Below are 57,671 nucleotides of genomic sequence, written 5' to 3'. Positions count from 1 at the left end.
AAAGGTGAGGCGACCATTGATTTCGCCGAACCGCAGGCGGTGAAGGCCTTAAATAAAGCGCTGCTGGCGCATTTCTATGGTGTGCGGGAGTGGGATATCCCCGAGGGTTTTCTCACCCCGCCGGTGCCAGGGCGCGCCGATTATCTCCACCATCTGGCTGATGTGCTGGCAGAGAGTAACGAAGGGCAGATCCCTGCGCAGGCCAGCGTGCTGGATGTTGGCACCGGCGCGAACTGCATCTATCCGCTGATTGGTCACCATGAATATGGCTGGCGTTTTACTGGTAGCGAAATTAACGATGCAGCGCTGACCAGCGCACAGGCAATTATCAATGCTAACCCGGGGCTGAGCCGCGCAATTCGTCTGCGTCGGCAAAAAGATCCGTCGGCGATTCTTGCTGGCATTATCCACAAAAATGAGCAGTACGATGCCACGCTCTGTAATCCGCCGTTTCATGACTCGGCGCAGAGCGCGCAAGCGGGCAGCGAGCGTAAACGCCGTAATCTCGGGCAAGCGGCCAGCGATGCCGCTAACTTTGGCGGTCAGCAGCAGGAGTTATGGTGTGAAGGCGGGGAAGTCGCCTTTATTTGCAAGATGATTGCGGAAAGCCAGCAGTTCGCTCGCCAGGTGCTGTGGTTCACCTCGCTGGTCTCGCGTGGTGATAACCTGCCCGAACTCTATCGTGCGCTGACGCAGGCCGGTGCGGTGAAGGTGATGAAAAAAGAGATGGCCCAGGGTCAAAAGCAGAGCCGCTTTATCGCCTGGACTTTCCTCGATGAGACCCAGCGTAAACGTTGGGCACAGAGCCGCTTTAAAGGGTAGGTTCTGCTGGCGGCGGCGGCGGGCTGGCCGGTGATGCCGGTTGCGCTGAGCTTTGCGGTGCAGGCAGCATTTGATACGTCTGCACCGGCGGGCGAACGCCGGCGCGATCGAAATGTTTTTTCACCATGGTGTCGAGAGCAAACCTGACCGTCCACTGCTTCAGCGGCAGCGTGGTGAAGGTGACACGCAGTGTAAAAGCGGTATTGGTGAGCCCAACCAGCCCGGCGAATGACGGCTCGCCAATCACCAGCCCGCGAATATCTTCCTGTTCCATCAGTTCAGCCACCGCATCCTTCAACGCCTGATTCGCTTTATCGGTCTCTTCATGGCGATCGACATCATAATTTGCCACCACCGAACCAATACCGCGGACAAAGTTGGCGAAGGTGGTAATCGATGACCAGGGAATAATGTGGTACGCCCCGGTATCCTGGCGCACGCCGACAGAACGAATCGACATTCGCTCAACGGTGCCGGTTAGCGGCCCGATAGTCACCAGATCGCCGGTATTCATCCCATTTTCGAACTGAATAAAAATCCCGGTGATAATGTCTTTTACCAGCGTTTGCGAGCCGAACGAGATCGCCAGCCCTAACGCACCGGCACCGGCGAGCAGCGGTGCGATATTGACGCCAATTTCTGAGAGCACAATCATCACCGTGATGGTGCTGATCACCACCGCCAGCGCATTGCGGAACAGCGTCAGCAGCGTGCGCGTACGCGCGCTTGGCAGCGGACGGCCGTGAATATCGGACGCCAGACGGTTCTCAATCAGGCTTGCCAGTAGCGTCCAGCCTACCGCCGAGAAGAAGAGGATCAACGCAATGCGGATCAGAATATCGACGGTTTTCTCTCCCGCGCCATAATTGAGCCAGTGCCAGAAATCAAACAGCCGCCAGGCATTCAGCAGCAGCATGATGGTGGCGCACACCACCAGAATGCGCGCCGTTTTCAGCGCTGCCGACAACCAGCCGTTCAGCCGCTTTTGCAGTTCCGGGTAGTTACGCTGCACCTGCGGCGAGAGGGTGATAGTTTTATTCAGCCAGCGCGACAACACACCGGAGAGGAAGGCCGCAATACTCAGAATAGCAAGGCTGTTAACCGACGCGCTCATCATAAATTTCAGGCTATTGCCCGGGTCAAACAGCGAGAAAAAGAACAGCACGACAAAGTAGGCGCTGGCGAGCCAGTGCCATACCAGCGCAAGCGCGCGAATAAACAAGCTAAAGAAGGCCAGTGAGTGGTTGGCAAGCTCAATCAGGTTGTGCTGGATCTCGCGCTTATTGTGGAAGATAAGATAGAGCGCCCAGACGGTAATACACAGCATAATCACCACGTTGGCGAGTGCGCCAACCTGCACGTTCACCTGATTGGAGATAATCGGCACCGCCACCAGCAAGCCATAACCAATCAGGCTGCTCAATGCGCTCAGGCGCAAATGCCAGTAGCGAGCGGTGCCATCGGCAATACGAAACGGACGCAGTTCCGGAATGCGCGGGCAGAAAACCAGCCGCAAAATGGCTTTGAAAAACTCAATTAGCGCAAACGCATTGAGGAACAGGCTTTGCTGGAAAGCGATGGTGCTGTTGTCTGCATTCAGCCTGGCGCGGAGCAACTGACCGATAAACAGCGTCAGCACCAGTAATAGCAGGTCGATAATAAAGGCGCCAATTATCATGGCGGGCAACTGCAACCAGTTTCGGCGTTCGCGGTTTTTGCGCCTTCCCCATTTGCCCATCCGGCGGTAGAGCGGCATCACGCACTGACGCACCAGTATCCAGAAAGCAAAAACCAGTACCGCGAGTAGTAAAAAGTGGCTGGCGGCATTCGTGAAGGTTTGCGGGTTGAAGGCCTTATGCGGCGAGCCGGTGATATTGCGGTAGAGTTGGGCAAAGCGGGAGGCCAGCGCTTCGCCGTAGTAGCCGCTGACTTCGGTGACATTCTCCAGCACCGTTTTCTGCTCTTTGACTTCCGGCGGCGTGATCTCCGGAACCGGCTCCTGCGGCGGCGTGGTGGCGACTTTCCGCAACTGATCAATCAGCTCCTTGCGTGAATTATCGTTTTCCAGCACGTCTGCCAGCGCCGCATAGGCCGCTTTTTTTTGTTCGACGCTGGGTTCACTGCTTTGGGTAGATGATGCGCTGTTGGCTGCGGTTGCTGTGATGCCGGGTATCGTCGCGGCCTGAAGCGGCGCGCACAGCAGAGTGAGGAATAGCAATATCCACGGCATAGGCTCCTCCGGTGAGAAAGTCCAGCAAAATGATAAGTATAGATGCCGGGCGGAGCAGGGTAGGAAATGAGAACAATCCGGGGGAAACGCCCCTCCAGGCGGAGGGGCACAAGCACATCAGGAAACGTGTTGTAAAAATTCCTGTAAGCGCGGGCTGGGGGGATTTTCGATCAACTGTTGCGGATTGCCGTCTTCGGCAATGCGGCCTTTGTCGATGAAAATCAGGCGCGACGCCACTTTTTCGGCGAAGCCGATTTCATGGGTAACGATCACCATGGTCATGCCTTCTTCAGCCAGATCCTGCATTACTTTCAGCACTTCGTGGCGCAGCTCCGGATCGAGCGCGGAGGTTGGCTCATCGAATAGCATCATCTTCGGTTTTACCGCCAGCGCGCGGGCAATCGCGACGCGCTGCTGCTGACCGCCGGAAAGCTCAGACGGATAGTGATGCGCACGTTCAGCCAGCCCGACCTTCGCCAGCAGATCTCTTGCCAGCTTTTCAGCATCGGCTTTATTGGTCCCGCGCACGCGCAGCGGGCCAAACATGACGTTTTCCAGCGCCGTCAGATGCGGGAACAGATAGAACTGCTGGAAAACCATGCCGGCTTCCTGGCGGATCAGGCGCTCATCCACTTTCGGATCGTTGACTTTCAGGCCATCAACAATCAGATCGCCGCTGGTGATCTCTTCCAGCTTGTTAATACAGCGCAGCAGTGTCGATTTACCCGAGCCGGACGGCCCGATAATAACCACTACTTCACCTTCAGTGATATTCAGATCAATGTTGTGCAGCACCTGGGTTTGACCAAAGTGCTTGGAGACGTTTTTAAATTCAATCACAGGATTTTCATCCTTCTTTCAAGACGACGCAGAATGAAGCTCAGCACCAGGGTAATGATCAGATAGACAACCGCAACGGCGCTCCAGATCTCCAGCGCGCGGAAGTTGCCGGCAATGATTTCCTGGCCCTGGCGGGTCAGTTCGGCGACGCCGATAACAATAAACAGCGAAGTATCTTTGATACTGATGATCCACTGGTTACCCAGCGGCGGCAGCATACGGCGCAGCGCTAACGGCAGGATCACATGGCGAATGGTTTCGCCACGCGACAGGCCCAGCGCGAGGCCCGCTTCCCGGAAGCCTTTATGAATAGAAAGCACCGCACCACGGGTGATTTCCGCAATATAGGCACCGGAGTTAATCATGATGGTAACGACGGCGGCCGAGAACGGATCGATGCGCAGATCGTTAAACGCCATCGGCAGGGCAAAGTAAATAAACATGACCTGTACGACGATAGGCGTACCGCGAATAACTTCAATAAATACCAGTGCGATGTGGTTGGAAATCCAGCCGCCGAAAGTGCGTGCGAAACCCGCTGCCAGACCAATGATCAATCCGCCAATGAGGCCGAGGACCGAGATCAACAGCGTCATCTTCGCGCCTTCGATCAGAAGCGGAATGGCAGGCCAAATGGCGCTCCAGTCAAACTGCATGATGTGTTCCTGTATACCGTGGTTGTAACAAATGTATCAGGGGCGAAGATCGCCCCTGAGGAGTAACACTTTATTTTTTAATAATTATTTAGGCTCAGAACCGAACCATTTTTTGTAGATTTCGTTGTAGGTGCCGTTTTCGCGCAGGGTTTTCAGCGCGCCGTTCACTTTTTCACGCAGGTCGTCGCTGCCTTTCGGGAAGGCGATACCATACTGCTGCGCTTCCAGGGACTCACCGACGGCTTTGAACTGACCGTTACCGGCAGTTTTAATGAAATAAAGAATGTTCGGCGTGTCGTGCAGAACAGCATCTGCGCGGCCAGTGCCCAGTTCCATGTAAGCATTGTCGATGTTCGGGAACTGACGCAGATCTTTGGTTTTGATGTTTGCTTTCGCATAATCAACAGAACCGGTGCCGCTCTTCACTGCCACCACTTTGCCATCCAGATCTTTCACGCTTTTCACGTCGTTGTTGTTGGCTTTCACCATCACCAGCAGACCGCTTTTGTAATAGCCGTCAGAGAACTCGATCGCTTTCTTACGCTCTTCGGTAATCGTAATGCCCGCCAGCGCCAGGTCGACGTTTTTGGTTTGCAGCGCCGGGATGATGCCGCTGAAATCCATCGGTTTCAGTTCATAATCCAGTTTCAGCTCTTTCGCGATAGCGGCCCACAGATCCACGTCGAAACCAACGTATTTGTCGCCTTGTTTAAACTCGAAAGGAACGAATGCGGTGTCGGTGGCAACCACCAGTTTTTTATCAGCAGCCTGAGAGGAAACAGCAAAGGCGAGAGCGAGTGCAGCCAGGGAAAATTTCAGTACAGACTTCATAGTTTTTCCTTTTGTATCCGGGGAGCGATCCCCTGCGAGAATGAACGCAGTATGAAAAAATCATGCCAGGTTTACAACCCATTGTTTTGTAAAGGCGCAACTTTAACCGGTTGCACAATAAGTGTAGCAGTGATACCGCTTTGCACTATTGTGGTGCTCGGTTTTGGTGCATAAAAATGGCGTGGCGGATTTTGCTCTTTTTTAGCGCAGAACGTGGACGTAAAACAATCGGTTATTAACAATTTTGTGACGCGATAATAACGTAGAGGAAACTTTAGGCAGGAAAAAAGGAAAAGCACTGCACTGTAAAAGTGCAAACCCCTTCGCGGGAAGCGAAGGGGTCATTGATAAAGTTTATGGATTATTCGATATTGGATTCGATGAACCACAGGAATTTATCCAGATCGCGGGATGCTGCGGTGAAAATATCTGCGGTATCTTCGTCTTTCGCTTCACTAATCGCTTTACGTACGTCATTCGCTACGACGGCATAACGATCGGCCAGCTCTTTCAGGTGATCCTGAACGCTGTGGATGTCCAGCGGGTAGCCTTTCAGCGTGGTTTGACTGTTGATCACCTGCGTGGTGCCCAGTGCCACTCCGCCCAGCTGTACAGAACGTTCTGCCATCGTATCAAGATGGTCGATCAACGCAGTACGGAACTGATCCAGCATTTCATGTACGGCAATGAAGTTAGCACCGCGCATATTCCAGTGGGCCTGTTTGGTAATCAGCGACAGGTCAATGAACTGGATCACCTGGCGATTCAACAACTCAATGGTCGCTTTTTTATCGCTATCCGATACATCGTTGCGGGTATAAAGCAGATTAGACGCTTTCGTTTTAACCAGTTTAGCGGTACTCATAATCTCATATCCTCTTGATGTTTGTGTCCCAGGTAATTACCGGAACTAAGTATAGCACCAGATTTCATTTATCTGTTTTGGCTGTGCCTATCGGTTCAATAGCAAAATCAGAATATATGCTTATTTTTTATGTGGTGATAACTAATAATATGAATTATAAGAAAAATTAAATAATTCCCGGAATGGAAGGGTGACGGTAATCCTATTTTAAAGAGTAATGTACGTAAACGTAAGAAATATTGTCACAGCAGTGGGAGGATATTCAGCATAAGACAAATCTCATGCTGAATATAATTATTTAACCAATCTCCACTTTGCGGATTTTACTTTCCCGCCGCAACGTCAGCGTGGAGCCCATCGAGGCGATAACGATGGCCATCAGCGCCAGCACCTGCTGCAAAGCGAGCGTTTCGCCAAGAAAAACCATGCCTGAGATCGCGGCCATCGCTGGCTCCATGCTCATCAGCGTACCGAAGGTGCGGGTGGGAAGCCGGGTTAATGCAACCATCTCCAGTGAGTAGGGCAGCGCGGTGGACAACATGGCAACGGCGATGCCAAGCGGCAAAATCGACCAGTGCCACAGCAGCTCGCCAGACTGGAGCGCACCAAGAGGGACAAACACGATCGCCGCAATTAACGAGCCAAGCGCGACCGTTGCCGGGCCGTGTTCCTCTCCCGCGCGCTGACCGCAGAGGATGTAAATCGCCCAGCAGGCCCCGGCACCGAGGGCAAAGGCTGCGCCGCTCAGATTCACATGCGCGACGTTTTCTCCCAGCGGCAGCAAATACCACAGCCCGAGTACGGCAAGGATCACCCAGATAAAATCGACCGGACGACGGGAGGAGAACAACGCTACGGCCAGCGGCCCGGTGAATTCCAGCGCCACGGCGATACCCAGCGGTACGGTCTGAATGGAGAGGTAGAACATATAGTTCATCCCACCGAGCGACAGCCCGTAAAACAGGAGCGGCAAACGTTGCTCGCGGGTGAAACGTAACCGCCAGGGTTTGAAAACGATGGCCAGGATAATCGTGCCGAGCGCCAGCCGCAGCGCAGTGACGCCAGGTGCGCCGACCAGTGGAAACAAAGATTTCGCCAGCGATGCACCGCCCTGAATAGAGATCATGGCGATAAGTAACACCAAAACCGGCAGCCACACCGGCAACTTACGAGACAACCCTGGCATCCTTTCTCCCGTCAATTTATGTCAATTGAAGTAAAGCCGTCAGTCTACTTGAAAATACCGCCGGCTGGTTGAGCGTTCGTTGAAAAAAACTGCCCGAATATCCGTAGAATAAGGATTATCTGATGGTTAATTAACCTGTTGATTTAAGAATTGTCTGGATGAATGTGCCACTTATTGAGCATCATAATGGCGCGTTATGCGGGAAAATACGTGTTTTTTGAAAGGGTTGTTCAGTAGCGGAAACTTTCTGTTACATGAAATGGCACTTTAGACCCCAATTCCTGCAAAGAGTTTCCTGACTATTTTTGATATATTTAAAAACGTAGGACGTAGGATTTACTTGAAGCACATTTGAGGTGGATTATGAAAAAAATTGCATGTCTTTCAGCACTGGCCGCTCTTCTGGCGGTATCTGCAGGTTCCGCAGTAGCAGCAACTTCAACCGTTACCGGCGGCTACGCTCAGAGCGATGCGCAGGGTATTGCTAACAAAACTAACGGCTTCAACCTGAAATACCGCTACGAGCAGAATGACAACCCGCTGGGTGTTATCGGTTCCTTTACTTACACTGAAAAAGATCGTACCGAAAGCGGCGTCTACAACAAAGCGCAGTACTACGGCATCACTGCAGGTCCGGCTTACCGTCTGAACGACTGGGCAAGCATCTACGGCGTAGTCGGTGTTGGTTACGGTAAATTCCAGCAGACTGTTGATACCGCTAAAGTTTCTGATACCAGCGACTACGGCTTCTCTTACGGTGCCGGTCTGCAGTTCAACCCGATGGAAAACGTTGCTCTGGACTTCTCTTACGAGCAGAGCCGTATTCGTAGCGTTGACGTTGGCACCTGGATTGCCGGTGTTGGTTACCGTTTCTAATCGCTTCGGCGATATAAAAAATCCGCCCAATGGGCGGATTTTTTTTGCCTGAAACGCTCACCAGTCAGTGCTTACTGCGGGTATCAAAAAGATCCGTGCCCAGGTGGTTGTAGTCAACTTTCTGTAACTTAAAGTTAGTAATGTAAACTGGCCCGGCTTTTTGCTCGGAGGAAAAGCGGTAAGAATTTTTTATCTGCTCGGCGGCGATCCCGGTCCACTGTGAGAAGAAACTAAGGAAATCATTGGCTGAACGGCGAGCCTTGACGATCCGGTGCTTTGTATCGTCACTGGAGATCACCATAAACGGCACCTGAAAATCCTGCTGGAACTTGTCGGCATGCGCCAGATACTGTGCCTCTTTACCGCGTTCTTTAATTGCCAGCCCGTGATCGGAAAAATAGACCATTGAAAAACTGTCGCCGCTATTCACCAGCTGGGAATAGAGCTTGCCAAGCAGATCGTCCGTCTGCGTGATGGAGTAGAGGTAGCAGGACGTTTCTTTCGATTGTACAAACTCGTTGTATTTACCGCCGGTGCGATCGCAGGCCTGCGGGTGCGATCCCATCAGATGCAGCACGATCAGCTGTGGCTGCGTACGCTGCGTTGAAAAGACCTGAGCGGTCAATTTCAGCAGCTCTTCGTCACGGGTGTTTTTATTCGCTTCAAAATCGCCATTTTTCAGGAACTGCACTTCATCGGCGCGCTTCGCAATACTGGCGATCGCCGTATCGTATTCGCCAATTTGCCCCTGATTGGAGAACCACCAGGTCTGGAAACCCGCACGATTCGCCAGCGTAACAAAGTTATCCTGGTATTGCGGTTTATCATCGACCACCCGGTTCAGCGTCAGACCGAGCGACTTCTGCGTTGAGCCGCTGGCAGACACGTAATCCATAAAGAACGTGCCGTTCGCCTGGCTGGCAAAAGGCGTGTTATTCCAGTGGCCACCAAATGCGCCTAACGCATCGCGGCGCGCGCTTTCGCCAATCACCACCACATATGTGTGATATTTCGGTTTGACCGCCGTTACGGTCCAGGTGTCTTTCATGCTGGCGAACTGCGCCATATTCTCCTGTTCGACGCGCACTAAATAGTAGTTAAACGCTACATCGCGCACGAAGCGCAGTACCGGCACGCCGGTATCGATAATCCTGAAGTCATATCCCAGAAAGTGGTTCTGTACCGGGCCGATAAAATAAGATGCCACGCAAAACACGGCGCCTACGGTATCCCACTTTAGCCACGGCGTCGGCGCGGCTGGGATGCGGCGGCGCATCGACATAACGCCTAAGCCGAAGATAAACAGGCCAATAACATAGTGATACCACGGGAAAATAGTCAAAATTTCCGTGGACTCTTCCATATTGGTCGACAGCAGAGCGAGCAGCGTATTGAAGTTCGGCGCGCCGTAGGCCTGGCCAAACGGGAAATAACACGCTGCCACCAGAGAGATAATACCGACGAACACCTTCTGCGCGCGCGGCGCGTGACGCCATAGCACGAGCAGGGCGCAGGTCAGGACAACGGCATACAACACGCTAAATTCGTAACCAAGAGCAAAATTAATCAACATCGACTGGAGAAAATAGAAACCCGTCCACGGATTGACGGTCTGGCTGCGAAATGCAGCGGATTCTTTCAGAATTAGGCTCATTGATGACTATCGCGAAACCGCCATGTGCTCACCCTGGCGTAAGGGTCAAAACCTGCCGGACAGTGCGTGGAGAGGGGATGTGGTCCGCTTCTGCGAGCCGCAATTTGTGCAGGGCAGCGCAAAGATAGAGCGAGGCGCAACGAAGGTCAACACCGGCTAAGCGGTTGTTTTGAGAGGGTGATTGCAAATCCAGCAAAAACACGCGAATTTTTAGACAAAACGACCAGTATGACGGGGGATTGTGACAGAAAAATGAAGCGGCGTACCGCGACGCCGCATTAGTGGGTAGGTTTGTCCGGGTCTGCTGCGGTTTGCCGTTGATGATATCGCACAGCATATTCAGCAGCATTAAACGGACTTTAAAGGGAGAGTGACTAAACACAAGCATGCACCTCTTGAACTCATTCATCGGAACCTCCTTACGCTTTCGTGGCCCTTCGCTCCGTGAAAGGTGAACGCATTACATACAGATATAGCACAGGCTATATTTTATAGCTATGGCTAATGCGTTAATTTTTTGTGCTGATTCACGAATGGTTTACAATGGCGCTTCTCTTATATGATGTAGCACCGCGTCACACTGTCAGAGGAAGCACAATGAACCGTCGCGCAGCGAATCCAACAATAAAAAAAGTGACGCTGGTAAATGTTGAAGAACATGTCGAGGGCTTTCGGCAGGTGCGCGAAGCGCATCGTCGCGAGCTGATTGACGACTACGTTGAACTGATTTCCGATTTAATTCGCGAAGTGGGCGAAGCCCGCCAGGTGGATATGGCGGCGCGTCTTGGCGTTTCGCAGCCTACCGTGGCAAAAATGCTGAAAAAGCTGGCGACCGTCGGCTTGATTGAGCAGATCCCGTGGCGCGGTGTTTTTCTGACGCCGGAAGGGGAGAAGCTGGCGCAGGAGAGCCGCGAGCGCCATCAAATCGTGGAAAGTTTTCTGCTGGTGCTTGGCGTCAGCCCGGAGATTGCCCGCCGCGATGCGGAAGGGATGGAGCACCACGTCAGCCAGGAAACCCTCGACTGTTTCCGCCGTTTTACCCTGCAACACGGGCTGCCTTCTGAATGAACATACCGCTGTTTCGCGCACTGGCGCGCGACCATTTTCTTCATCTGCTGTTGATCATTGGCGTTGTGCTTTGCTTCTTCGTTCCGTTCGCGCCTGCACGCTGGCCAGGGGCAATTGACTGGCACACCATTATCACCCTGAGCGGGCTGATGTTGCTGACCAAGGGCGTTGAACTGAGCGGCTATTTTGATGTGCTCGGGCGGCGTATGGTGCGTCGTTTTCACAATGAACGCCGCCTGGCGATGTTTATGATACTGGCGGCGGCGCTGCTCTCCACCTTCTTAACCAACGATGTGGCGCTGTTTATTGTGGTACCGCTGACCATTACGCTCAAGAAGCTGTGTGAAATCCCGGTCAACCGGCTGATCATCTTCGAAGCGCTGGCGGTCAATGCTGGTTCGTTGCTGACGCCAATTGGCAACCCGCAAAACATCTTATTATGGGGGCGCTCCGGCCTCTCATTCCCGGCGTTTATCTGGCAGATGACGCCGCTGGCGCTGGCGATGATGGTAACGTTGCTGGCGCTGTGCTGGTTTTGTTTTCCCAATAAAGCCCTCAACTACCATAGCGGCGCGCAGACTGCCGACTGGCAACCGCGTCTGGTATGGAGCTGCCTCGGCTTTTACCTCGTCTTTATTACTGCGCTGGAGCTAAAGCAGGAGCTGTGGGGATTGGCGCTGATCGCGGCCGGTTTTCTGCTGCTGGCGCGTCGTGTGGTGCTGAGCGTGGACTGGACATTACTGCTGGTCTTTATTGCCATGTTTATCGATGTGCATCTGCTGATCCAACTTCCGGCGCTGCACAGCGTGCTGACCAGCACCAGCCAGCTTTCACCTTCGGGCCTGTGGCTTGCGGCCATTGGTTTATCGCAATTTATCAGTAACGTGCCCGCCACCATTTTGCTGCTCAACTACGTTCCGCCGGATACCTTGCTGGCCTGGGCGGTGAACGTTGGCGGTTTTGGTTTATTGCCCGGTTCGCTGGCGAACCTTATTGCGCTGCGGATGGCGAACAATCGCCGTATCTGGTGGCGCTTTCACCTCTATTCCCTGCCGATGTTGCTGTGGGCTGCAGCCGTCGGATACGGATTACTCTTATTCAGATAGTGCTGATTTGTCAGTTTATCCTGGAAAATGTATAGCAACCGCCTAACTTTAGGTAACGGTGCATCCCTGGCGCCGTTACCTGACAGGACCGTTGCGATACTATGGCAGAAAACACAACCTCTCCTGACGATGTTCAGGAAAATAATAATGACGACACCCGTAAACGCCCCGGAAAGAAACCGCTGATTATCCTCGCCGTTGTGGTTGGCGTGATGGTGATCGTCGCGCTGGTATGGTGGTTTTTAACCCGTAACGAAGAGAGTACCGATGACGCCTTCACCGATGGCGATGCGGTCACTATTGCGCCGAAAGTCGCAGGTTACGTTACTGAGTTGCGGGTCAAAGATAACCAGCGGGTGAAGAAGGGCGATTTACTGGTCGTTATCGATCCCCGCGATGCGACCGCGCAGCGCGATCAGGCACAGGCGCAGTTAGGGCTGGCAACGGCGCAACTGCACCAGGCGCAGGCGCAACTCGAACTCTCAAAAGTGCAGTATCCCGCACAGCGCGATGAAGCGAAGGCGCAGGTACTGAAAGCGCAGGCGGATCTGGCGAATGCTGAAGCCGCTTACCGCCGTCAGCGTGGTGTCGATCCCCGTGCGACCACACAGCAAAATATCGACAGCGCCAACGCCCAGTTGCGCAGCGCACAGGCGCAGCTTGTCAGCGCCCGCGCCCAGCTGGAAGTGGCGGAGCAGGTGCAACTGCAAATCCGTCAGCAGGAGACCAACGTCGAGGCGCGCCAGCAGCAGGTCGCGCAGGCGAAAGCGCAACTGGAAACGGCGGAACTGAATCTCTCGTGGACGGAAGTCCGCGCGCCGTTCGATGGCTTTGTCACCAAACGTAACGTCCAGAACGGTACGCTGGTGCAGGCGGGTACGGCACTGTTCTCGCTGGTGTCGCCGGAAATCTGGGTGGTGGCCAATTTCAAAGAGTCGCAGCTTGAGCGGATGCGTCCGGGCAATAAAGTGAGCATCAAAGTCGATGCCTGGCCGGATCTGCAGCTGGAAGGGCATATCGACAGTATCCAGCAGGGCAGCGGTTCGAAATTTGCTGCTTTCCCGTCAGAAAATGCCACCGGTAACTTTGTCAAAATCGTGCAGCGCGTGCCGGTGAAAATCGTCATTGATAAAGGGCTGGATGCGAATAAGCCATTGCCGCTGGGCCTCTCCGTCGAACCGAAGGTAACGCTGGAATGACCGATCACAGCCACGAAAACTGGCGACCCGCCAGCAACCCGTGGGCCGTGGCATGGGTGGTTACGCTCGCGGTATTTATGGAGATCCTCGACACCACGATTGTTAACGTGGCGCTACCGCACGTTGCCGGTTCGCTGTCGGCCAGCTACGACGAATCGACATGGGTTCTGACCAGCTACCTGGTGGCGAACGGGATTGTGCTGCCGATTTCGGCCTTTCTCAGCCGGACGTTTGGTCGTAAGCAGTTTTTCCTTATCTGCATTGTGATGTTCACCGTCTGCTCATTTCTTTGCGGCATTGCGACTGAGCTGTGGCAAATCATCCTGTTTCGTATTTTGCAGGGCTTTTTTGGCGGCGGCCTGCAGCCGACGCAACAGTCAGTGTTACTGGATTACTTTAAGCCGGAGGATCGCGGCAAAGCGTTTGGCCTGTCGTCGATTGCCATTATTGTCGCGCCGGTAATGGGGCCGACGCTGGGCGGCTGGATCACCGATAACTACTCCTGGCGCTGGGTGTTCTTCATCAATATTCCGGTGGGTATCATCACCGTGCTGGCGATCTACCAGTTGCTGGAAGATCCGCCGTGGGAACGGAAATCGAAGCAAAAACTGACTATCGACTGGCCGGGAATTGGGTTGATTGCGCTGGGGTTGGGCTGCCTGCAAGTGATGCTTGATCGTGGCGAAGATGAAGACTGGTTCGCGTCAGATTTCACCCGCATTTTCGCGGTGCTGACGGCGGTGGGCATTGTCGGCGCCATCTATTGGCTGCTCTACGCCAAAAAACCGGTGGTGGATTTGCGCTGCATGGCGGACAGAAACTTTACCGTCTCCAGCCTGTTGATGGCGGGCATGGCGATGATTCTGTATGGCAGCTCGGTGGTGATCCCGCAACTGGCGCAGCAGGATCTCGGCTATACGGCTACCTGGTCCGGGCTGGTGCTGTCGCCCGGCGCGGTGCTGATTGTGATGACCATTCCGCTGGTACTGAAGTTGATGCCGATCGTGCAGACGCGCTGGATTATCGCCTTTGGCTTTTTCTGCCTCGCTACCTCGTTCTGGTGGTCGCGTACGCTGACGCCGGATATCGATTTCGAAACGTTAGTGCTTTTTCGCAGCGCGCAATCCATCGGGCTTGGCTTTCTGTTCGTGCCGCTCACCACCATTGCTTTTATCTCCACGCCGCGCGAACTCAATGCGGATGCCGCCGCGTTATTCACCATGTTTCGTAACGTGGCGGGCTCAATCGGCATTTCGCTCTCCACGGCGGCTATCACGGAGCGCTCGCAGGCGCATATGTCGCATTTGGCGGAACATACCTCCCCGTTTAATGAGCAATTCCAGCTGGCGTTGCGCCAGACTGCCGAGGCGATTCGCAATTTCACCAGTCTGTTGGGCGATCCGCTTTCCAGCGCCAGCGGACAGATGTACAAAGCGATGGTCGCCCAGTCGCGTTTCCTGGCGTACATCGATGTTTTTACAATTTTGAGCGTGGTCGCGCTGTTACTGATTCCATTTTGTCTATTGCTTTCGCCGATCAAAAGCGAAGGCAGCGCAGGAGCACATTAATATGAGGTGGCGTCGTTTTCCCGTAACCCTGTTATCGCTGTGGCTGGCAGGCTGTGCCGTGGGGCCGGATTACCGGCCGCCGCAACCGCAAACGCCTGCGCGCTGGAACGATCCGGGAGACCGTGCGGTGAAGTCGCAGGTTTCCATGCAGGCGCTTAACCCGCGCTGGTGGACCACGTTTCAGTCGCCGCAGCTCAACAGCCTGATTGAACGGGCGATTGCCGGTAACCTGTCGCTGCAACAAACCGTGCTGCGAATTGCTGGCGCGCGCGAGCAAATCAATCAGGCTGGCGGCGCGTTTCTGCCGTCGGTCAACGGTTCGCTGAAAGCCACGCGTCAGCAGCTTGGCCTTGAAGGTGAGCTGAAATCTCATGATGTTTATGGGCAACTGGATAATGCCGATCCGGCCATCAGCGGTGCGCTGGGCGCGTTAACCCAGCCGGTGAATCTCTACCAGGGCAGCTTTGATGCGCAGTGGGAATTGGACTTGTGGGGTAAAGTGCGCCGTCAGGTAGAAGCCGCCTCCGCGCAGCAACAGCAGACAATAGAACAACGTAATGATGCTTTGGTGTCGCTGGAAGCGGAAGTGGCGCGCGCCTGGCTGCAACTGCGCGGCGCGCAGGGCATTATCGCCACGCTGAATACGCAAATCGACAGTGCGCAACAGACTTTTACTCTGACGGAGAATCGCCAGAAAGGCGGGTTATCGCCGCAGATGGATGTAGAAAATGCCCGTGCGCAGGTCGGTAATCTTGAGGCGCAACTGCCGCAGTACCAGGCGCAGGAGCGCCAGGCGATGAATGCGCTGGCAATCCTGCTGGGTAAACCGCCGGGCGCACTGGATAGCGAACTGCGTAACGCGCAGCCGCTTCCGGCATTGCCGGAAATTGTGCCGACCGGTATTCCTTCGACGCTGGCGCGTCGTCGCCCGGACGTGCGCGAAGCCGAGGCCAGCCTGCATGCCGCTACGGCACAGATTGGCGTTTCGGTTGCCGAGCTATTCCCGAGTTTGTCGCTGAGCGGCCAGTTTGGCCTGCGCAACAGTGAAACCAACTGGCTGACCGACTGGAGCAGCCACTTCTACAGCTTTGGCCCGCAGATTTCGATTCCGATCTTCCAGGGCGGACGGCTGGTGTCGAGCGTTAAGCTGGCACGCGCGCAGCAGGGCGCGGCGGTGCTCAATTATCGCCAGACGGTACTAAGCGCATTAGGCGATGTGGAAAATGCGCTGGTCAGCTATCGCGCCGATCAGCAGCGGGAAGCGGGGCTGGATAAAACAATCAACGCTCTGCAAAGCGCTTTTGACCTTGCCAGCGACAGCTACCGCAAAGGGATCGCCAGCTTTATTGACGTGCTGGATGCGCAACGTCAGCTGGCGCAGGCTAGCCAGCAGCGTGAGGAGGCGCGCGTGCAGAGTAGCCTTGACCTCGTGGCACTCTACAAGGCGCTCGGCGGCGGTTGGGAACCGTATCAAAATGTGCAACTGCCTGATTACAAAGTCTTTGGTGATGCGCCGCGCGGATAATCAGAGAATTGGGCAAGAAACAGGCAGGATCCTCACATTCCTCCTGCCAAAAGATTTCGTATAACTGTTGCGTCAACTAAACCGATGAGGAGACGCCATCATGCGCTATCAAAAATTGGGTAATACCGGACTGTTTGTTTCTGAGTTATGCCTCGGCACCATGACCTTCGGCGGCGAAGGCGGAATGTGGGGCAAAATTGGCCAGCTACAGCAGGCGCAGGCGGAGCAGTTGATTGGCCGCGCGCTTGATGCGGGCATTAACTTTATCGATACCGCCAATGTTTACTCAGAAGGGCGCTCGGAAGAGATCACCGGCCAGGCGCTGAAGAACCTGAAAGTCCCGCGTGAAAACGTGGTTGTCGCCACCAAAGTGTTTGGTGAAACCGGTACCGCCGGGGTGAACTCGCGCGGCAGTTCGCGCTATCACATTATCAACAGCGTGAAAGAGAGCCTGCGCCGCTTGCAGCTCGATCATATTGATCTTTATCAACTGCACGGTTTTGATCCGGCGACGCCGATCGAAGAGACGCTCTACGCACTGGATAATCTGGTGCAGCATGGGCATGTGCGCTATATCGGCGTCTCTAACTGGGCGGCGTGGCAGATTACCAAGGCGCTGGGGATCTCTGAACGGCTTGGGCTGGCGCGTTTTGCCTCGTTGCAGGCCTACTACACCATTGCCGGTCGCGATCTGGAACGCGAGCTGGTGCCGATGATGCAGAGCGAAGGCGTCGGGTTGATGGTCTGGAGCCCACTGGCCGGAGGCTTGCTGAGCGGTAAATACGATCGCGATGGCAATGGGGAAGCGGGCGGTCGTCGGCTGGAGTTTGATTTCCCGCCGGTGAATAAAGATCGCGCCTTTGACTGTGTGGATGTGATGCGCACCATTGCCGACAGTAAAGGCGTTTCGGTAGCGCAAATCGCGCTGGCCTGGCTGTTGCATCAGCCGGTCGTCAGTAGCGTGATCATTGGCGCTAAACGGCAGGAACAACTGGATGACAACCTTGCCGCCACCGCGATTCGTTTAAGTGCCGATGAGCTGCAACAGCTTGACGCCGTAAGCGCGCTGCCGCGCGAATATCCCGGCTGGATGCTGGAACGTCAGGGCGAATATCGTCGTAATCAGTTAAAACAGCAGTAATTTAAATCCATTCACCCTACCCCGTAGGCCGGATAAGCATTAGCGCCATCCGGCGATCGTGGCGCCACTGGCCAAAAAAACGCCGGTTGGCGGCTGCACCTTATTCGGCCTACTTAAGCTGTTATCCGGTAAATCTTTCGAAAACCATCACAAATCTGCACCTCTCTCGTTGCCCATTTTTTCGTCATTATCTATATGACTAGTCATATTCATTAAATGACTAGTCATGGAGAAAGCGCGATGAGCAAAACGTTACCGGCCGGCTTCCTGTGGGGGAATTCCGTTTCCAGCATGCAGACTGAAGGAGCATGGAATGAGGGCGGGAAAGGGATGTCGGTGTATGACATCCGTGAAGCCAGCGAATTTGCCTCAGACTGGAAAGTCGCCACCGATTCTTACCATCGCTACCGCGAAGATTTCGATCTAATGCAGGATCTGGGCATGAATTGCTACCGCTTCCAGATAGCCTGGAGCCGCGTTTGTCCGCAGGGCGACGGCGAGTTCAACGAAGAGGGGATCGCCTTTTACGACCGCTTTATTGACGATCTGCTGGCGCGCGGCATTGAACCGATGGTGTGTCTCTACCACTTTGATATGCCGCTGGCACTGGCGCAGCAGTACAACGGTTTTGCCGATCGACATGTGCAGGACGCCTTTGTGCGCTACGGCAAAAAAATGATCGATTGCTTCGGCAGCCGGGTGAAGTTCTGGCTGACCTTCAATGAGCAGAACATTTACCACATGCCGGGCGCGTTCCAGGTGGGCGGCTATCTCAAGGGCGAGAAAACCCTGCGCGAGCTGTACCAGATCCAGCATCACGTGATGATGTCGCATGTGCTGCTCACCCACTATCTGCACGAGACGCAACCCGGACGCCTGATGGGCGGCATGCTGGCGCATCAACTGATTTATCCGGCGACCTGCAAGCCGCGCGATGTTTTTTGCGCGACCCAGTATGACGAGTTTCTCAACCAGAATTTGCTGCGGGTGTTTGCCGGGCAGGGCTACAGCCCGGAAGTGCTGGCGGTCGTCGATCGCGAAGGTTTCCGCGATATCTATCGCGATGAGGATCTGGCGCAAATCGCCCGCGTGAAAAACGACTTTATGGCGTTCAGCTATTACGCCAGTAAAACCCTCGATAGCGACGCCATCTCGCCAGAAACCCCGGTCAACTACTACCTGCAACAGGGCGATAAAGCCAACCCGTACCTTGAAGCCACCGAATGGGGTTGGCAGATAGATCCTCTCGGTTTTCGCGCCATTATCACCCGTTACTACAACGACTGGCGTTTGCCGGTGTTCCCGATTGAAAACGGTATTGGTGTGATTGAGGAGTGGGACGGCGTAAACCCCATCGATGACGACTACCGCATTGCCTACCACCGCGACCATATCCAGGCGATGCAGGATGCCATTTTCATTGATGGCGCACAGGTGATTGGCTATCTCGGCTGGGGCTTAATCGACATTCTCAGTTCACAGGGCGATATGCGTAAGCGCTACGGCGTGGTGTATGTGAACCGGGAAAACCACGATCTGAAAGATATGAAACGCGTACCGAAGAAGAGTTATCGCTGGCTGCAACAGGTGATCCGCAGTAACGGGCGCGACATGTAACGCATTGATTGAGAGGACAGCGCTATGTCTGAAACTAAAATCACGCCGAATATGCAGTCATTCGTCGATAAGTTCGTCGATTTTTCCGCCCGCCTGGCAAACCAGGTGCATCTGCGTTCCCTGCGCGACGCCTTTGCGGCAGTGATGCCGATTTTTATCCTTGCCGGGTTGGCGGTGCTGATCAACAACGTCATTTTTCCCTGGGTGCTGGAAGGGGAAACGCTGGCGCGTTTTAAAGTGTGGGGCGAAGCGGTGATCAACGGAACGCTGAATATTGCCGCGCTGCTGATCGCGCCGATGACGGCCTGGTCACTGGCGCGGAATAAAAACTTCGCTAATCCGGTGTCGGCGGTGGTCATTGCGCTGTCCAGTTTTATTATCATGATGCCGATGCAACTTGAGGTGGTGCCGGTGGGCGCGAAAGCCACGGTCAGCGTGACGCAGATGCTGGCTTTTACTAACATCGGCTCGACCGGGATTTTTGCCGGGGTGATTATCGGGCTGCTCTCCACCGAGCTGTTTATTCGTGTCGCCGGCGTGAAACGGTTTTCAATTTCGCTGGGCGAGAATGTGCCTGCGGCGGTAGGGCAATCTTTCTCCTCGCTGATCCCGGCCATTATTACCCTGTCGCTGTTTGCCATCGTTGCCGCGCTGCTGGCGAACCTGCTGCACACCGATTTGATCCACCTGATCACCACGCTTATCCAGCAACCGCTACGGCAGATCAACACCAGCCTGCCGGGCACACTGTTTATCTATAGCTTCGGCAACTTCCTGTTTACGCTGGGCATCCACCAGACGGTGGTCAACGGCGTGATCCTGGAGCCGCTTTTGCTGATCAACACCAACGAAAATATGCTGGCGTTCGCCAACGGGCAGCCGATCCCGCATATCATCAACAATATCTTCGTTCCGACCTTTGGCATGATTGGCGGCACCGGCAGTACCATTTCCCTGCTGATCGCCATCTTTCTCTTTGCGAAACAGCAATCGGCGAAACAGGTGGCGCGCCTCGCCATTTCGCCGGGGCTGTTTAATATTAACGAGCCGGTGATTTTCGGCTTGCCGATCGTGTTCAACCTGCCGCTGATGATCCCGTTTGTGCTACTGCCTGCGCTTGGCATCTGGTTTGCCTGGCTCTGTACAACGCTGGGCTGGATGTCGCGTTGCGTGGTGATGATCCCATGGACGACACCGCCGATTCTCAGCGCCTGGCTGGCAACGGCGGGCGACTGGCGGGCGGTGGTGGTGCAGTTGATCATCATTGTCTTTGGTGTATTCTTTTACCTGCCTTTCCTCAAAATTGCCGAGCGAGTGGCCTTGAAAAACAATGGGATACAATAATTACTGAGAAGGGATATGGCGGCAAAATACATCACGATTGCGCGCGAGATTAAGCGCCGCATTCTCAGCCAGCACTACGCGGCCAGCGCACCGTTACCGGATCAATTTGCGCTGGCGGCAGAGTTTAATACCAGCCGGATGACGATCCAGCAGGCGATGCGCCAGCTGATTGTGGAGGGGCTGGTCTATACCCGGCAAGGGCAGGGCACGTTCATCCGCAAAAACTTTCTTCAGTTGTCGCGCTGGGATCTGCCCGGCAGCGACTATTTTGGTGCCACCAAAACCTGGGAGAACGTTGGCGAAGTGACGAGTAAAATCATTCGCTTCGAACTGCGTTTTCCCAGTGAGAAAGAGCAGGCATCGCTGCTGGTGGGGCCGGACGATCCGGTATATGACTTTATCCGTTTGCGCATGCTGGAAGGCGAACCAGTGTCGCTGGAGTTCACGCTGATGCCGGTCAATCTGGTGCCGGGGCTGAATCGCGGGCATCTGGAAAGCTCCGTTTTTCGTTATGTGCAGGAAGAGCTGGCGCTGAAGATCATGGGTTCGTATCGCATTGTGCGCGCGCTGAAACCCTGGGCGGAGGATAAACAGTATTTGAACTGTGAAGAGACCGATCCGGTGCTGGAAGTGGAACAGGTGATTTATCTGGAAGACGGCACGCCGTTGGAGTATGCCCATTGCCATTATCGCTACGATCACGGCGGGATAATTGTGGTCAATAACGGGTGATTTTTTGGCCGGATGGCGGTGATGCCTTATCCGGCCTGTGGCTTATAAGCCCGGTAAGCGTAGCGCCACCGGGCATTAAACCGCTGATTAGTTCAGACGTACCGGCATACCGGAACGGTTCTGCACTGCCTGATCGACAATGTTTGAATCCACATCAGGCTGGCTGGTGACGGCCTGTACCGCTTTGGTCAGCGCGATCGGCACAATTTCGCCGCCGTTGAACTGCGCTTCGGTGGTGGACAGCGGGTTGTGAACTTCGATATAGCGGCTGCCATCCGGCTCGGTGGTCGCTTTTACTGGCTCATCAATGAACTGTACGCGGGTGCCGACCGGCACGTTTTCGAACAGGAATTTGATGTCGTCGTTACGCAGACGCACGCAGCCGTGGCTTACGCGCAGGCCGATACCGAAGTTGGCGTTGGTGCCGTGGATCGCATACAGACGGCCGATATAGAGCGCATACAGGCCCATCGGGTTGTCCGGGCCTGCCGGAACCACTGCCGGCAGCGGTTGACCTGCTGCAATGTATTCCGCATGCATTTTCGCGGTCGGCGTCCATGTCGGGCCGGCTTTCTTACGTTCAACTTTGGTGGTCCAGGCGATCGGGGTATCTTTCCCGAGCTGGCCGATACCGATAGGCAGCACGATCACCGTGTTGGTGCCTTTCGGGTAGTAGTAGAGACGCATTTCTGCGCTGTTGATGACAATGCCTTCGTGCACGGTATCCGGCAGGATCAACTGCTGCGGAACGTTCATTACCGTGCCGCCTTTCGGCAGGTAGGCATCAATGCCCGGGTTGGCTTCCAGCATGTTGGACAGGCCCATCTGATATTCAGCGGCGTAATATTCCAGAGGCTGCGTATTGCCTTCCGGGATAGTGACAACCTGGTTCTGACCAATCAAACGGCTACCGTCTGTCGGCAGCGGATAAGTAACAGCAGACGCATTATTGCAAAATCCCACGACAGCCAAAGCCGCCGCGAAAAGGGTTTTTATTTTCATGTTCATTTTGTGCGAGATTTTTGCCACACAGGCCGTTGGGTTAGGAATGCAGGAAGCGCATTATATGTGCATTCCGGCGCTCAGGGAATTCAGATGTGTACGAAATCACACTTTTTTCCTTTTGCTTGCAGTTTAGCGGTCTGACAGTGGACAGGAATCTAATTCGGAATTGTGGCATAATAGGGTGTTTGTCACATATTTCAGGATACCTCTGTGTTAGTCACCAGCAACGTCACCATGCAGTTCGGCAGCAAGCCGCTGTTCGAAAACATTTCCGTCAAATTCGGCGGCGGCAACCGTTATGGCCTGATCGGCGCTAACGGGAGCGGAAAATCCACCTTTATGAAGATCCTCGGCGGTGATTTAGAACCGACGCTGGGGAACGTCTCCCTCGATCCGAACGAGCGTATCGGTAAGCTGCGCCAGGATCAGTTTGCCTTTGAAGCGTTCAGCGTGCTCGACACGGTGATCATGGGCCACGCCGAACTGTGGGAAGTGAAACAGGAACGCGATCGCATCTACGGCCTGGCTGAGATGAGCGAAGAAGATGGCTATAAAGTGGCCGATCTTGAAGTGCAGTACGGCGAAATGGACGGTTACTCCGCCGAAGCGCGCGCGGGCGAGCTGCTGCTCGGTGTTGGCATTCCGGTAGAACAACACTACGGCCCGATGAGCGAAGTGGCGCCAGGCTGGAAGCTCCGCGTGCTGCTGGCGCAGGCGCTGTTCGCTAACCCGGACATTCTGCTGCTCGATGAACCGACCAACAACCTGGACATCGATACCATTCGCTGGCTGGAGCAGGTGCTGAACGAGCGTGACAGCACCATGATCATCATTTCGCACGACCGTCACTTCCTCAACATGGTCTGTACCCACATGGCGGATCTCGACTACGGCGAGCTGCGCGTTTACCCGGGTAACTATGATGAGTACATGACGGCGGCAACGCAGGCGCGCGAACGCCTGCTGGCGGATAACGCCAAGAAGAAAGCGCAAATCGCCGAGCTGCAATCCTTTGTCAGCCGCTTTAGCGCCAACGCCTCGAAATCTCGCCAGGCAACTTCCCGCGCCCGTCAGATTGATAAGATCAAACTGGATGAAGTGAAAGCCTCCAGCCGTCAGAACCCGTTTATCCGCTTCGAACAGGACAAGAAATTGTTCCGTAATGCGCTGGAAGTGGAGCAACTGGCGAAAGGTTTTGATAACGGCCCACTGTTTAAAAACTTCAACCTGCTGCTGGAAGTGGGCGAGAAAGTGGCGGTGCTCGGTACTAACGGCGTGGGTAAATCCACCCTGCTGAAAACGCTGGTCGGCGATTTACAGCCGGATAACGGAACGGTGAAATGGTCGGAAAATGCCAGCATCGGTTATTACGCGCAGGATCATGCCGCAGACTTTGATAACGATCTGACCGTGTTCGACTGGATGAGCCAGTGGAAACAGGAAGGCGATGACGAGCAGGCGGTGCGCAGTATTCTCGGTCGTTTGCTGTTCAGCCAGGACGATATCAAGAAACCGGCGAAGGTGCTTTCCGGTGGTGAGAAGGGCCGCATGCTGTTCGGTAAACTGATGATGGAAAAACCGAATATCCTGGTGATGGACGAACCAACCAACCACCTCGATATGGAATCCATCGAGTCACTGAACATGGCGCTGGAGATGTATCAAGGCACGCTGATCTTCGTTTCTCACGACCGTGAATTCGTAAGCTCGCTGGCAACCCGCGTGATTGAGATTACGCCGCAGCGCGTGGTGGATTTCACCGGGAATTACGAGGATTATTTGCGCAGTCAGGGCATCGAATAAATTTACCGTCGTCTTTCACGCCGCAGGTGCGTTGGCTGCACCTTCGTACCCCAGTCACTTACTCATGTAAGCTCCCGGGGATATTCAGGTTTGCCGCCTTCCTGCAACGCGAAATACTTGGGTAAATTGCGGCGTATTCCGTCGTCTTTCACGCCGCAGGTGCGTTGGCTGCACCTTCATACCCCGGTCACTTACTCATGTAAGCTCCCGGGGATACTCAGGTTTGCCGCCTTCCTGCAACGCGAAATACTTAGGTAAATTGCGGCGTATTCCATCGTCTTTCACGCCGCAGGTGCGTTGGCTGCACCTTCGTACCCCGGTCACTTACTCATGTAAGCTCGCGGGGATACTCAGGTTTGCCGCCTTCCTGCAACGCGAAATACTTAGGTAAATTGCGGCGTATTCCGTCGTCTTTCACGCCGCAGGTGCGTTGGCTGCACCTTCGTACCCCGGTCACTTACTCATGTAAGCTCCCGGGGATACTCAGGTTTGCCGCCTTCCTGCAACGCGAAATACTTAGGTAAATTGCGGCGTATTCCGTCGTCTTTCACGCCGCAGGTGCGTTGGCTGCACTTTCGTACCCCGGTCACTTACTCATGTAAGCTCCCGGGGATACTCAGGTTTGCCGCCTTCCTGCAAAACCGTTGGTTTGACGTAGGTGGAATTGTTCCGTTCACCAGATGAACGGTGGTCGCATAAACGCGGTATCACGTGAACGGGAAAAGGGGATGCCACCGCGCTTCCCCTTTTCAATCCCCCGCGGCCCCGCGGGAAATCGGTGCTTCGCACTGCGCTCACCTTCCGCACATTTGCCTGCGGTCGGCTCGACGCGCCTCTGGCCGCCATCCATGGCGTCCAGACCTTGTCATCTGCGCTTCGGTTCGCCGATTTCGAGCGGGGAACCTAACCCCATCGCTGCAAGACAGGTGTTAGCAAAAACTGTCTCATTGCTGAAAGGGCGCTGATGCCGGGTAAGCGCCAGCGCCATCCGGCATCGGCGTTATGCAAACATCCACTCCGTCGCCGCCACGCCATTGATCAATAACTGGCGTTTATCCCCCGCAGGCAGCGTCACTTTCAGCGCCTGCCAGGCCGGGCGATAATCACCGCGAGTGCGTACCTGTAAATTCACGCTGCTGCCGCTGCAAACCATTTCCCACTCCAGCCACAGTGCATTGCCATCTTTATATCCCCAGGACTCGCCGTCATCTTCAAACAACAGACCGTGGGAACGTCCCGTGCCTTTTAGCGGGAAGAGTTTCAACTCACGGGTATTATCCGCTTTGGCATCCACATGGCTAATGCGCTCGCTCATTGGCAATCCGGCACCGGCGCGAACCAGCAGCGGCAGCGTTTCCAGCGGTGCATCCAGCGTTACCCACTGACCCGGCGCATACCAGGCGCCGCTGTAAAAGTCATACCAGCCGCTATCATTGGCCGGTAACCACACGCGGCGTTCGCGCTGGCCGGGTTCAACCACGCTGGCGACCAGAATATCGCGGCCGAGCAGGAAGTCGTCGCACTCCTCAAACGTCTGTTGGTCATGCTCGTGATCGAGGAACGTCGGGCGCAGCATCGGTTCATCGTCGGCGTGCGCCTGCCACAGCAATGTGTAGAGATAGGGCAACAGGCGGTAGCGCAACTCAATGGCGTTACGGATCGCTGGCGTAATTGCCGGGTACATCCACGGTTCGTTGACCGTACGATCGTCGTTCCAGGAGTGGATGGTAAAGCGCGGATGCATCACGCCGTTCTGCACCCAACGAACGAACAGCTCCGCATCCGGTTTATCGCCGGAGAAGCCGCCAACATCGTGACCGACGTTATACAACCCGGAAAGGCTCATGCCGACGCCCATACGCGTGTTATAACGCAGCGTATCCCAGTTGGTGCGGTTATCACCGCTCCAGGTCTGCACATAGCGCTGCATCCCGGCGCAGCCGGAACGGGAGATCAGATACGGGCGTTTCTGCGGCGCAAAACGCTGCTGCGCTTCCATCGAGGCGCGCATCATCAGCAGCGGCATCACCGGGCGAATATGTTTGATGGCGATTTCGCGGCCAAAACCCTGGCAGCGCGCTTCGCCGTCCCACACTTCGAATTCATTATTATCGTTCCAGGTGGAATCAATCCCCATCTCCAGCAGTTGCGTGGTGACGCCTTCCTGCCACCAGGCAACGGTCTGCGGGTTAGTAAAATCGAGATGAGAACCTTCATCGTCCCAGAAGCTGGAACGTTCTGGCGCGTCGTTTTCCGAATCGCGAATAAACAGGCCTTTCTCCGCCACTTCGTTATAGCGCGGGTGATCCTGCAACAGGCAGGGTTTGATATTCGCTGCCAGCTTCAGCCCGGCCGCGTGAAACGCCTGGCTCATCACTTTCGGCTGCGGCACTTTGTCGTAGTTCCAGTTAAAGACGTAGCGCTTACCGTTAATCGAGGTATAGCCGGACGAGAGCTGGAACGAATCGCACGGAATGGCATGTTCGTCGCACAGGCGAATAAAGTTCATCAGCTGATTTTGTGCATCCGGCGCATCGGTGTAATGCATGGTCGAGCCGCTGTAACCGAGGCTCCATTTCGGCCCGAACAGCGTTTTCCCGGTCAGGCGGACAAACGCTTTAGTCACATCCAGTGCGCGCGCGCCGGTAAAAATGTAGTAATCGATATCACCGGCTTCGGCCTGCCAGCGGCGGTAAGCGGTGTGGTAGTTATCGATTTCATTGCCCAGATCCAGCCAGCAACTGCTGAGGTTGTCATAAAACAGGCCGTAGCTGATATCGTCCCGGCGCGTCAGGGTAAAGGGAATGTGCTTGTACAGCGGATCGGTGCTGGCGGCGTTATACCCCATCGCATCAAGGTTGCGCATTTCATAGCGCTGGCCGTTACGTTGCAGGTTGCCCGCTTTTTCACCAAGACCGTAAAAGCGCTCCTCTTTTTTACGGCTGAGATAGTGCGCCACGCCATCGCCATGCGCGTTCACCAGATAGGCGCTGGTAGGACGATCGCTCGCCAGCCACTGCCACTCGCCCGCCGCATTGCGGTAGTGCCACTCCAGCCACAGCGGCTGATGAACCGTCACGCGTAGCTGTGCACTTTCCACCACCAGCGTGTCGGCCTGCTGCGTCAGCGTCCAGTCGGGTAGGGTGAAGCCCGACACATCTTCGCGCGAGCGGCCTTCCCACGGCACATCTTCATGCGGCGCAATGCTCCAGGTTCTGTCCAGCGCCAGCTCGCCTTTGCGTTTTAGCAGCACGCGGAACAGATGCTCTTCCAGCACATACAGGCACAAGGTGTGTTGCCCGTCCACCAGCAGCTCAATGTGGTGAGCCGCCTGTTTTTGTAACGTCCAGTTCTTCAGCGTTTTCATTTCAACGATCCACAATCAGGCGCGTTTAGCGCGACGTTCAGCAATAAATGCCACCAGGAACAGAGCACCAATCAGGTCAAAGAAACCCATGGCAATAAACAGCGGATTGAAGCCAATCTTGTCGGCGGTTACGCCGATCAGCAGTGAAAAGAGGAAGCTGGCGATCCACGCCGCCGAGCCGCGCATGCCGTTTACCGTCGCCATCTGTCCTTTATCGAAGGACTCGACCACCAGCGCGCTCAACATGCAGGAGATGATCTGATGACCAAAACCGCCAATCGAGATCAACACAATGGTGATGTAGGGATCGCGCGTGATGGCAACCACGGCCAGCGAAATCATCAGGAATGCACCGGTCACGGAGCTGGCCACCACCGAGTTCACGCGGGTGCAGCCAAACCAGCGGGTATAGAGTTTGGTCAGATAACCGCTCGCCACGCTGCCGAGGTCAGCGGCGAGGAACGGCAACCATGCGAACATCGCAATCTGCTTCAGATCCATGCCATGCTCTTTCGCCAGATAGAGCGGCACCCAGAAACTCAGCACCGCCCATGCCGGTTCCGCCATAAAAGCGGGAATGGCAATACCGTAAAAGCGCTTGTTTTTCGATACGGTTTTCAGCGCAGTGAAGAAGGGGAGTTTCACCGCTGGCGGTTCGTTATCCTGCTGAATAAAGGTCAGCTCGTCCTTGCTCAGGTTCGGGTGTTTATCCGGATTATGGTAAAACGCCCACCACAAAATGACCCACACCAGCGCCAGCATGCCGGTAAACATAAACGCGCCCTGCCAGCCAAACGAAGCATGCGCGAAGTAGATAATCGGCGGTGCCAGCATCGCGCCAATCGAGAAACCGACGCCCGCCCAGCCCGCAGCGACCGGGCGCTCCGCTTTCGGGAACCACTCGCCGATGGTTTTGGCGTTGGCCGGCGTGGCAGCCGCTTCCGATGCGCCCATGGTGAAGCGCAGGAGCGCCAGATGTACCCAGTTGGCCGCGCCAGCGTGGAAAATACAGGCCAGCGCCCAGATAATGGCGCACATCATAAAGCCGACTTTCAGGCCGATGACATCAATCAGCCAGCCACACAATGGCTGGAAAATGGTGTAAGCGAGCTGAAAGGCGCCGACAATCCACGAGTACTGTTCGGTGGTGATGCCGAGGCTGCTTTTCAGTTCCGGCGCCAGAATGCCCAGCGAGTTACGGGTGATGTAGTTCACCGTCACGCCGAATAAAAACAGCACCAGCATCCACCAGCGTAATTTTTTCACTATCCGGCGGCTCTTACTGGCCGCCATTTCATTGTTGATTCCCTGGCTCATTCTTTTCTCCGCACATCGTTTTGTAGGGAAGTCGGGGGCGAGCCTTGCGGATTTGTTATACCGAAATGGTTCGCCAGAAGATTTTTTTCGTTTTTTGCCATCAAAATGCATACAACTAGTATGGAAGTTGTACGACAGGTTTACGTTAGGTGAGAAAAATGCGCCGCTAAAGCGGATTTTGTGCAAGGATTCTCATCAGTGACGGCAGATATGCGGCAAACTCTCATTCATGCCATGAATAACAAGGTTTAGGGCTCATGAAAATTTTCCCATTCAGCAAATGGAGCGAGATCACAGAATGGATAAAAAGCTAAAAATCAGTGAAATTGCCCGCCGCACCAACCTGTCTACCAGTACCGTTTCACGCGTGCTGGCCGGTAAAGCAAACACCAGCGAGCAGGCACGAAGCGCGGTGCTCGCCTGCGCCCGTGAGCTGGGCGTAATGGAGGGCATTGCTGCCGGGCGTCTGTTGCTGAATAACCTGGTGGTTTTTGCGCCGCAGCGCGCTTTTGATGAGCGGTCCGACATCTTTTATTACCGCGTGATCCAGAGCATCAACAAAGCGCTCGATTCTCACGAAGTACGGCTGCGCTATTGTGCGCTGGAGGAGCTGGACAGCGACGCCGGCACGTTTCTTGGCAGGATGCAGGCTGCAGAAACGCAGGCCGCAATCCTGCTCGGCATTGACGATCCGCACATTCACGATCTGGCAGCAGAGAGCGGTAAACCCTGCGTATTGATCAACTGCCGCGACAGGCGGATGCGTCTACCGTCGATCGCGCCGGATCACCGCACGATTGGCGAATTTGCCGCACGATATCTGTTTGATATGGGCCACCGCGACGTGGTGACGGTGATGTGCCTGCGCCGCTACACCATGGATCTGCGGCTGGCGGGGATCAAAGATGCCTGGCTGCAAGAGAATTTGCGCTTTAACAGCAAGCGCAATTTGATCACGGTTCCCAGTTTCAGCGCTCGCGAAGCGCAGCAGCGAGTGGGCGAATGGCTGGATGACCCGGCGCATAATGTGCCGCCCACGGCTTTTCTCGTCAGCGGGGATTTTATGGCGGAAGGCACGGTGCGCGCGTTGCAGCAGCGCGGTTTGCGCGTGCCGCAGGATATCTCGGTGATGAGTATCGATGCCTTTAACCTGGCGGCCATTCAGGATGTTCCACTGACGGCGGTGCATGTTCCGCGCGATGAACTGGGCGTTGAAGCGGTGCATCTGTTGCAGCAGCGGTTGATTCGTCCACAGGCGGCGATCGGTTCGCTGCTGTTGAACGGCACGCTGGTGGTGCGGGAATCGGTACGGCGGATACGTTCGGGACAGCAACGCACCGCCGTTGAATGGCAGGGGCTATACGACGCTTAAACGTCGATACCCAGCGCGCGTTTACCATGCGCATTCAGATCAGCAAGCGTAAAGCGGCCTGTCCAGTCGCTTTCGTAGTTCTCGCGCGGGAAATCCCCCGGCGATGCGCCGTGCTCCAGCGCCACTTTCACCTTGCGGGCATAGGCGAGGTTCTTCTCGCACAGCGGCGCGGCGGGGATATACATCACGTTCCCCCAGCCCTGCTGGTTTTCCACCGGCGCGACCGAGTGGATAACATCGCAGTGCCACCACACGGAATCACCGGCTTCCAGCGCCGGAATGCTGCTCAGCGCCTCAATCAGCAGCGGGTGCCACTTCTCTGAAACCGGCAGAACGCGGCCCGGCGCGACGCCGCACAGCTCATCCTCCGGCACATCGTCAAGCAGCGGACGCAGCAGGATATACGCCATCGCCTCCGGGATCGGCACCACGTGCAGCAATCCCTGGCCGGGGATCATGTCCGACAGCGCCGTCCAGCCCTGGAAGGTGCGGAACACCGAGCATTTGGTGGTGTTATCCACCGTGTACTCTTCCACCTCGGTGCGATGCGCGGCATCCCATGGATCGTACTCTTCCAGTTTGCCGTTAAACACGTTGGCGAACACGCGCTGGTAAGCGGGCAGTAACCAGCGCTCCAGCGCGCCGGAATCGGTATGCGCGCCAAGCCCTTTTGAGGTGGTACCCGGCGGGCGGCGGCGGATGCGATCCGGGTAGATGACGCTGACATCCGGGTCGAACCACTGGCGGCCTTCGCTTTCGAAACGCCACAGGCGATTGAGGAACGATTGCACCGCCGCCATTTCATTGCTCTGCCGCGCCTGCATCTGCGCCTGCGACCAGTAAATCGGGTAGATTTCCGGGCGCGACGCTTCCAGCGTGCCGAAGAAGCTGTCGCCCGGGCCTTTATACACATCGTCAAAATGGTTGGCGTCGAGATAATCCAGCATTGCTCGATCCCAGCCCAGCGCCCGATCGCGCGGGAAGTGGCCTTTGATCACCGCGCAACCGCGCTGTTTAATCAGCGCCCGCTGCGCGTCGCTAACGCGGCCCTGCGCAATATCGGCGTAAGGGATTTGTGGCCAGACCGATTCGCCGCGCGCTTGCAGCGCTTTGATCTCTGCGACACGGGTGGCAATCTGCTCGCTCAGGCGGTTAAAGACGCTTTGCACGTCGCCGATCTGCGCGCGCAGTGCCTGTTTCATCTGACGAATCGACGCTTTGTGATCGGCAGGCAAGGTCTCGCTGGTAAACGTCATGTGAACCTCTCAACTTTCATTCGAAAGAAATTAAACTTACAAGTGATAATCTAAGTTAAAAATAAGTTAATGCAAGTTTAAAAATTTGATGAGCAGCACAAAGGGAAAAAAGAGAGAAGAGCAGGGGCAGGGGAAAAGCTGGAGCGGGCGCTCCAGCGGGAGATTAGCGGTCGAACGGTGCGGTATTATCGAGCACGGCCTGAATCACATTCAGCGCGCCCTGATGATTGTTGTCATCGGTCTGATGGCGGGCGATGGCTTTAATGGCATCACCGGCGTTGCCCATGGCGAAGGAGAACTCCGTCATCCGCAGCATTTCAGCGTCATTACCGCTGTCGCCAATGGTGACGCACTGCTGCGGTGACACTCCCCAGCGTTTAAGCAGGCGGGTAATGCCGTTGGCTTTATGCAGGCCGGGGATAATCAAATCAACGAAGCCAAAACCGCTGGTGACCGGCTTCATAATGCCATCAAGCGAGACATGCAGTTTATCGATCAACTGCGGAATCTCGCTGTCAGGTAAGTTCAGCGAGAACTTAAACAGCGTGTCGTCAATCTTCTGGAAATCGCGCACCGGTTTTAAACGGTAGTAGTGCTTTGACATCAGATCGACAAATTCGGCCGGGGCGTTCTCGCTTACGTAGGCGCTTTCCAGCCCGCAGGCGACAAAGTTCAGGCTGCTGTCTTTTAACAGTTCGCCAATGACGACCTGCGCTTCGTGACGGGTCAACTCACCGTGGAACAGTTGCTGGCCATGTTCATACACCAGCGCGCCGCTTTCGGCGACGAAACAAATCGTCTCTTTCAGCTCCGGGAAGAAGGAGATTAGCTGGTAATACTGGTTGCCGCTGGCGACCACAAACTCAATACCGCGCTGCTGAAGTTGCTGGAATTGCGCCATAAACCGCGTGCGATCGTACTGCTTGGCGTCATCAAGGAAAGTTCCGTCCATATCAGTGACGATAACTTTGACGGTCATATACTGCGCTCCTGAATATTTTTGTAACGAACAATATTCTAGAGACAATGTGAGCTGATGCACAAATTTTATTTCATTCGAAAGTAAACCGTCGTCTTTCGAACCGCAGGTGCGTTGGCTGCGGCGGCGCGCCATCCTGCCATTCACAATCCATAGGTTAAAGGGGAAGGGAGTACCGGTAGCGGCGTTATGTATATTGCCGGACAAGCGTAGCGCCGTCCGGCAATCACCTTACAGGGTGTGTTCGGTACGGGCGATAATATCGTCCTGCGCATCCGGCGACAGGGCGGTGAAGAACGCCGAGTAACCCGCTACGCGCACCACTAAATCGCGGTACTGATCCGGATGCTTTTTCGCTTCCAGCAGCGTCTCGCGCGAGACAATGTTGTACTGAATATGCCAGCCCTTATGCACTTCAAAGAAGGTGCGCAGCAGCACCATCAGTTTCTGCTTATCGCTCTCGTTTTGCAGCGTTGCCGGGTTCAGTTTCTGGTTCAACAGCACGCCGCCGAGGATCGCTTCGACCGGCAGTTTACCCACCGAACTGATGACCGCCGTCGGGCCGAGATGATCGGTACCGGAAGCGGGACTTGCGCCTTCCGCCAGCGGGGTGTGCGCTTTGCGGCCATCCGGCGTTGCCATGGTGGCGGCACCAAACGGCACGTTGGCGGAAATCGACGACGTCCCGGCGTAGTAATTGCCGCCAATCGGGCCGCGACCGTAGCGCGGATTATGGTACTGTTTCAGCTCGTCGATATAGGTCTGATAGGCGCGCACCAGCAGGTTATCCACGCTGTCATCGTCGTTACCGTATTTCGGCGCGCTGTTCACCAGCCGCTGGCGCAGTTGTTCGTGCGTCAGGCCGTCAAAATCCGCCGCCAGCGCTTCTGCCAGTTGCTGCTGGCCGATTACGCCCTGATCAAAGACCAGTTTTTTCACCGCCGCCAGGCTGTTGCCGAGGTTGGCGATCCCGACCTGTAAACCGGAGACCCAGTCATATTTCGCGCCGCCCTGTTTGATGCTTTTCGCCCGTTCGATGCAGTCGTCAACCAGCGCCGAGCAGAGAATATCCGGCACGTTCTCTTCCAGCATGGTATCGACGACATACTCGATCTCGATGGATTTACGGGTGTAATAGCGGATTTGCCGATCCCACGCCTGCATCACTTCATCAAATACCGCAAAGTTACCGGCGGAAAGCGCTTTGCTCTGCGGCAGGAAGATCTTGCCGCTGGTGGCATCGCGACCGCCTTCCAGCGCGGCCAGCATCACGCGGGCGAAGTTGATAAAGCTCATGCCGGTGCAGCGGTAGCCCCATTTGCCGCCGACCGCGGTTTCGATGCAGCCAATCGCGGCATAGTCGTAGGCATCGGCCGTTTCGACGCCCAGTTTGATAAATTCCGGGATCACAATTTCGTCGTTATTGAACGCTGGCATGCCGAAGCCGCAGCGGATCACCTGCACGCAGGCGTCGAGGAAGTCATTGCTCATCCCGGCGTGGTAACGCACGCTCAGGTTCGGCTGCGTGGAGCGCAGACGACCGCAGGATTCGAGGATCGCATACGACAGCGGGTTTACCGCATCCTGCGCTGCGCCGTTAATCCATTGCTGCCCGCCGATAGTGACGTTCTGGTACAGCGGGCTACCCGCCGACGCTTTCGAGTGCGAGCCGGAACGGATCTTGTTCACTTCCAGCAGCTTCAACCAGCAACTGTGCAGCAGCTCGATGGCATCTTCCCGTTGCAGCGACTGCTGCAGTTCAACATCGCGGCGGTAATAGGGATAAAGATACTGATCCATGCGGCCGAACGAGACCGAGTGGCCGTTGGATTCAATCTGCAAAATCAACTGGATAAAGTAGCAAAGCTGCAACGCCTGCCAGAAAGTTTTCGGCGGTTCATGGGCAATAATCAGGCAGTTTTCCGCCATCGCCAGCAGTTCGTCGCGGCGGCTTTGGCGCGTTTCTGCACCGGCCATTTTCCGCGCCAGATCGGCAAAGCGCTCAATATGCAGGCTCACAGCCTCAAGCACGATATCGATCGCTTTCAGGAACTGGTCACCGTGCAGATCGTCAAGCACCGTCAGGTTGATGCGCGTGCGGCGTTCATCCACTTTGTGCCGCAGACCATCCAGCCCTTTCTCCAGCAGCAGCGGGAAGTTGACGGCGAGGTGCGCATCACCGGAGGTCATATTGCCTTCGGCTTTAATAATGCCAGTGTCGAGCAGCGCTTTTTGTTCGTCGGTAAACATGCCGTAGCAACGATCCTGCACCGTCTGGCCGCGCCACCACGGGCAGATCTCATGCAGTATGCGCTTGTTCTGTTCGCTGACGGCAAAACCGGCACCGGGGCGATCCGCCAGTTCGTCGATCTCTTTTTCAATCCACGAAACGGTGTATTCCGGGAAGATCGGTGCGGCGCGAACTTCGCTGGCCTGGTTGCCGATAATCAACTCGTCATGCTTGATCCAGATTGTGCGCTGCGCCAGATGGTGCGCCAGCGCCAGCGCGCGACGTACCGGCAGCGGTTTATCCATATTCTGCCGATAAATCTGAGTGTAATGGCGGGCACGCTCGGTGCAGACCGGCGGTTTAACGATGTGGACCAGCGCCGTTTTATGCGCTTTGATGCGGTCAGTCAGCGTGTTCAGTTGCAGTGTGGTCATGGTGTTATCCTCGTAATGTCGCCGTCAGCCCTTTCTGGCTGGCAAAATCCTCGGCAAACGCCAGCAGTTCTGGGGCGTCGAGCGGCTTTTCAGGGGCGGTGTAGGGTTCGCCAAGCAGGTGATACTTGTTCATGCCCAGCGTGTGATAAGGCAAAAAATGGATGTCGCTGACGTTCAGCTCGTCGGCGGCAAAGGTGGTAATGGCTTTGATTGACGCTTCGTCAGCGTTAAAACCGGGGATCAGCGGCACGCGGATAGTCATCTTTTTTCCCGCCTGCGCCAGCCGTTTCAAATTGTCGATCACGCGCCTGGCTGATCCTCCGGTCCACTGGCGAAACGCAGCCTCATCAACGTGCTTCAAATCCGCCAGAAACAGATCCACATAAGGCAGGGAAGGTTCGATATAGCGCCACGGCACATGCAGGCAGGTTTCCACCGCTGTATGAATACCCTGCTGGTGGCTGCTTTGCAGCAGCGCCTGCGCCAGTTGCGGATTCATAAACGGTTCGCCGCCGGAAAGGGTGATACCGCCACCGCTGCGCAGGTAAAAGGGTTTATCGCGCAGCACTGTGGCCATGATTTCATCAACGCTTTGCGTTTCACCGCAGACGCTCAGCGCCTGAGTCGGGCAGCAATCGGCCAGGGCGTTAAGCTGCGCATCGTTTAACTTTTCCCGGTGGATCAGCAAACCGTTCAGCGCACGCTCAATCACCTGCGGCGCGGCCTGCTGACACAAATCGCAACCGGCAAGGCACAGACGCTCATCAAACAGCAGGTCGCGCGTACGGGCGCGGCTTTCCGGGTTCTGGCACCAGCGGCAGCTCAGCGAACAGCCCTTCAGAAAGACCACCGTACGAATGCCGGGGCCATCATGGGTGGAATAGCGCTGAATATTGAAAATCATAACCTGCCTCCGTTGTTTCATATGAATAGTAAATTACTTTCGAATGAAAGTTATTTTGATAAAAGTCAACTCTTCGGCAGGTTGTTGCGTGATAGCGTTAAAGCATGCGAAAACTCACACTTTCAGGTGAAAACGATGGAACTCTATCTTGATACCTCGGATGTCGCGGCAGTGAAGAAACTGGCGCGTATCTTCCCGCTGGCGGGCGTAACCACAAACCCCAGCATTGTTGCCAGCGGCGCAATGCCGATTGAGAAACTGCTGCCCGCCTTGCATGAGGCGCTGGACGGTCGCGGGCGGCTGTTTGCCCAGGTACTGGCGAATGATGCTGCCGGTATGGTGGCCGAAGCGCGTAAGCTGCGGCAAATGGTGGCCGATCTGGTGGTGAAAGTGCCGGTGACGGCTGAAGGGCTGGCGGCGATTAAGTGTTTAAAAGCGGAAGGTATTCCGACGCTCGGCACTGCTGTTTACGGCGCAGCGCAGGGATTGCTGGCGGCGCTGGCGGGCGCGGAGTATATCGCGCCGTATGTTAACCGTGTGGACGCGCAGGGCGGCGATGGAATTCAGACTGTGACGGAGTTGCAGCGCCTGCTCACGCTGCATGCGCCGCAGTCGAAAGTGCTGGCGGCGAGCTTTAAAACACCGCGCCAGGCGCTGGATTGCCTGCTGGCGGGCTGCGAATCGATTACCTTGCCGCTGGATGTGGCGCAGCAGATGATTGCTGCTCCGGCGGTGAGTGCGGCAGTCGAGAAATTTGAACAGGATTGGCTGGCGGCCTTTGGGCGTGCCACGCTGTGAGTGATAAGCCGGGTGGCGCAGCGCCATCCGGCCATGGCTTCAGCCGCCGCATACCTCGCAGGCAGGATTTCGCGGCAGTTTCATTTCGCGGAACTGGCAGGTCATCGCATCATACATCACGATTTTCCCCGCCGCTGGCGTGCCATAGTGCGCCAGCACTTTTATCGCTTCCATCGCCTGCAACGAACCAATCACGCCCACTAATGGCGCCATCACCCCGGCTTCCACGCAGGTCAGCGCGTTTTCGCCAAACAGGCGGCTCAGGCAGCGGTAGCAGGGGGTATTCTCTTGCCAGGTAAAAACGCTGATCTGCCCCTCCATCCGAATGGCCGCGCCGGAAACCAACGGCACTTTATGCTGAAAACAGCCCGCGTTGAGTTGATTGCGAATGGCGACATTATCGGTGCAGTCCAGCACCAGGTCATGGGCGGCAATCTGCGCGAACAGCGCCGCTTCATCCAGCAGCCCATTGATGGCGGTGTACTGCACGTGCGGGTTAATGCGCAGCAGCGATTCGCGGGCGGAATCCACTTTCGCCGCACCGATATCCGCATCGCCGTGCAGGGTCTGGCGTTGCAGATTGGAGAGCGCCACGGTATCAAAGTCGAGCAGCGTCATCTGCCCCACGCCCGCCGCCGCCAGATACTGCGCGGCAGCGCAACCCAGACCGCCCAGGCCAACCACCAGCACGCGGGCGGCTTTTAACCGCTCCTGACCGTCAAAATCAAAACCGCGCAGAATGATCTGCCGGTTGTAGCGCATCATCTCCGCGTCGCTGAGTTCGACCATCTTTAGCCTCCAAAGAGCGGGGTAAACATCTCAACGTCCACCCATTCACCCGCTTCGACATTGCCGCGCTCGCGCTCCAGCACTACGAAACAGTTGCCCTGGCTGAAGGAACTGAATATGTGCGAACCCTGATGACCGGTGCTGCGCACTTCCAGCAAGCCATCTTCGCCGCGGCTTACTATGCCGCGCTGGAAATCGAGACGACCGGGTGTCTTTTTCAACCGTTCCACGGCGCGGGCGCGAAAACGCAGCGGCTCGAAAGCAGCCGTATCGCCGCTCAGTTTCGCCAGCAGCGGCTGCACCAGTTGGTAGAAGGTGAGGACAGCGGAAACCGGATTGCCGGGCAGACCGCAGAACCAGCTATGGCTCAGCTTGCCGAAGGCGAACGGCTTGCCGGGCTTAATTGCCAGTTTCCAGAAAGCGATTTCGCCCAGCTCGTCGAGGATGGTTTTGGTGTAATCGGCTTCGCCTACCGACACGCCGCCGGAGCTGATGACCACATCGGCCTGCTGATCGGCGGCAATAAAGGTCGCGCGCAGTTTTTCCGGATCGTCCGGAATAATGCCGAGGTTAATCACCTCGTAACCCAGTTGCGCCAGCATCAAATGGATAGCCAGACGGTTGGTGTCGTAAATCTGCCCGTCCGCCAGCGGTTGCCCCGGCAGTTGCAGCTCGTCACCGGTAGAGAACAGCGCCACGCGCACTTTGCGCAGCACGGAAACATCCGCAATGCCCAGCGACGCCAGCACCGGCAGCTCGGCGGCGGTCAGTTTGGTACCGGCGCGAAATACCACGGCGTCTTTGCTGATATCTTCACCGGCCCTGCGGATGTTCTGATTTTGGCGTACCTCAGAGGTAAAGCGGATACCGGCGTCCGTTTGCTCGGTTTGTTCCTGCATCACGACGGCATCGCAACCGGCAGGAATCGGCGCACCGGTCATAATGCGCACGCAGGTGCCCGCTGGCCACTCGCCTGCGAAAGGCTGACCGGCAAAGGCTTTGCCCGCCACCGGTAAGGCGTTGCCTTTATTGACATCAGCGAGCCGCACGGCATAACCGTCCATCGCCGAGTTATCAAAACCGGGGACATTTAGCGGCGAGATAATATCTTCTGCCACCACGCGGCCAAAGCAGGCGATGAGCGGCAGTGTTTCGCTTTCCGTCAGCGGCGAAAGGCGTGACAACATCTGTGACAGGGCCGTCTCCAGTGAGATCAGGCCATTTGATGATTCCATATTTACTGTCCTGCACAATGCGTTGAGGGGCACATTATGGCAGAAAAGGCGTGTCGCCAACACGCCTCGCGGCTACCTCGTTGTAATCACATTGCTTTACTTCGTTGTAACGAATTTCTATATTCAGAAATCGTCAGAAACGAAGAGAACGCAGGCAGCACAAATGGTGAAAGCGGTAATCGCAATACATGGCGGGGCGGGAGCGATCGCCCGTGCGCAGATGAGCCAGCAACAGGAGCTGCGATACGTCGAGGCGCTCTCTTCGATTGTCGAAACCGGTCAGCGGATGCTGGAGGCGGGCGAAAGCGCGCTGGACGTGGTCACCGAAGCGGTGCGCCTGCTGGAAGAGTGCCCGCTGTTCAACGCCGGGATCGGCGCGGTATTTACCCGAGATGAAACCCACGAACTTGATGCCTGCGTGATGGATGGCAACACGCTGCACGCCGGGGCCGTTGCGGGCGTCAGCCGCCTGCGTAACCCGGTGCTGGCGGCGCGGCTGGTGATGGAGCAAAGCCCGCATGTATTAATGATTGGCGAAGGGGCGGAGAATTTCGCCTTTTCGCATGGTATGGTCGAGGTTTCGCCGACCATCTTCTCCACGCCGACGCGTTTCCAGCAACTGTTACAGGCGCGGGAAAACGGGCAAACGGTGCTCGATCATGGCTCTGCGCCGCTCGATGAAAGCAAAAAATTCGGTACGGTTGGTGCGGTGGCGCTCGATAAGCAGGGGAACCTGGCGGCTGCAACCTCTACCGGCGGTATGACCAACAAATTGCCGGGGCGCGTTGGCGACAGCCCGTTGCCGGGCGCCGGGTGTTATGCCAATAACGCCAGCGTGGCGGTCTCCTGTACCGGCACCGGCGAAGTCTTTATCCGTACGCTGGCGGCGTACGATATTGCAGCACTAATGGATTACGGCGGATTAAGCCTGCACGAGGCCTGCGAAGCGGTGGTGATGGATAAACTCCCGGCGCTTGGCGGCAGCGGCGGGCTGATCGCTATCGATCGTGAAGGCAATGTGGCATTGCCGTTTAACAGCGAAGGGATGTACCGCGCCTGGGGCTATGCCGGCGATGCGCCGAGCGTAGGCATTTATCGTGAATAAGGAGAGTGGGGTGTCGCACGGGGTTGAGACAGATGCCGATGTGGTGCTGGATGTCCGCAATCTGAATATCGGGTTTCGCGATGAAAAAGAGCTAACCCCGGCGGTACGTCACCTCTCATTCTCCCTGAAGCGTGGCGAAACGCTGGCGATTGTCGGCGAGTCTGGCTCCGGTAAATCGGTGACGGCGCTGTCGCTGCTGCACCTGATTGAACAGGCGGGCGGTGAGGTGAGCTGCGATCATATGCTGCTGACGCGGCGCAATCGCCAGAAAGTGGATCTGACCCGCCTCTCTTTGTCGCAGATGCGCAGCGTGCGCGGCGCCGACATTGCGATGATTTTTCAGGAGCCGATGACCTCGCTCAACCCGGTTTTTCCGGTTGGCGAGCAGATTGCCGAGTCGATTCGCCTGCACCAGCGGCTGGGGCGTGAAGATGCCATGATCGAAGCGCGGCGCATGCTCGACCTGGTACGCATTCCGGAGTCGCAGGCCATTTTATCCAGTTTCCCGCATCAGCTTTCCGGCGGCATGCGCCAGCGGGTGATGATTGCCATGGCGCTGTCGTGTCGCCCGGCGGTGCTGATCGCCGATGAGCCGACCACCGCGCTGGATGTCACGATCCAGGCGCAGATCCTGCAACTGATCGCGGTGCTGCAAAAAGAGATGTCGATGGGGGTGATTTTTATCACCCACGATATGGGGGTGGTGGCGGATGTCGCCGATCGGGTTCTGGTGATGAACAATGGCGAAGCGGTGGAGACGGGGACGGTCGATCAGATTTTCAATGCGCCGTCGCATCCTTATACCAAAGCGCTGCTGGCCGCAGTGCCCAAACTCGGCGCGATGAACGGCAGCAATCTGCCGCGACGTTTTCCGCTGATTTCCATGAAAAACCCTCAGCATCAGGAAGCGGAAATCGAGCAGGATACCGTGGTGCCGGGCGAGCCGATTTTGCAGGTGCGCGATCTGGAAGCGCGCTTCCCGCTGCGCAGCGGCATTCTTAACCGCGTGACCAAAGAGGTGCATGCGGTGGAAGGCGTCAGCTTTGATCTCTGGCCGGGCGAAACGCTGTCGCTGGTCGGTGAATCCGGCTGCGGAAAGTCAACCACCGGGCGGGCGCTGCTGCGGCTGGTGGAGAGTCAGGGCGGTTCGATTATCTTTAACGGCCAGCGGATCGATACGCTGCCGGACAGCAAATTGAAACAGGTGCGTCGCGATATTCAGTTTATTTTCCAGGATCCTTATGCTTCGCTGGATCCCCGCCAGACGGTGGGCGATTCGATTATCGAGCCGCTGCGGGTGCACAATTTATTGGCGGAAAAAGAGGGGCATCAGCGGATTGAGTGGTTGCTGGAACGCGTCGGCCTGAAACCGGAGCACGCCTGGCGTTATCCCCATGAATTTTCCGGCGGCCAGCGGCAGCGCATCTGCATTGCCCGCGCGCTGGCGCTGAATCCGCGCGTAGTGGTAGCGGATGAATCGGTCTCGGCGCTGGATGTCTCCATCCGCGCGCAGATCATCAATTTATTGCTCGATCTGCAGCGTGAAATGGGCATCGCGTTCCTGTTTATTTCCCACGATATGGCAGTGGTGGAGCGCATCAGCCACCGGGTGGCGGTAATGTACCTCGGGCAGATTGTTGAGATTGGCCCGCGCCGCGCGGTATTCGAAAATCCGCAACACCCTTATACGCGAAAATTAATGTCGGCGGTTCCGGTGGCCGATCCTGCGCATACCCACGCGCAACGAGTGCTGTTATCTGATGACATGCCCAGCAATATCCGCAAGCGCGGCGAGTCGATGCAACGCGTACAGTTGCAGAACGTGGGGCCGGGGCACTATGTCGCCCGCTCCACGCCGGGCAGTACGCAGTCCCGTTTTTAACTGAGCAGTGGCAGAGTGATTCAGGAGAGCAACATGACACAATTCGTTTACCGGCACTGGCGGCTTGTTGCAGGCGTGTTGTTCGCGCTGACCGCCGCGCAGGCCTTTGCCGCGAAAGACGTGGTGGTCGCGGTCGGCTCCAATTTCACCACGCTCGATCCTTATGATGCCAATGACACGCTGTCGCAGGCGGTAGCGAAATCCTTTTATCAGGGGCTGTTTGGCCTGGATAAAGATATGCAACTGGAAAACGTGCTGGCGCAAAGCTACACGGTTTCTGCCGACGGGCTGATCTACACGATTTTCCTGCGCCAGGGCGTGAAGTTTCAGGATGGAACCGATTTTGACGCTGCGGCGGTTAAGGTCAACCTCGATCGCGCCAGCGATCCGGATAACAGCCTGAAGCGCTACAACCTGTATAAAAATATCGATTTAACCGAAGTGGTGGATCGCTACACGGTAAAAATCATTCTTAAGCAGCCTTTCTCAGCGTTTATCAATATTCTGGCGCATCCGGCAACGGCGATGATCTCTCCGGCGGCGCTAAAAAAGTACGGCAAAGATATCGGTTTTCATCCGGTGGGCACCGGCCCGTATGAACTGGAAGCCTGGAATCAGACCGACTTTGTGAAGGTGAAGAAGTTCGACGGTTACTGGCAGAAAGGGCTGCCGAAACTCGATTCCATCACCTGGCGTCCGGTGGTGGATAACAATACCCGTGCGGCGATGCTGCAAACCGGCGAGGCACAGTTCGCGTTTCCGATCCCTTATGAGCAGGCGGAAGTGCTGAAGAGAAACAGCAAGCTTGAACTGGTCGCCAGCCCGTCGATTATGCAGCGTTACATCAGCATGAACGTCACGCAAAAGCCGTTTGATAACCCGAAAGTGCGCGAAGCAATTAACTACGCTATCAACCGCCCGGCGTTGGTGAAAGTGGCTTTTGCCGGTTTCGCTACGCCTGCTACCGGCGTGTTACCACCATCGATTCCCTATTCGCAGGCGTATCAGCCCTGGCCTTACGATCCGGCAAAAGCCCGCGAGCTGCTGAAAGAGGCAGGTTATCCGCAGGGCTTCAGTACAACGCTGTGGTCGTCGCACAACCACAGTACGGCGCAGAAGGTGTTGCAGTTTACCCAGCAACAACTGGCGCAGGTGGGGATTAAAGTGCAAGTGACCGCGATGGATGCCGGGCAGCGCGCGGCGCAAGTGGAAGCCAAAGGGCAGAAAGAGAGTGGCGTCCGCATGTTTTATACCGGCTGGTCGGCGTCAACCGGCGAAGCGGACTGGGGGCTGTCGCCGCTGTTTGCTTCATGGAACTGGCCGCCGACGCAGTTCAATACCGCGTTTTACAGTAATCCCCAGGTGGATAAAGACTTTGCCGATGCGCTAAGAACCCTCAGCCCGCAAGAGAAAGAGCGCTTGTACAAACAGGCGCAGGACATCATCTGGCAGGAGGCGCCATGGGTGCCGCTGGTGGTGGAAAAGCTGGTCTCCGCGCATAACAAGAAGCTGACCGGTTTCTATATCATGCCCGATACCGGGTTCAGTTTTGACAATGCTGATTTGGTGAAATAACTGACTCATTCCACCTTGCAGGACGGAAGGGGGCATGAGGGAACAAGCGATGCTTAATTATATTATTAAACGCCTGCTGGGCCTGATCCCGACGCTACTGATTGTGGCCGTGCTGGTGTTTCTGTTTGTGCATTTACTGCCAGGGGATCCGGCGCGGCTGATTGCCGGGCCGGAGGCTGACGCGCAAGTGATTGAGCTGGTGCGCCGCCAGCTTGGGCTGGATCAGCCGCTGTGGTTACAGTTCTGGCACTACATCACCAACGTGTTGCAGGGGGATTTCGGCATTTCGATGGCCTCCCGCCGCCCGGTAGTCGATGAGATCGCCAGCCGCTTTATGCCAACGCTACTGCTAACCCTCACCAGCATGTTCTGGGCGATGCTGTTCGGGCTGGGCGCCGGCATTGCCGCCGCCGTGTGGCGCAACCGCTGGCCGGATCATCTGGGCATGGCGCTGGCGGTCACCGGGATCTCGTTCCCCGCTTTTGCGCTGGGGATGCTGCTGATGCAAATCTTCTCCGTTGAGCTGGGCTGGTTGCCGACCGTGGGCGCCGATAGCTGGCAGCACTATATATTGCCTTCTCTGACATTGGGCGCGGCCGTGGCCGCCGTGATGGCGCGCTTCACCCGCGCTTCGTTTGTTGATGTGCTGAATGAAGATTATATGCGCACCGCGCGCGCCAAAGGCGTCAGCGAGCGCTGGGTGATCCTTAAGCACGGTCTGCGTAATGCGATGATCCCGGTTGTCACGATGATGGGGCTGCAATTTGGCTTTCTGCTGGGCGGCTCGATTGTGGTGGAAAAAGTCTTTAACTGGCCGGGGCTGGGGCGTTTGCTGGTGGACTCGGTGGAAATGCGCGACTACCCGGTGATCCAGGCGGAAGTGCTGCTCTTCTCGCTGGAATTTATTCTTATCAACTTGGTGGTTGATGTGCTCTACGCCGCGCTCAACCCTGCTATCAGGTACAAGTAAGGATGCGATTGTTTAACTGGCGCCGACAGGCGATTTTGAACGCCATGCCGGTGGTAAAACCGGGACATGTCCGCACGCCGTGGCATGAATTCTGGCGACGGTTTTGCCGCCAGCCGCTGGCTATGGCCGCCGGGCTGTTTGTGCTGCTGTTGATCCTGCTGGCGGTGATTGCGCCGTGGATTGCCCCCTACGATGCGGAAACCTACTTCGACTATGACCGGCTGAATGAAGGGCCGTCGCTGGTGCACTGGTTCGGCGTCGATTCGCTGGGCCGCGATATCTTCAGCCGCGTACTGGTTGGCGCGCAGATCTCGCTGGCGGCCGGTCTTTTTGCCGTACTGATTGGCGCAGCCATTGGTACGGTGCTTGGGCTGCTGGCGGGTTATTACGAAGGCTGGTGGGATCGCCTTATCATGCGCATCTGCGACGTGCTGTTCGCATTTCCCGGTATTCTGCTGGCGATTGCGGTGGTGGCGGTGATGGGCAGCGGGATGGCGAACGTGATCATCGCCGTGGCCGTCTTCTCGGTGCCCGCTTTTGCCCGTCTGGTGCGCGGCAATACGCTGGTGCTGAAGCAGCAGACGTTTATCGAGTCGGCGCGCAGCATCGGCGCCAGCGATACGGTGATTTTGTTCCACCATATTCTGCCGGGAACGGTGTCGTCGATTGTGGTCTATTTCACTATGCGTATCGGCACCTCGATTATCTCTGCTGCCAGCCTGTCGTTCCTCGGCATGGGGGCGCAGCCGCCGACGCCGGAGTGGGGCGCGATGCTCAACGAAGCCCGTGCGGATATGGTGATTGCCCCGCATGTGGCGCTGTTTCCATCGCTGGCGATCTTTCTGACGGTGCTGGCGTTTAACCTGTTCGGCGACGGCCTGCGCGACGCGCTGGATCCGAAGATTAAAGGCTGAACAAAAAAGTGCCGGATGGCGGCGTCGGCTTATCTGGCTAAAGGGAAATGGGGTACAGCAGACACAAAAAACCCGGCATAGTCGCCGGGTTTTGATGGACTTAAACGCGGGAGCCCCACAGGTCGTACTCGTCGGCGTTTTCCACTTTCACGCGGATCACATCGCCCGGTTTGACACGGGTTTCACCGTTCAGGTACACCGCGCCGTCGATCTCTGGCGCATCCGCCATGCTGCGGCCAATCGCGCCTTCTTCATCCACTTCATCAATGATGACGAGAATTTCGCGGCCGATTTTTTCCTGCAAACGTTCCGCCGAGATCTGCTGCTGCAACTGCATAAAGCGGTTCCAGCGCTCCTCTTTGATCTCTTCCGGCACCTGATCCGCCAGCTCGTTGGCCGTTGCACCTTCCACCGGGCTGTATTTGAAACAGCCGACGCGATCCAGACGCGCCTCTTTCAGGAAATCCAGCAGCATCTGGAAATCCTCTTCGGTTTCGCCAGGGAAGCCGACGATAAAGGTGGAGCGCAGGGTCAGCTCCGGGCAAATCTCACGCCACTGTTTGATGCGCGCTAACTGACGATCGACCGAACCCGGACGCTTCATCAGCTTGAGAATGCGCGGGCTGGCGTGTTGCAGCGGGATATCCAGATACGGCAGGATTTTGCCTTCCGCCATCAGCGGAATGACATCATCAACGTGCGGATACGGATAAACGTAATGCAGGCGCGTCCAGATGCCGAGCTTCGCCAGTTGCTCGCACAGGCCGACCATACTGGTTTTCACCGGCTCGCCGTTATGGAAGCCCATGCGGTGCTTCACATCCACGCCGTAAGCGGAGGTATCCTGCGAGATCACCAGCAGCTCTTTCACACCCGCATCGACCAGACGTTTGGCTTCGGCCAGCACATCACCAATCGGACGGCTCACCAGATCGCCACGCATCGACGGAATAATGCAGAAGGTGCAACGGTGGTTACAGCCTTCGGAAATCTTCAGATACGCGTAGTGACGCGGCGTCAGTTTTACGCCCTGTTCCGGCACCAGGCTGATAAACGGGTTGTGCTTCGGTTTCGGCACATAGTGATGAACATGGGACAGCACCTGCTCATAGCTGTGCGGCCCGGTGATTTCCAGCACCTTCGGATGCACTTCGCGAATTTGATCTTCTTTCGCGCCCAGGCAACCGGTGACGATAACTTTGCCGTTTTCGTTCAGCGCTTCGCCGATGACTTCCAGCGACTCTTGCACCGCGCTGTCGATAAAGCCGCAGGTATTGACGATAACCATATCGGCGTCGTCATAGCTCTGGACAACGTCGTAACCTTCGGTGCGCAGCTCGGTAAGAATGCGCTCGGAATCGACCAGGTTTTTCGGACACCCTAACGATATAAAACCAATCTTAGACATTTTTTATACTGTACATTGCTCGGAATCGGGGGATTATACATAGGCCTTAACGGTACAGCCATATTTGCTGGTTATCGAAAAGGCCGCATAAAAGGGTTAACCTGGCGTTTGTTTTACGCGCCGAATGGAACTTATTGAAATTGAAGATCCCCGGCGAGCGCTGTTCGCTCAAAGAACATAATAAAAGATCCGCTGATGGGGCCGGGCGATGGTGAACGGGTGGCGCCGCAGCGACACCCGTTGTGATATTACCTTTCATGTAACGCATCTGCTCTGGCGCGCAGAATAGGTTTTAACAGGTACTGAAGAATGGTGCGCTTACCCGTAATAATATCGACTGAAGCCACCATGCCCGGAATGATTAATAACGGTTTATCGTCAGTGCCAAGATGGTTTTTATCGGTGCGCAGACGAATAACATAGAAACTATTCCCGTCCTTATCTGTCACCGTATCCGGGCTTATCTGCACCAGTTTGGCAGCCAGACCACCGTAAATGGTGTAATCGTAAGCGGAGAATTTCACCATCGCTTCCTGGCCCGGATGAATAAAGGCAATATCCTGTGGGCGAATTTTGGCCTCAATCAGTAACGTGTCATCCAGCGGTACAATTTCAACCATATCATTCCCTGGCTGAATGACACCGCCAATGGTGTTGACCATGACCTGCTGCACAATCCCCCGCACCGGTGAGACCACCATGGTGCGATTAACCCGGTCTTCAATCGCTTTGCTGGTTGCTTCGGCTTTACTGAGATCGGTGCGGGCCTGATTCAGTTGGGTGAGCGCGTCGCTGCGCGTATTGTCCAGCGTCTCTTTGATTTTACTCTCTATCTCTTTTACCGCGGCGGCCGCACCCGGTATCGCCACTGTCGTGGTGTCCAACTGCCCACGCGTGTCCACTTCTGTTCGCTGGAGTCGCAACACTTCCACGCGGGAGATGGCGCCTTTGCTGATTAACGGGACAGAAAGGCTGATCTCCTGTTGCAACAATTGCAGGCTTTTCCGGTACTGAGCGGCTTTGGTCTGCATATCGAGCAGTTCCTGCTTTTTTTGCACCAGTTGTTCATTCAGCCCCGCGATAGTGCTGTTGACGCGGTTGTTAATGGTGGTGAACAGTTCCATTTCGCCTTTGGCGATATCCGGTGCGCCTTTAACAATATCGGGTGACAGTGTCAGCGTTGTCTCGCCATTCGTCTGGGCTGTCAGGCGCTCTACGCGTGCCTGTAATGCCAGACGATCGGCTCCTGTTTCCTCAGCATTCGAGCGAAAACGGGTGTCATCAAGCCGAATAAGCGGCGCGCCGGCATTCACAATATCGCCATCGCGCACGTAGACTTGCGCGACAATCCCGCCCTCGAGGTTTTGAATTTTTTGCAGACGAGCAGAGGGAATAGCCCGGCCTTCTCCGCGCGTCACTTCATCAATATCAGCGAGTGCCGACCAGAAAAACATGCAGATAAAAAAGGCAAATATTGCCCACAGCGTAATACGCATAACGCGCGGTGAGTCATCGATTACCGCCTGATTGACTTCATTAATGGCGATTGGCGTGGATTTTCTGTCGCCGAAAATCCAGCCCATCAGGCGGCTAAGCATGTCAACGATTCGCATGGATTTGCCCCTTTTTCAGAGCACTCATCACACTCTCTTTCGGACCATCGGCAATGATTTTGCCGTTATCGAGAATGATGAGTCGTTCAACCAGTGACAGTAATGAAGCGCGGTGCGTCACCAATAACAACGTCTTATCGGCTACCACCGGGATCAAGGCTTTTTTGATCTGTTCTTCGCTCGTGTTATCCATTGAGCTGGTCGGTTCATCCATCAATAAAATAGGTGGATTAAGCAACAGCGCACGGGCCAGCGCTACCGCCTGGCGCTGACCGCCGGAAAGGTTCATTCCACGCTCGCCCACGCGCATGTTATAGCCGGAGGGATGGCGACGCGCGAACTCATGCACGCCCGTGATCGTGGCCACCCGCAGCATCGCTTCTTCATCCATATAGCTGGCGCCATACAGCAAGTTGTCGCGCAGCGTACCGCTGAACAAATGAATATCCTGCGGCGCATAGCCAATGTTGTGGCGCACTTCATGCACATCCAACTGCCGGGCGTCGATATCATCAATCAATATGCTGCCTGCATCCGGCTGGTAGAAGCCGACCAGCAATTTTGCCAGAGAGCTTTTGCCGGAACCGCTGCGGCCGATAATGCCGATTTTTTCGCCCGGCTTGATGGTCAGGGAGATATTATTCAGCGATGTGTATTGATTGGATGGATAGTGAAACGTGACATCGCGGAACTCAATCGCACCAGAGATTTTCTCGCGTTTTAACGGAACCTCATCGTCGTGGACTTCCTGCTCCAGATCCATCATGCGATCCACCGTTTCTTTGGTGGTTTTTGCCCGTTGATAGCGGGTAATCAGCCCGCAAAGCTGCCCGACAGGCATCATGGCGCGGCGATGCAATAAGTAGCAGGCAACCAGACCGCCCTGGGTGAGATTGCCGCTGATAATGACATAAACCCCGGCGACGATAATCGCCACTCCGCTGGCCTGCTGTATCCAGGAGGTAAAGTTAACCGCGACGAACGAGAGCGATTTCACCTTTAATTCCATTTTACTGAGCTGACCAATAATCTGTTCCCACTGATACTGGCGTTCGCTTTGCGCGTTATTCACTTTGATGGCATCAAGCCCGGTCAGGGTTTCGACCAGCATGGCCTGACGCTCGCTGGACAAGCGGAACGTTTTTTGCACTCTGGACATCAACGGGCGCTGGAGCAACCAGTTACCCACCAACGCAACCGGGTAGGCGACCAGCGGAATAAAAACCAGCGGGCCGCCGATGATGCCGATGACCAGTACAATTAGCAGGGTGAAAGGGAAGTCGATCATCCCGGTCAGCGTCAGCGAGGAGAGAAAATCGCGTACGGACTGATACTCCTGGAAGTTTTGCGCGAAGCTGCCGACGCGCGGCGGGCGAAGCTTCATCTTCATACCCAACATGCGCTCAAATAGCGCCGCAGAAACGATCAGATCCGTTTTTTTACCCGCCAAATCCAGACACATTCCGCGCAATATTTTCAGAATGAAATCAAAAAAGTAGGCAATGGTAATGCCAATGGCCAGCACCCATAACGTCACTGTCGCCTGATTGGGTACGACGCGATCATAGACGTTCATAACGAACAGGGGCGCGGCCAGCGCGATGATATTCACCAGCAGACTGGCAACAACCGCATCGATATAGAGGAACTTCGAGAGCTTCAGCGTATCCTGGAACCAGTTTTTGGTACGCGGAATCTTCGCCGTCGCTTGCGTATCGTATTCATGCTGCGGCTGGAGAAAGATCGCGACACCGCTGTAAGTCTCTTCCAGTTCTTCCCGCGTCAGGGTAATTTCTCCACCTTCCGTTTCACTCGGTAGCAGCCGCGCCTTTTCTCCGTCCCAGGCAACCAGCACGGCGGCCTGGTTGTTTTTCAGTAGCAGGATCGCCGGTAATGAGTGGGAAGAGATAGTCTGGAGCGGGCGCTGAAGCGTTCTCGCTTTCAAATCGGCCCGCGCCGCCGCACGCGGAAAAACGCTGAGGATCAGGGTGTTGTTTTTTAGCGGCAGCCCGGACGTTAAGGCGTGACGCGACGTAGTAATGTTGTGCAGCGTGCAGACAATCATCAGACAATCCAGTAAAGGATCGTCATGAGTCTGTCGTGGATCGCTCCTGAGAACCTCATTAGATGAATCAGTGTTATCTTGAGAATCATCATGTTGCGTCATATTCTGACCTCTCAAACCAGCGGGAAATCCGCTATGCAAAGAACCAATAAGGGAATATCCCATCAGGAACACCTGACATACCCCAACCTGAAGCCGAACTGTTATTTCAGTTCCGGCAATTCGACTTTTGAAGTTTGCAACTCGTCAACGGGCTGAGCCGAAGAGGGCGGCTGGATATTCATTGCCTTGAGTAATGTTCCGGTACGTGCGTTGATACGGTACGTGGTAAACATCTCGATAAATTGCAGCTCGATGTAACGGCTTTGGGCGGTGAAGACTTCGTTTTCACTGTCGAGCATATCCAGCAGTGACCGATCGCCTAAGCTGAACTGCTCCTGATAAGCGATGCGAACCGTCTTGCTTCGATCTGCGTAATCTTTGGCGATAGGAACCTGTTTCTCGGCGTTTTGTAACGCGTTCCAGGAGAGGCGTAACTCTTCGTTAAGCTGGCGCAGGGCGTTGTTTTTGACATCCTGCGCTTCCTTCATTTTGTAAGCGTCGGACGTTAAGGCCGCTTTATCACTGCCGCCGTTGTAGAGGTTGTAGCTCATGCGCACCATCGCCTGCCATTCCTGGTTATGGCCGCGGGTGCCGTCAATGTTGTCATTCATTGTGCGCGCCACTTCCAGATTTACGCTGGGGTAAAAACGTGACTTCGCCGCTTCATATTGCTGCCGCGTGGCTTCCACATCTGCATCGGCTTGTTTCAGTAATGGGCTGTTTTGCAACATCACTTTCCGCGCCGCTTCCAGCGAATCAGGGATCGCAACCTTGGCGGGAAGGACGAGATCATCGGCTTCTTTACCGACCACGCTTTGATAATTCGCCAGCGAATCATCCAGGTTGGTCTGTTCCGTCAGCAGGTTATTACGAGCCTGCGCCAGTCGGGCTTCGGCTTGTTCGTAATCGGCCTGACGGCCAACGCCCTGCTCGGTACGTAAAGTAATCTGATCGAAAATACGCTCGTGGTTTTTCAGGTTATCTTCTGCCAGCAGCACCATCTGACGACCTCTCAGCACATCCAGATAAGCCTGAATCGCTGTCAGCGCCGTTGTTTCGCTGGTGTCCAGCACCGTCCAGGCGCGGGAGTTGACCGTGGCGGTCTGTCTGGCCACTTCGCTACGGGTGGCAAAACCACTAAACAGGTTCTGCGTCACCGAAATGCTGGATTCGTTACGTTGCAGATCGAGCTGATGGTATCCCTCTGCGCGCGTGGTTGAGTTATCCGAACGCTCCCAGCCTGTTCCCGCAGAGAGTTCCACGCTGGGATAATATCCCCCGCGTGCTGCGCGCAGATCCTGTTCCGCCGAATAGCGACGATTACTGGACGCGCTCACATCCGGATGCCAGAGGATGGCATCTTTCACTGCTTGTTCAATCGTCGTGGCGTTCGCGCTTTTCAGTAAAAGCAGCGAAAGCCCAACTCCGAATAACAGCGTATTGCGATATAACATATGTCACCTTGTACTGCGTTGAGGTTTATTCCGGGCAAAAGGGAGCTGAATCATCAGCCTCCATCGCTGTCGGGTTTAGCGATCAAGTTATCCATGTCATCGTGACTGCCTCCATCACCACTGCCTGCGTCATCGCCGCCTTCACCGGGAGGTGCGACAGGCGCGGGATGATCGGTATCCTCCGTGGGATCCACTGGCGTGGCTGGCGCGCTGTCACCCTGGATAAGGCTTGCCAGATCCTGGTGTTCGTCACCATCAAGGATGATGTCGCTGAAATTGAGCGGCTGATCCTGGTCAAGGCCTGGCGAGGCGCTGCTATCATGTGAGTCGCTATCGCTGCCATCACCCGAAGCACTGCTGTTGTCAGGCTGCGTTGCGTGAGCCGCTGTCCCGTCCGTGTCGTTCTCAGCCTGCTCACCATCGTCGCCCAGCAGGTTATTCAGCGATCCTGCATCCGTCGTCGATACACTCTGCGCGTCGTGCGTTTCGGCCTCTTCGCTACTGCCAAAGTCCAGGCTGATCTCACTGCTATCGATCAGTAATGGCGCACTGGCGTTATCGTCAGCAGCCGTTGTGTCGGTATCAGCGGTAGCCTCGGCGTCGGCATGCGTATCACCCGCATCGGCATGCGTATCTCCGGCGTCGGCATGGGTATCTCCGGCGTCGGTGTGGGTATCATCGGTATCTGCGTGGGTATCTCCGGCATCGGCATGCGAGAGGTCATCCACTGCGGCGCTGGTGGCTTGAGCGTGCGCGCTATCCGCGGCGTCATCCGTCGCTGTCGTGCCGGAATCATCCGTTGTGACAGCGTGTGCTTCATCATGCGTGACATCATCTGTGGCCACGCTTTCTGAGACTGGATGCAGGGTATCAGCCGACGCGCTCTCCGTGCCGCTGGTCAATTGCCCGCCTTCTTCGCCATCGAAGGTGAAGTCGTGTTCGATCTGATCGGACGCCGTTGAGTCGACATCTATGGTGATCTCGCCGAGATTGCTTTCACCTTCCGGCAGGGTAACCGTCACCTGCCCGTCGTAATGGGTAGTGCTGTCATCAAACGTCAGCGTGTAGCTGCCATGCTCAGGGTCGTAGGTGACGCTGGTATATTCGCCGCCAAATTGCGCCCCTTCCGGAAGGCCATTGATCGTGATCGAGTTCAGATGATCGCCGCTGTCGGAACTTTGCAGATCCACATCGACGTTCAGCGTTACGGAGTGCGTCACATCCGTAGAGCCGCCCAGACTGGAAGAGGGACCATCGCCAAAGATAATGCCTTCGACACCGTTCGCATTACCGATCGGGTGCGAGCCATTTTCCGTATTGGTGATCTGTACGTTATCAACGGAGTTGTTCTGATGGTTATCCGGGTGATCGACGCCAGTTACGTTGTAATTGGAACTGTCACCGTTAACAAAGATATAGTCTTTGCCCGCTTCGCCCTCAGGTACACCCTGGTTGCCGGTAATATTATTGACTGGACGGAAATCATAGTGATCGTTCGACCAGTCACCCTGCTGGTAGTAGCCGCCAGTGTGATCGCCCACCACAAAGATATCGGTGTGATCGCCTGAGCTGCCGTTCACGTTACCGTTGCTGTCGTAATAGTGAATCTGACTCGGATCGCTGCATTCAGGCACGTGATCGCCTTTAATCGCGCCGTCCGGGCTGTCCGGCGTCAGCCAGATCTGCACGTTGTCGCCAATAGCAACAATCACGCCATTCTGTATGTCATAACCATTTGGATTACCGCTGCCGCCATTGATATGAATGACGCCATTGTCAGACGAATTATCCGTACTGTCGCCCGGTGTCACCGTTACAGTCAGATGCACATCCGAATCGCTGCCTGAATCAGAAGGGCGATCGGCGTCGGAGTCCGCATCGGCATCCGCATCCGCATCGGCATCCGCATCGGAATCGGCGTCAGAATCTGCATCCGCGTCGGCGTCAGAATCGGCATCCGCATCTGCGTCCGCATCGGAATCTGCATCAGAATCTGCATCGGCGTCCGCGTCGGCGTCGGAATCCGCATCCGCATCCGCGTCGGCATCGGCATCCGCATCGGCGTCCGCATCGGAATCTGCATCCGCATCCGCGTCGGCATCGGCGTCGGCATCCGCGTCGGCATCCGCATCGGAATCTGCATCCGCATCGGCGTCCGCGTCCGCATCGGAATCCGCGTCGGCATCCGCGTCAGCGTCGGAGTCCGCATCCGCATCCGCGTCGGCATCGGCATCCGCATCGGCGTCCGCATCGGAATCTGCATCCGCATCCGCGTCGGCATCGGCGTCGGCATCCGCGTCGGCATCCGCATCGGAATCTGCATCCGCATCGGCGTCGGCATCGGCGTCGGCATCCGCGTCGGCATCCGCATCTGCATCAGCATCAGCGTCGGCGTCAGAATCGGCGTCAGAATCGGCATCCGAGTCCGCATCGGAATCTGCATCAGAATCTGCATCGGCGTCCGCGTCGGCGTCGGAATCCGCATCCGAATCAGCGTCTGCATCGGAGTCAGCGTCCGAGTCAGCATCGGCGTCGGAATCCGCATCGGAATCGGCGTCCGCATCGGCATCCGAGTCGGCATCGGCATCGGCATCGGCGTCGGCATCGGCATCGGCGTCGGCATCGGCATCGGCATCGGCATCGGCGTCGGCATCAGAATCCGCATCTGCATCTGCATCCGCATCGGCATCCGAGTCAGCATCGGCATCGGCATCGGAATCTGCATCGGCATCTGCGTCAGCATCAGCGTCCGCATCGGCATCTGCATCTGCATCTGCATCCGCATCGGCATCCGAGTCGGCATCGGCATCGGCATCGGCATCGGCGTCGGCATCGGCGTCGGAATCCGCATCAGCATCCGCGTCAGCGTCAGAATCGGCATCCGCGTCCGAGTCAGCATCGGAATCAGCGTCTGCGTCGGAATCGGCGTCGGAGTCAGCATCGGCATCAGCGTCTGCATCCGCATCAGCGTCAGAATCTGCATCGGAGTCGGCGTCGGAATCAGCGTCAGAGTCGGCATCGGAATCTGCATCAGCATCGGCGTCAGAATCCGCATCTGAGTCGGCGTCAGAATCTGCGTCAGAGTCCGCATCCGCATCAGAATCGGAATGTTGATCTGAATCTGAGTCCGCGTCCGCATCAGCGTCAGAGTCTGCATCCGAGTCAGCGTCTGCATCTGCATCAGAGTCTGCGTCGGAATCCGCATCTGCGTCCGAGTCCGCATCTGCATCCGCATCTGCGTCCGCATCGGAATCTGCATCAGAATCTGCATCGGCGTCGGAATCTGCATCAGCGTCAGAATCTGCATCCGAATCAGCATCTGCATCAGCGTCGGAATCCGCATCAGCATCGGCATCCGCATCCGCATCGGCATCCGCATCCGCATCGGAATCGGCATCCGCATCCGCATCGGAATCGGCGTCCGCATCGGCATCGGAATCCGCGTCGGCATCAGCATCGGAGTCTGCATCAGCGTCGGCGTCAGAGTCGGCATCCGCGTCTGCATCAGCGTCAGAATCGGCGTCGGAGTCAGCATCGGCATCTGCGTCAGAATCTGCGTCTGCGTCGGCATCCGAGTCGGTGTCCGCATCGGCGTCGGCATCTGCATCCGCGTCAGAATCGGCGTCGGTGTCCGCATCTGCATCTGCATCAGCATCAGCATCAGAATCGGCATCGGAGTCGGCATCAGCATCCGCATCGGCATCCGCATCAGCATCCGCGTCAGAATCTGCATCGGAGTCGGAGTCGGCGTCGGCGTCGGCATCGGCATCGGCATCGGCATCGGCGTCAGAATCTGCATCGGAGTCGGAGTCGGCGTCGGCGTCGGCGTCGGCATCTGCATCGGCGTCTGCGTCAGCATCCGAGTCCGCATCCGCATCTGCGTCAGAGTCGGCATCAGCATCTGCGTCGGAGTCTGCATCCGAATCAGCATCCGCGTCAGCGTCCGAATCTGCGTCTGCGTCGGAATCTGCATCGGCATCGGCGTCCGCGTCAGAATCGGCATCGGAGTCGGCATCAGCATCGGAATCTGCATCCGAATCTGCATCGGCGTCCGCATCAGCATCAGAGTCTGCATCAGAATCAGCATCCGCATCGGAATCGGCATCGGCGTCGGCATCGGAATCTGCGTCAGAGTCCGCATCGGCATCGGCGTCCGCATCGGAATCGGCGTCCGCATCAGAATCTGCGTCCGCATCTGCATCGGCGTCAGAGTCCGCATCTGCATCAGAGTCCGCATCCGAATCAGCGTCTGCGTCGGCATCCGCATCGGCATCAGCATCTGCATCGGCATCCGCATCAGCATCAGAATCGGCATCGGAGTCTGCATCCGAGTCGGCATCGGCATCCGCATCGGCGTCTGCATCCGCATCAGAATCCGCGTCTGCGTCCGAGTCAGCATCAGCATCGGCGTCGGCGTCAGCATCGGAGTCAGAATCGGCATCTGTATCCGCGTCGGAATCTGCGTCTGCATCGGAATCTGCGTCCGCATCAGCATCCGCGTCCGAGTCAGCATCTGCATCGGAATCGGCATCAGAATCGGCATCCGCGTCGGAATCGGCGTCTGCATCTGCATCTGCATCGGCGTCCGCATCAGCATCAGAGTCTGCATCAGAATCAGCATCCGCATCGGAATCGGCATCGGCGTCGGCATCGGAATCTGCGTCAGAGTCCGTATCGGCATCGGCGTCCGCATCGGCATCAGAATCGGCGTCCGCATCGGAATCGGCGTCAGCATCGGAGTCAGAATCGGCATCTGTATCCGCGTCGGAATCTGCGTCTGCATCGGAATCTGCGTCCGCATCAGCATCCGCGTCCGAGTCAGCATCTGCATCGGAATCGGCATCAGAATCGGCATCCGCGTCGGAATCGGCGTCTGCATCTGCATCTGCATCGGCGTCCGCATCAGCATCAGAGTCTGCATCAGAATCAGCATCCGCATCGGAATCGGCATCGGCGTCGGCATCGGAATCTGCGTCAGAGTCCGCATCGGCATCGGCGTCCGCATCGGCATCAGAATCGGCGTCCGCATCGGAATCGGCGTCCGCATCTGCATCGGCGTCAGAGTCCGCATCTGCATCAGAGTCCGCATCCGAATCAGCGTCTGCGTCGGCATCCGCATCGGCATCTGCATCGGCATCCGCATCGGCATCGGCATCTGCATCGGCATCCGCATCAGCATCAGCATCAGCATCAGCATCAGCATCAGCATCAGAATCGGCATCGGAGTCTGCATCCGAGTCGGCATCAGCGTCGGCATCGGCATCCGCATCGGCGTCTGCATCCGCATCAGAATCCGCGTCTGCGTCCGAGTCAGCATCGGCGTCGGCATCAGAATCTGCATCCGCGTCTGCATCAGAATCAGCGTCAGCGTCAGCATCCGCATCAGAATCGGCGTCCGCATCAGAGTCTGCATCTGCATCCGCGTCTGCATCAGAATCAGAATCAGCGTCCGAGTCCGCATCTGCATCTGCATCAGCGTCCGCGTCAGAATCGGCATCGGCATCGGCGTCTGCATCCGCATCAGAATCTGCATCTGCGTCCGAGTCGGCATCAGAATCGGCATCGGAGTCTGCATCAGCGTCTGCATCCGCATCGGCGTCAGAATCGGCGTCCGCATCTGCATCTGCATCCGAATCGGCATCAGCGTCTGCATCAGAATCGGCATCCGTGTCGGAATCCGCATCCGCATCCGCATCCGCATCCGCGTCCGCGTCGGCATCTGCATCGGCGTCCGCGTCAGAATCGGCATCGGCGTCAGAGTCGGCATCGGCGTCCGCATCAGCGTCCGCGTCGGAGTCTGCATCGGCGTCCGCATCTGCATCGGCATCAGCATC

At 56.2% G+C, this 57,671-nt stretch carries 41 protein-coding genes and 1 pseudogene (2 of these 42 cut by a window edge); 19 read left to right on the top strand and 23 right to left on the bottom strand.

The window, feature by feature from the left end; genetic code table 11:
* A protein-coding gene (gene rlmF / locus AWR26_RS17400; RefSeq protein ID WP_064567694.1) for a 23S rRNA (adenine(1618)-N(6))-methyltransferase RlmF crosses the window boundary here: on the top strand, window positions 1-822 show its 3' portion. The gene continues 114 nt to the left of window position 1, outside the view; the window shows 822 of its 936 coding nt (coding positions 115-936); its start codon lies off the left edge, out of view; the stop codon is at window positions 820-822.
* Here the strand turns inward: rlmF and ybiO are convergent.
* The 6 genes from ybiO to rhtA all read right to left on the bottom strand — a co-directional run bounded on the left by ybiO (window position 812) and on the right by rhtA (window position 7,430).
* Window positions 812-3,052: a mechanosensitive channel protein gene (gene ybiO, locus AWR26_RS17395; RefSeq protein ID WP_064567692.1), complete on the bottom strand. Its 2,241-nt coding sequence runs from the start codon at window positions 3,050-3,052 to the stop codon at window positions 812-814. The genes rlmF and ybiO overlap by 11 nt on opposite strands.
* A 117-nt stretch (window positions 3,053-3,169) precedes the next feature.
* A complete protein-coding gene (glnQ, locus tag AWR26_RS17390) occupies window positions 3,170-3,892 on the bottom strand; it encodes a glutamine ABC transporter ATP-binding protein GlnQ (protein ID WP_007373996.1) in 723 nt (240 codons plus the stop codon).
* A complete protein-coding gene (gene glnP / locus AWR26_RS17385) occupies window positions 3,889-4,548 on the bottom strand; it encodes a glutamine ABC transporter permease GlnP (RefSeq protein WP_007373997.1) in 660 nt (219 codons plus the stop codon). Before glnP ends, glnQ begins: the two co-directional genes overlap by 4 nt.
* An 84-nt stretch (window positions 4,549-4,632) precedes the next feature.
* Window positions 4,633-5,379, bottom strand: a complete 747-nt coding sequence (gene glnH / locus AWR26_RS17380) for a glutamine ABC transporter substrate-binding protein GlnH (RefSeq protein WP_043954149.1) — start codon at window positions 5,377-5,379, stop codon at window positions 4,633-4,635.
* Window positions 5,380-5,740: 361 nt separating this feature from the next.
* Complete coding sequence (gene dps, locus AWR26_RS17375) at window positions 5,741-6,244, bottom strand: DNA starvation/stationary phase protection protein Dps (protein ID WP_064567690.1); 504 nt, start codon at window positions 6,242-6,244, stop codon at window positions 5,741-5,743.
* 298 nt (window positions 6,245-6,542) lie between these two features.
* Window positions 6,543-7,430, bottom strand: coding sequence for a threonine/homoserine exporter RhtA (rhtA, locus tag AWR26_RS17370; protein ID WP_064567688.1), 888 nt, complete (start codon window positions 7,428-7,430; stop codon window positions 6,543-6,545).
* Window positions 7,431-7,793: 363 nt separating this feature from the next.
* On the opposite strand from rhtA, the gene ompX reads away from it, so the two are divergent.
* Window positions 7,794-8,306, top strand: a complete 513-nt coding sequence (ompX, locus tag AWR26_RS17365) for an outer membrane protein OmpX (protein ID WP_007374002.1) — start codon at window positions 7,794-7,796, stop codon at window positions 8,304-8,306.
* Between the two features lie 64 nt (window positions 8,307-8,370).
* Here ompX and AWR26_RS17360 read toward each other — a convergent pair whose 3' ends face one another.
* Both AWR26_RS17360 and mntS read right to left on the bottom strand, forming a co-directional pair.
* Window positions 8,371-9,960, bottom strand: a complete 1,590-nt coding sequence (locus AWR26_RS17360; RefSeq protein WP_064567686.1) for a phosphoethanolamine transferase — start codon at window positions 9,958-9,960, stop codon at window positions 8,371-8,373.
* Window positions 9,961-10,255: 295 nt separating this feature from the next.
* Window positions 10,256-10,369: pseudogene (mntS, locus tag AWR26_RS17355) on the bottom strand (manganase accumulation protein MntS); the annotation flags it as partial.
* A gap of 188 nt (window positions 10,370-10,557) precedes the next feature.
* Here mntS and mntR point away from each other — a divergent pair.
* From mntR to AWR26_RS17310, 9 genes are all read left to right on the top strand, one after another.
* Window positions 10,558-11,028, top strand: a complete 471-nt coding sequence (gene mntR, locus AWR26_RS17350; protein WP_007374005.1) for a manganese-binding transcriptional regulator MntR — start codon at window positions 10,558-10,560, stop codon at window positions 11,026-11,028.
* Complete coding sequence (locus AWR26_RS17345) at window positions 11,025-12,134, top strand: anion transporter (RefSeq protein WP_064567684.1); 1,110 nt, start codon at window positions 11,025-11,027, stop codon at window positions 12,132-12,134. Before mntR ends, AWR26_RS17345 begins: the two co-directional genes overlap by 4 nt.
* Before the next feature lie 101 nt (window positions 12,135-12,235).
* On the top strand, window positions 12,236-13,333 hold the full coding sequence (locus AWR26_RS17340) for an HlyD family secretion protein (RefSeq protein ID WP_064567682.1): 1,098 nt from the start codon (window positions 12,236-12,238) through the stop codon (window positions 13,331-13,333).
* Window positions 13,330-14,901, top strand: coding sequence for a DHA2 family efflux MFS transporter permease subunit (locus tag AWR26_RS17335; protein WP_064567681.1), 1,572 nt, complete (start codon window positions 13,330-13,332; stop codon window positions 14,899-14,901). The genes AWR26_RS17340 and AWR26_RS17335 overlap by 4 nt, the downstream gene beginning before the upstream one ends.
* A gap of 1 nt (window position 14,902) precedes the next feature.
* The gene (locus tag AWR26_RS17330; protein ID WP_064567679.1) at window positions 14,903-16,426 is read left to right on the top strand and encodes an efflux transporter outer membrane subunit; all 1,524 of its coding nucleotides are present in this window, start codon (window positions 14,903-14,905) and stop codon (window positions 16,424-16,426) included.
* Between the two features lie 100 nt (window positions 16,427-16,526).
* Window positions 16,527-17,567, top strand: a complete 1,041-nt coding sequence (locus AWR26_RS17325; RefSeq protein WP_064567677.1) for an aldo/keto reductase — start codon at window positions 16,527-16,529, stop codon at window positions 17,565-17,567.
* A gap of 240 nt (window positions 17,568-17,807) precedes the next feature.
* Window positions 17,808-19,184 carry a glycoside hydrolase family 1 protein gene (locus tag AWR26_RS17320; protein ID WP_064567675.1) on the top strand — a complete coding sequence of 459 codons (1,377 nt, stop codon included), beginning with the start codon at window positions 17,808-17,810 and terminating at the stop codon, window positions 19,182-19,184.
* A 24-nt stretch (window positions 19,185-19,208) separates the two neighbouring features.
* Window positions 19,209-20,528, top strand: a complete 1,320-nt coding sequence (locus AWR26_RS17315; protein WP_064567673.1) for a PTS sugar transporter subunit IIC — start codon at window positions 19,209-19,211, stop codon at window positions 20,526-20,528.
* A gap of 15 nt (window positions 20,529-20,543) precedes the next feature.
* Complete coding sequence (locus tag AWR26_RS17310) at window positions 20,544-21,260, top strand: GntR family transcriptional regulator (RefSeq protein ID WP_064567671.1); 717 nt, start codon at window positions 20,544-20,546, stop codon at window positions 21,258-21,260.
* Window positions 21,261-21,347: 87 nt separating this feature from the next.
* On the opposite strand, the gene ldtB is transcribed toward AWR26_RS17310, so the two are convergent.
* Complete coding sequence (ldtB, locus tag AWR26_RS17305; protein WP_064569049.1) at window positions 21,348-22,268, bottom strand: L,D-transpeptidase; 921 nt, start codon at window positions 22,266-22,268, stop codon at window positions 21,348-21,350.
* A 207-nt stretch (window positions 22,269-22,475) separates the two neighbouring features.
* Between ldtB and AWR26_RS17300 the strand changes: the two genes are divergently transcribed.
* Entirely contained in the window at window positions 22,476-24,068 is a 1,593-nt protein-coding gene (locus AWR26_RS17300; RefSeq protein ID WP_043954136.1) for an ABC-F family ATPase, read from the top strand.
* A 1,000-nt stretch (window positions 24,069-25,068) separates the two neighbouring features.
* Here AWR26_RS17300 and AWR26_RS17295 read toward each other — a convergent pair.
* Together AWR26_RS17295 and AWR26_RS17290 are read right to left on the bottom strand one after the other, a co-directional pair.
* Window positions 25,069-27,435: a glycoside hydrolase family 31 protein gene (locus AWR26_RS17295; protein ID WP_064567669.1), complete on the bottom strand. Its 2,367-nt coding sequence runs from the start codon at window positions 27,433-27,435 to the stop codon at window positions 25,069-25,071.
* Between the two features lie 15 nt (window positions 27,436-27,450).
* Window positions 27,451-28,752: an MFS transporter gene (locus AWR26_RS17290; protein WP_064567667.1), complete on the bottom strand. Its 1,302-nt coding sequence runs from the start codon at window positions 28,750-28,752 to the stop codon at window positions 27,451-27,453.
* A gap of 298 nt (window positions 28,753-29,050) precedes the next feature.
* Here AWR26_RS17290 and AWR26_RS17285 point away from each other — a divergent pair, with 298 nt between their 5' ends.
* Window positions 29,051-30,124, top strand: a complete 1,074-nt coding sequence (locus AWR26_RS17285) for a LacI family DNA-binding transcriptional regulator (RefSeq protein ID WP_064567665.1) — start codon at window positions 29,051-29,053, stop codon at window positions 30,122-30,124.
* Here the strand turns inward: AWR26_RS17285 and AWR26_RS17280 are convergent.
* The 4 genes from AWR26_RS17280 to AWR26_RS17265 form a co-directional block, all read right to left on the bottom strand.
* Window positions 30,121-31,380 carry a DUF1479 domain-containing protein gene (locus tag AWR26_RS17280; RefSeq protein WP_064567663.1) on the bottom strand — a complete coding sequence of 420 codons (1,260 nt, stop codon included), beginning with the start codon at window positions 31,378-31,380 and terminating at the stop codon, window positions 30,121-30,123. The two genes, AWR26_RS17285 and AWR26_RS17280, sit on opposite strands and share 4 nt — an antisense overlap.
* A gap of 163 nt (window positions 31,381-31,543) precedes the next feature.
* On the bottom strand, window positions 31,544-32,359 hold the full coding sequence (locus tag AWR26_RS17275) for a Cof-type HAD-IIB family hydrolase (protein WP_064567660.1): 816 nt from the start codon (window positions 32,357-32,359) through the stop codon (window positions 31,544-31,546).
* A gap of 231 nt (window positions 32,360-32,590) precedes the next feature.
* Window positions 32,591-35,023, bottom strand: a complete 2,433-nt coding sequence (locus AWR26_RS17270; RefSeq protein WP_064567658.1) for a formate C-acetyltransferase/glycerol dehydratase family glycyl radical enzyme — start codon at window positions 35,021-35,023, stop codon at window positions 32,591-32,593.
* Between the two features lie 4 nt (window positions 35,024-35,027).
* Window positions 35,028-35,927: a glycyl-radical enzyme activating protein gene (locus AWR26_RS17265; RefSeq protein WP_064567656.1), complete on the bottom strand. Its 900-nt coding sequence runs from the start codon at window positions 35,925-35,927 to the stop codon at window positions 35,028-35,030.
* A 135-nt stretch (window positions 35,928-36,062) separates the two neighbouring features.
* Between AWR26_RS17265 and fsa the strand changes: the two genes are divergently transcribed.
* Complete coding sequence (gene fsa, locus AWR26_RS17260; RefSeq protein WP_064569048.1) at window positions 36,063-36,725, top strand: fructose-6-phosphate aldolase; 663 nt, start codon at window positions 36,063-36,065, stop codon at window positions 36,723-36,725.
* Between the two features lie 39 nt (window positions 36,726-36,764).
* On the opposite strand, the gene moeB is transcribed toward fsa, so the two are convergent.
* Together moeB and moeA are read right to left on the bottom strand one after the other, a co-directional pair.
* Complete coding sequence (gene moeB / locus AWR26_RS17255) at window positions 36,765-37,514, bottom strand: molybdopterin-synthase adenylyltransferase MoeB (protein WP_064567654.1); 750 nt, start codon at window positions 37,512-37,514, stop codon at window positions 36,765-36,767.
* 2 nt (window positions 37,515-37,516) lie between these two features.
* Window positions 37,517-38,749, bottom strand: coding sequence for a molybdopterin molybdotransferase MoeA (gene moeA / locus AWR26_RS17250; RefSeq protein ID WP_064567652.1), 1,233 nt, complete (start codon window positions 38,747-38,749; stop codon window positions 37,517-37,519).
* A gap of 163 nt (window positions 38,750-38,912) precedes the next feature.
* Between moeA and iaaA the strand changes: the two genes are divergently transcribed.
* Genes iaaA through gsiD form a run of 5 tightly spaced genes read left to right on the top strand, consistent with a single transcriptional unit; the run spans window position 38,913 to window position 45,195 of the window.
* Window positions 38,913-39,854 (top strand): beta-aspartyl-peptidase, encoded by a 942-nt coding sequence (iaaA, locus tag AWR26_RS17245; protein ID WP_064567650.1) that lies wholly within the window; start codon window positions 38,913-38,915, stop codon window positions 39,852-39,854.
* A gap of 10 nt (window positions 39,855-39,864) precedes the next feature.
* Complete coding sequence (gene gsiA, locus AWR26_RS17240) at window positions 39,865-41,736, top strand: glutathione ABC transporter ATP-binding protein GsiA (protein WP_064567648.1); 1,872 nt, start codon at window positions 39,865-39,867, stop codon at window positions 41,734-41,736.
* A gap of 33 nt (window positions 41,737-41,769) precedes the next feature.
* Entirely contained in the window at window positions 41,770-43,311 is a 1,542-nt protein-coding gene (gsiB, locus tag AWR26_RS17235) for a glutathione ABC transporter substrate-binding protein GsiB (protein WP_064567646.1), read from the top strand.
* Window positions 43,312-43,360: 49 nt separating this feature from the next.
* Window positions 43,361-44,281, top strand: a complete 921-nt coding sequence (gene gsiC / locus AWR26_RS17230) for a glutathione ABC transporter permease GsiC (RefSeq protein WP_064569047.1) — start codon at window positions 43,361-43,363, stop codon at window positions 44,279-44,281.
* A gap of 2 nt (window positions 44,282-44,283) precedes the next feature.
* The gene (gene gsiD / locus AWR26_RS17225; RefSeq protein ID WP_007374031.1) at window positions 44,284-45,195 is read left to right on the top strand and encodes a glutathione ABC transporter permease GsiD; all 912 of its coding nucleotides are present in this window, start codon (window positions 44,284-44,286) and stop codon (window positions 45,193-45,195) included.
* A gap of 100 nt (window positions 45,196-45,295) precedes the next feature.
* Here gsiD and rimO read toward each other — a convergent pair whose 3' ends face one another.
* From rimO to AWR26_RS25850, 6 genes are all read right to left on the bottom strand, one after another.
* Window positions 45,296-46,603: a 30S ribosomal protein S12 methylthiotransferase RimO gene (rimO, locus tag AWR26_RS17220; RefSeq protein ID WP_064567644.1), complete on the bottom strand. Its 1,308-nt coding sequence runs from the start codon at window positions 46,601-46,603 to the stop codon at window positions 45,296-45,298.
* Window positions 46,604-46,851: 248 nt separating this feature from the next.
* Window positions 46,852-48,216: an HlyD family type I secretion periplasmic adaptor subunit gene (locus AWR26_RS17215; RefSeq protein WP_064567642.1), complete on the bottom strand. Its 1,365-nt coding sequence runs from the start codon at window positions 48,214-48,216 to the stop codon at window positions 46,852-46,854.
* Entirely contained in the window at window positions 48,203-50,383 is a 2,181-nt protein-coding gene (locus AWR26_RS17210; RefSeq protein ID WP_064567640.1) for a type I secretion system permease/ATPase, read from the bottom strand. The genes AWR26_RS17215 and AWR26_RS17210 overlap by 14 nt, the downstream gene beginning before the upstream one ends.
* A gap of 101 nt (window positions 50,384-50,484) precedes the next feature.
* The gene (locus AWR26_RS17205; RefSeq protein ID WP_064567639.1) at window positions 50,485-51,837 is read right to left on the bottom strand and encodes a TolC family outer membrane protein; all 1,353 of its coding nucleotides are present in this window, start codon (window positions 51,835-51,837) and stop codon (window positions 50,485-50,487) included.
* A 53-nt stretch (window positions 51,838-51,890) separates the two neighbouring features.
* Window positions 51,891-53,666, bottom strand: a complete 1,776-nt coding sequence (locus AWR26_RS25855) for a hypothetical protein (RefSeq protein ID WP_156525215.1) — start codon at window positions 53,664-53,666, stop codon at window positions 51,891-51,893.
* A protein-coding gene (locus tag AWR26_RS25850; RefSeq protein WP_206062520.1) for a hypothetical protein crosses the window boundary here: on the bottom strand, window positions 53,657-57,671 show its 3' portion. Its footprint extends 557 nt past the window's final position; only the last 4,015 of its 4,572 coding nucleotides appear in the window; its start codon lies beyond the right edge, outside the window — the gene reads right to left on this strand; the stop codon is at window positions 53,657-53,659. Before AWR26_RS25850 ends, AWR26_RS25855 begins: the two co-directional genes overlap by 10 nt.

The organism is Kosakonia oryzae (assembly GCF_001658025.2).
In the GTDB taxonomy this organism is placed as follows: Bacteria; Pseudomonadota; Gammaproteobacteria; order Enterobacterales; family Enterobacteriaceae; genus Kosakonia; species Kosakonia oryzae.
Note: the sequence above shows the minus strand (reverse complement) of the source record. Positions and strands in the feature narration are given on the sequence as shown.

What these genes read in the sequence shown, in the direction of transcription:
- ybiO (WP_064567692.1), bottom strand. Translation starts at nt 3,052, where the DNA reads ATGCCGTGGATATTGCTATTCCTCACTCTGCTGTGCGCGCCGCTTCAG.
- glnP (WP_007373997.1), bottom strand. Translation starts at nt 4,548, where the DNA reads ATGCAGTTTGACTGGAGCGCCATTTGGCCTGCCATTCCGCTTCTGATC.
- glnH (WP_043954149.1), bottom strand. Translation starts at nt 5,379, where the DNA reads ATGAAGTCTGTACTGAAATTTTCCCTGGCTGCACTCGCTCTCGCCTTT.
- dps (WP_064567690.1), bottom strand. Translation starts at nt 6,244, where the DNA reads ATGAGTACCGCTAAACTGGTTAAAACGAAAGCGTCTAATCTGCTTTAT.
- rhtA (WP_064567688.1), bottom strand. Translation starts at nt 7,430, where the DNA reads ATGCCAGGGTTGTCTCGTAAGTTGCCGGTGTGGCTGCCGGTTTTGGTG.
- ompX (WP_007374002.1), top strand. Translation starts at nt 7,794, where the DNA reads ATGAAAAAAATTGCATGTCTTTCAGCACTGGCCGCTCTTCTGGCGGTA.
- AWR26_RS17360 (WP_064567686.1), bottom strand. Translation starts at nt 9,960, where the DNA reads ATGAGCCTAATTCTGAAAGAATCCGCTGCATTTCGCAGCCAGACCGTC.
- mntR (WP_007374005.1), top strand. Translation starts at nt 10,558, where the DNA reads ATGAACCGTCGCGCAGCGAATCCAACAATAAAAAAAGTGACGCTGGTA.
- AWR26_RS17345 (WP_064567684.1), top strand. Translation starts at nt 11,025, where the DNA reads ATGAACATACCGCTGTTTCGCGCACTGGCGCGCGACCATTTTCTTCAT.
- AWR26_RS17340 (WP_064567682.1), top strand. Translation starts at nt 12,236, where the DNA reads ATGGCAGAAAACACAACCTCTCCTGACGATGTTCAGGAAAATAATAAT.
- AWR26_RS17335 (WP_064567681.1), top strand. Translation starts at nt 13,330, where the DNA reads ATGACCGATCACAGCCACGAAAACTGGCGACCCGCCAGCAACCCGTGG.
- AWR26_RS17330 (WP_064567679.1), top strand. Translation starts at nt 14,903, where the DNA reads ATGAGGTGGCGTCGTTTTCCCGTAACCCTGTTATCGCTGTGGCTGGCA.
- AWR26_RS17325 (WP_064567677.1), top strand. Translation starts at nt 16,527, where the DNA reads ATGCGCTATCAAAAATTGGGTAATACCGGACTGTTTGTTTCTGAGTTA.
- AWR26_RS17320 (WP_064567675.1), top strand. Translation starts at nt 17,808, where the DNA reads ATGAGCAAAACGTTACCGGCCGGCTTCCTGTGGGGGAATTCCGTTTCC.
- AWR26_RS17315 (WP_064567673.1), top strand. Translation starts at nt 19,209, where the DNA reads ATGTCTGAAACTAAAATCACGCCGAATATGCAGTCATTCGTCGATAAG.
- AWR26_RS17310 (WP_064567671.1), top strand. Translation starts at nt 20,544, where the DNA reads ATGGCGGCAAAATACATCACGATTGCGCGCGAGATTAAGCGCCGCATT.
- ldtB (WP_064569049.1), bottom strand. Translation starts at nt 22,268, where the DNA reads ATGAACATGAAAATAAAAACCCTTTTCGCGGCGGCTTTGGCTGTCGTG.
- AWR26_RS17295 (WP_064567669.1), bottom strand. Translation starts at nt 27,435, where the DNA reads ATGAAAACGCTGAAGAACTGGACGTTACAAAAACAGGCGGCTCACCAC.
- AWR26_RS17290 (WP_064567667.1), bottom strand. Translation starts at nt 28,752, where the DNA reads ATGAGCCAGGGAATCAACAATGAAATGGCGGCCAGTAAGAGCCGCCGG.
- AWR26_RS17285 (WP_064567665.1), top strand. Translation starts at nt 29,051, where the DNA reads ATGGATAAAAAGCTAAAAATCAGTGAAATTGCCCGCCGCACCAACCTG.
- AWR26_RS17280 (WP_064567663.1), bottom strand. Translation starts at nt 31,380, where the DNA reads ATGACGTTTACCAGCGAGACCTTGCCTGCCGATCACAAAGCGTCGATT.
- AWR26_RS17275 (WP_064567660.1), bottom strand. Translation starts at nt 32,359, where the DNA reads ATGACCGTCAAAGTTATCGTCACTGATATGGACGGAACTTTCCTTGAT.
- AWR26_RS17270 (WP_064567658.1), bottom strand. Translation starts at nt 35,023, where the DNA reads ATGACCACACTGCAACTGAACACGCTGACTGACCGCATCAAAGCGCAT.
- AWR26_RS17265 (WP_064567656.1), bottom strand. Translation starts at nt 35,927, where the DNA reads ATGATTTTCAATATTCAGCGCTATTCCACCCATGATGGCCCCGGCATT.
- fsa (WP_064569048.1), top strand. Translation starts at nt 36,063, where the DNA reads ATGGAACTCTATCTTGATACCTCGGATGTCGCGGCAGTGAAGAAACTG.
- moeB (WP_064567654.1), bottom strand. Translation starts at nt 37,514, where the DNA reads ATGGTCGAACTCAGCGACGCGGAGATGATGCGCTACAACCGGCAGATC.
- moeA (WP_064567652.1), bottom strand. Translation starts at nt 38,749, where the DNA reads ATGGAATCATCAAATGGCCTGATCTCACTGGAGACGGCCCTGTCACAG.
- iaaA (WP_064567650.1), top strand. Translation starts at nt 38,913, where the DNA reads ATGGTGAAAGCGGTAATCGCAATACATGGCGGGGCGGGAGCGATCGCC.
- gsiB (WP_064567646.1), top strand. Translation starts at nt 41,770, where the DNA reads ATGACACAATTCGTTTACCGGCACTGGCGGCTTGTTGCAGGCGTGTTG.
- gsiC (WP_064569047.1), top strand. Translation starts at nt 43,361, where the DNA reads ATGCTTAATTATATTATTAAACGCCTGCTGGGCCTGATCCCGACGCTA.
- gsiD (WP_007374031.1), top strand. Translation starts at nt 44,284, where the DNA reads ATGCGATTGTTTAACTGGCGCCGACAGGCGATTTTGAACGCCATGCCG.
- rimO (WP_064567644.1), bottom strand. Translation starts at nt 46,603, where the DNA reads ATGTCTAAGATTGGTTTTATATCGTTAGGGTGTCCGAAAAACCTGGTC.
- AWR26_RS17215 (WP_064567642.1), bottom strand. Translation starts at nt 48,216, where the DNA reads ATGCGAATCGTTGACATGCTTAGCCGCCTGATGGGCTGGATTTTCGGC.
- AWR26_RS17210 (WP_064567640.1), bottom strand. Translation starts at nt 50,383, where the DNA reads ATGACGCAACATGATGATTCTCAAGATAACACTGATTCATCTAATGAG.
- AWR26_RS17205 (WP_064567639.1), bottom strand. Translation starts at nt 51,837, where the DNA reads ATGTTATATCGCAATACGCTGTTATTCGGAGTTGGGCTTTCGCTGCTT.